The organism is Streptomyces sp. NPDC001902, from assembly GCF_042891295.1.
Classification (GTDB): domain Bacteria; phylum Actinomycetota; class Actinomycetes; order Streptomycetales; family Streptomycetaceae; genus Actinacidiphila.
Genome location: NZ_JBIATA010000041.1, coordinates 1 through 56220, shown reverse-complemented (window position 1 = coordinate 56220; position 56220 = coordinate 1). Strand labels below are relative to the sequence as shown.

The window sequence follows — 56220 nt, the reverse complement described above, 5'->3', positions numbered from 1 at the left end:
GCGGTGGGCGGTCGACTGGGCCTGCCGTACCACGAGATGGACGCGCTGTACTTCAACGGTCCCGACTGGGCGGTGAACGGCACGTTCACCGAGGACGTGGCGGGGTTCGCCGCCGGGCCCCGCTGGGTGGTCGACTCCCTCGGCTACCCGGACGTTCGTGACCTGCTCTGGGGGAGGGCCGACACCGTGGTGTGGCTGGACTACCCCAGGCGCGTCATCATGCCGCGCGTCCTGCGCCGGTCCGTGCGGCGCACCGTCACGCGCGAGGCGATCTTCGGGGGCAACAGGGAAACCCTGACCGGCTGGCTGAGCCGGGAGCATCCTGCCTGGTGGTCTTGGTCCCAGCACGCGGGCCGTCGCCTCGAGATCGAGCGCCGCGCCGGCGATCCCCGCTTCGCACCGCTGGACGTCCTCCGCTTCGGCCACCCCGACGAGACCGCGGCCTGGCTGGCATCCCTCTGAGCCCGGTGAGGACCGCGGCGGGCGCGGCCTCCCTCGGAACGCTTACTTTATTGAGCAATCCAGAATCATGCTAGGCTTCCCGGCATGGGACGGATCAGGGAGTTCGACGTCGACCAAGCGGTCGACCGGGCGATGGACCTGTTCTGGCGTCGCGGCTACGCCGAGACCTCCCTGCAGGACCTCCTCGACGAGCTGTCGATCGGAAGCGGCAGCTTCTACGCGGCTTTCGGCTCGAAGGAGCAGCTCTACCTCCGGGCCCTCGAGCGTTACTCCGCCCTCCAGGCGGACGACCTCGTGAAGATCCTCGAGCACGCGACCGAGATCCGGTCGGCGGTGCGGCAGGTCCTCGTCGCCATGATCGAGGCGGATCTGACCGATCCGTCGCGGGGGTGCCTCGTCGTCAACACCGCCACCGAGTGCGGCGGCCGGCCCCCGGCGGCCGAACGTGTCGTCGCGGCGATGCGGCAGGTCGAGTCGTCCCTGGCGGGAGCCCTGGAGCGGGCCAGGTCGCGGGGTGAGCTGGCGCCGGACAAGGACCCGGTCGAGCTGGCCCGCTTCCTGACCACCTTCGTCCAGGGCCTGCGGGTCGTCGGCCGGGCGCGTCTCGGGCGGTCCTTCGTCGAGGACGCCCTCGCGGTGGCGATGCGCGCCCTGGGCTGACCGCGGTCGGGCTCCGACGCACGCCGTGCGGGCCCGGCTTCCGCTTGCCATAATTCTGTATTGATCACTCCATAAAGGATTCCTCATGGAACTGCACCTCAAGAACAAGGTCGCCGTCGTCACCGGAGCCAGCAAGGGCATCGGCCTGGCCGTCGTCGAGGCGATGGCCCGCGAAGGCGTCCGCGTCGTCGCCGGCAGCCGCAACTCGACGCCCGAACTCGACGCGCTGGCGACCACCTACGACGTCACGATCGTGCCCGTCGACCTGGCGGCACCGGAGGGGGCGCAGACCCTGGTCCGCCGTGCGGTGGAGCGCCACCAGCGGATCGACATCCTGGTCAACAACGTCGGCGCCGCCGAACCGCGCAGTGGGTTCCTCGAGGTCACCGACGCCGAATGGCAGCGGATCTTCGACCTGACCTTCTTCAGCGCCGTCCGCGCCAGCCGCGCCGCGCTCCCGCACCTGGCCGAGGCCGACGGTGCGGCGATCGTCAACATCAGCTCCATCAACGCCCGCACGCCCTTCCCGATGGTCGTGGACTACTCGGCCGCCAAGGCCGCGCTGACCAACCTGAGCAAGTCGCTGTCCGAGGAGTTCGCGCCGAAGGGCGTCCGCGTCAACGCGATCTCGCCCGGCCCGGTGCGCACCCCGTTCTGGACGGCCCCGGGCGCTTTCGCCGACGCCACCGCCGCGGCCGCCGGCACCACGGCGCAGGAGGCCCTGGACGTCGTGGTGCCCCAGAGCATGGGCATCACCTCGGGCCGGATCACCGAGCCGCAGGAGGTCGCCGACCTCACCGTCTTCCTGGCCTCGCCGGTGGCGGGCAACATCAACGGGGCCGAGGTGCTCATCGACGGCGGCCAGATCAAGACGCTGTGAACGCGGGGCGCGGTTCGTCCCGCCCCGGGCGGCGGTGCGAGACCGCGACCAGCGACCAATCTGAGAATCCGTTGTCGAGTGAGTGGAGATACATGTGACCGTCGACGAATCGATCACCCCCGAGCCGATCCTGCAGCTGGGTCTGGGATTCATGGCCTCGAAGACACTGCTGAGCGCGGTGGAGCTGGAGATTTTCACCGTCCTGGCCCGGGGCGGTCGCGATCGCGCGTCCCTCGCGGCCGAAGTGGGCCTCCACCCCAGGTCCTCCGCGGACTTCCTCGACGCCCTCGTGTCGCTGGGCCTGCTGGACCGTGACGACGACGGCGTCTACCGCAACAGCCCCGCGTCCGAGGTCTTCCTGGACCAGGCCAAGCCCTCCTACATCGGCGGCATCCTGGAGATGGCGAACACCCGCCTCTTCGGCTTCTGGGACAACCTCACCGATGCCCTGCGAACCGGCACCCAGCAGAACGAAGTCACGCACACCGGAGCCCCCTTCTTCGCCACGCTGAGCCAGGACCCCGTCGCGTGGCGCAACTTCCTCAACGGCATGAACGGTGTCAGCACACCCCTCGCGGGGGCACTCGCCGCCGACTTCGACTGGACCGGCCGCCGGCACGTGGTCGACCTCGGCGGCGCTCTGGGGGCCGTACCCGCGGCAGTGCTGCGATCCCACCCCGAGATGACCGGAACGGTCTTCGAGCTTCCCCCGGTACGCCCGGTCTTCGACGAATTCGCCGCCGCGCACGGCCTGACCGACCGCCTGTCCTTCCACAGCGGCGACTTCTTCTCCGACCCCCTTCCCCCGGCCGACGTCTACGTCATGGGGCAGATCCTCCACGACTGGAATGCCGAGCAGCGGCAGTTCCTGCTCCGCAAGGCCCATGACGCCCTGCCCGTCGGCGGCACGCTCATCGTCTACGACGCCATGATCGACGACGACCGACGGCACAACACCTACGGCTTCATGGTGTCGCTGAACATGCTCATCGACACGGAAGGCGGCTCCGAGTACACCGTCGCCGACGCGACCCGCTGGCTGGCGGCGGCAGGCTTCTCCACGACGGAGGCCCGTCCTCTCATCGGCGGTTACACGGCCGTCTACGCCACCAAGTGGCCGGTCGGCGATCGTCAGCTCACCGGCGCACTCCAGCCGCCGCCGGTGGCGATGTGCAAGGCCCCCCGGTGCAGGTCGAGGTCGGCGGCGGCCCTCGGCACCTCGAGGACGCCGTCGGACCCTCGGCCGCCGTGGGGCGGCGCGGCCCGTGGGCGGCCATGAACCGCAGTGGGTGGCGGCGCAGATCAGGCCGTGAGAGCCCGGTACTCACTCCAGGCGGCCTCGCCGGCCGCCCGGTTGTCGTGCGGGCTGGGATCCCTCAGCTCTTCAGGGTCCTCCGCCACTCCACTTCCTCGACGGAGACCGGCGCCTGGATCTTGTACACGTCGCCGACCCGCAGATTGTCGGGCGTGCTGTACGTGCCGTAGGTCCCGATGACCGAGACGGCCACGTGGGAGCCGGGTTGCCAGAAAGTACGGAAGTACGGGGCGGTTGGGGGGATTTCGGGAATCTCCAGCAAGGGGACGCCACGCCGGTCCAGCAGGCGTCGGAGCTTGTCGAAGCGGAGCCTGGGAGTGAACCTTCCGTATCTGGCGCGCATTTCGGCGTTGACCAGCGTGCGATCGCGGAACGCCAGACGGTGCACCTGCAGGCTGAAGTGGTGCCCCGACCAGGGGTGGTCGGCCGCACCGCGGTTCCAGTAGAACTCGACGAGACCGTAGTCACGGCAGATGCTGAGGGAGCGGAAGGCGTTCTCGGCGAAGTCCGGGCCGAGGACCTCGGTCACGCGGTCGGGGGAATCCGTAGGGCCCACGCCGAGCACGGTGCCGGTGGTGATGACGTCCATGTAGAACGCCAGGGAGTACGGCGTCACAGGCTGATCCCCGATGTGGTGTGTCCGGCGGCGACGTGGGGAGACCCTACTCCACCACGGCCGCCCCACGACCGGGGACCGGAAGTGACGAACGGGTCCTCGCCGCGATGGAGCGGCGGGGACCCGCGGATGGCGATGAGACCTCGACAGGTCAGCGGGTGGCACCGCCGGCCTGGGGAAGACGCATTGCGCGTGGGGTGGCGTCCGCGCTGTCAGCTGCGGGAGCCACCGTCAGTCACCGTAGTCGCCGCCGTCGTCACCGTCGTCGCCCCCGCCGTCATCGCCGCCGCCGTCGTCGGCGACCACGGAGACCGTGCTCTGAGGGTGGTCGGCCGCGACGGCGGCCGACGTCGAGCCTGCCGCTCCGGCCAGTGCGGCGGCGGCAGCCACGGTGGCGATCAGTGTCTTGCGCCTCATGATGGCGTGTCCTTCCGTGCATGTCGGTAGGTGCCACGGACGCCCGGCGCGAGAGCAACGCTGAGGTACTGAAGAGACCATCAATACCGCCCGGAACGAGCCGGCACGCCGGCCCCCGGCCTATGAGGGCCTCCGAGCTCCCGTGGATGGATCGGCCACCGGCCCATCGCGGGCAGCGGCCTGCAGCCACAGCCCCGTCCCGAGGGCCCATTCGGCACGTGCGGAAACGGGGCCTACCTCCAGGGTGCGCCCATGTCGGCCGAGATTCATCCCGGCACCGGTCTCCGGGCCGGAGCACCGACTACTGCTTGCGCACACCGTCAGCCACTACGGCGGGAGTTGAGGCGGGCGGCCTGGCGCGTCAGATGGTCGCGCTCGGCGAGGTTGGGTGCCTTGCGGGCTGCCTCGGCGTACAGCCGTGCCGCCGTCGTCAGGTCGCCGTCGCGCTCGTGGAGGTAGGCCGCCACCGCGGTGTACCGGGGGAGTGAGTCGTCCAGCGCCGCGAGCGCCGCCAGCCCGGCGCGCGGTCCGTCGGCCTCGCCGACGGCGACCGCGCGGTTGAGCCGGACGACCGGGCTGTCGGTCAGGTGCGTCAGCTCGTCGTACCACTCGACGATCTGCACCCAGTCGGTCTCCTCGGCGGCGGGTGCGTCGGCGTGCAGTGCCGCGATGGCGGCCTGCGCCTGGAACTCGCCGAGCCGGTCGCGGGCGAGTGCCGCCTGCAGGATCCCGACGCCCTCGGCGATGGCCCCGGTGTCCCACCGGCCGCGGTCCTGTGCGGCGAGCGGGACCAGGCTGCCGTCGGGCGCGGTCCGGGCGGCCCGCCGGGCGTGGTGGAGCAGCATGAGCGCGAGCAGCCCCGCCACCTCGGGGTGGTCGATCACTGCCGCGAGCTGCCGGGTGAGGCGGATGGCCTCGGCGGCGAGGTCGACGTCGCCGGAGTAGCCCTCGTTGAAGACCAGGTACAGGACGCGCAGCACGGTGGCGACGTCGCCGGGCTGGTCGAACCGCACGCTGGCGACGGTGCGTTTGGCCCGGCTGATGCGCTGCGCCATGGTCGCCTCGGGCACCAGGTACGCCTGGGCGATCTGCCGGGTCGTCAGCCCGCCCACGGCGCGCAGCGTGAGCGCGACCGCGGACGAGGGCGTCAGTGACGGGTGGGCGCACAGGAAGTACAGCTGGAGCGTGTCGTCGGCCGCGGGCGTGGGCCCGGGGTCCGGTTCCCGGTCGACGAGGTCCTCACGGCGGCGGCGGGCGGTGTCCGCCCGCGTCGCGTCCAGGAACCGGCGCCAGGCCACGGTGACCAGCCAGCCCTTGGGGTCCCTGGGCGGGTCGGCCGGCCAGACGCGGACGGCCTCGACCAGCGCCTCCTGGACGGCGTCCTCGGCCGCCGCGAAGTCGGCTCCGCGGCGGACGAGGATGGCGAGGACGCCCGGCGTGAGGCTGCGGAGCCGGGCCTCGTCGATGGGGGTGGTCATTCGGTGATGGTGGGCGGGGCGGCGAGGAAGGGGCGGAGTTCGAGCCATTCGTGGATGGGCCTGCCGCCGGCGCCGGGTGCGGCGGAGAGTTCTCCGGCGAGTTCGACGGCGCGGTCGTAGGTGTCGACGTCGATGATCATCCAGCCGGCGATGAGGTCCTTGGTCTCGGCGAAGGGGCCGTCGGTGACGGGCGGGCGGCCTTCGCCGTCGTAGCGGACCCAGGTGCCTTCGGGGGCGAGGGCCTGGCCGTCGACGAACTCGCCGGTCTTCTCCAGGCGGGCGGCGAAGTCCTGCATGTACTGGACGTGGTCGGAGATCTCCTGGGGCGTCCACTGGTCCATGCACACGTCGTTCACCGCGGCCGGTGCGCCGCGGTAGTGCTTGAGGAGCAGGTACTTGGCCATCGTGGTTCTCCCTGGTGCCGGTGCGACCCATTGTGGCCGCCTTCACCCCGGGGACGGAGCCGGCCACCGGTTCTCGACATCACCGCCCGAGATTTCTCCGGGGCCCGTCGACAGGCCTCGATGTGCCCGGCCGACGACCGTGGCGTGTGCACAGGTCACAGGACGAAATGCCGGCGCAGCCGCTCGTGCGCGGCCCGCTCGGCGGCGGTGAACCTGGCACGTCCGGCCTCGGTCAGGGTCACTTCGATCGTTCTGCGATCTCTGGGGCCACGACTGCGTTCGACGAGCCCTTCCGCCTCCAGGCCCGTGAGGAGGGAGGCGATCCGGGTCCGCGTCTCGCGCAGGAGCGCCGTCAGCCGGGTCAGGGGTACGGGCCGGCCCTCGGCTTCCGCGAGGGCACCGAGGATGAGGTAGTCGTGGAGCGACAAGCCGTGCGTCGCCCGCAGTTCGCCGTGCAGGAGACCCAGGCTCCACAGGATGGGTGGAGGCTGCCGTGTGGCGGTGGCCGGATGGCGGTCGGTCATGCTTCATCCCCGGGGTGGGTTCACCGGCCGCGAGCTCGCGGCCCTACAGGCATAACCGGGCTTCCCCACGCAGCTGATGGCGGAACGGGGGACAAGAAGCCCTCGGATCAGGACACCGCGTCCTCCGTGCGCGCTCCGTGACGCGGCGACGGGCGGCCCGCGGGCGGCCGCCCGTCCGATGTCCTGATGTGAGGCCGCCGTGGCACGCGGGACCGTCCGTTCCCGTGCCCTCCCGGATCTAGCGTCGTCAAGGCGATGGGGCCGCACAGGTCGGTCCGAGCGGCGGGTGCGTCCGCCGACGGCACAGCGGCATCGATGAGGAGCAGCGGCATGAGCCTGCTGGCAGGGATCAACCGGCCCGCGGACCTGAGGGGCCTGAGCCATCCGGAACTGGTCGGGCTCGCCGGGGAGATCCGCGAGTTCCTGATCCGGCACGTCGCGGCCACGGGCGGCCATCTGGGGCCCAACCTCGGCGTGGTGGAGCTGACGCTGGCACTGCACCGGGTCTTCGACTCGCCGCATGACCGGCTGCTGTGGGACGTCGGGCACCAGGTGTACGTCCACAAGATCGTGACGGGACGGGCCGGTGAGTTCACCGGCCTGCGGCAGCGCGGCGGCCTGTCGGGGTACCCCAGCCGGGAGGAGTCCGCGCACGACCACATCGAGCACTCCCACGCTTCGGCGGCGCTGTCGTACGCCGACGGCATGGCCAAGGCCGGACAGCTCGCGGGGGAGGCGGACCGGCACATCGTCGCCGTCGTCGGCGACGGGGCGCTCACCGGCGGGCTGGCCTGGGAGGCCCTGAACAACATCGCGGAGGCTCCCGACCGGCCCGTGGTGATCGTCGTCAACGACAACGGCCGTTCGTACGCACCGACCGTGGGCGGACTCGCGCGGCACCTGACGGCCCTGCGCGCCCACGCCGGCTACGAGCGTCTGGCGGGCTGGGGCAAACAGGCCCTCGGCGGTGCCGGAACGCCGGGGCGGGCGCTGCACCGCACCTTGCATGCCGCCAAGGAGGGCATCAAGGAGGGGCTGAGGGCGGGCCTGGTGGAGGGCTCCGCCGACGCCGTGACGCCGCACTCGCTCTTCGGCGCGCTCGGTCTGCACTACCTCGGGCCGGTCGACGGCCACGACATCCCCGCCCTGGAAGCAGCCCTGGAGCGGGCCAAGGCCCATGGCGCGCCCGTCGTCGTCCACTGCATCACGCGCAAAGGGCTCGGATACGCGCCCGCCGAGGAGGACGAGGAGGACCATCTGCACGGCATCGGCGCCATCGACCCGCGGACGGGGCGTCCTCTGCGGCCCGCCGTTGCGACCTGGTCGGCGGTGTTCGGCCGGGAACTGGTGGAGCTGGCGGACGCGCACCCGGACGTCGTGGCGATCACCGCGGCCATGCCCGGCTCGGTCGGTCTGAACGACTTCGCCGCACGCCATCCGGCACGGTTCTTCGACGTCGGGATCGCCGAGCAGCACGCGGTCGCCTCGGCCGCCGGGATGGCCATGGCGGGACTGCACCCGGTGATCGCCCTGTACGGCACCTTCCTGAACCGCGCACTCGACCAGGTGCTGATGGACCTCGCGCTGCACCGTCTCGGTGCGACCCTCGTACTCGACCGGTCCGGGGTCACCGGGGACGACGGACCCAGCCACAACGGGCTGTGGGACCTGGCGATGCTCCAGGCCGTCCCCGGCCTGCGGATCGCGGCTCCCCGTGACGCGCACACGCTGCGGCAGCAGCTGCGGCAGGCCGTCGCGATCACCGACGCGCCGACGGTCCTGCGGTACCCGCGGGGCGCGGTCGGCCCGGCGATCCCGGCGGCCGGTCGCGCCGGTGCGGTCGACGTGCTGCGTGAGGGCCCCGGCACGGGCGGCGTCCTGCTGATCGCCGTCGGGACGATGGCCCCGGTCGCCCTCGAAGCGGCGGAGCTCTGCGCCGAGCACGGCGTCGAGGTCACCGTGGTGGACCCGCTGTGGGTCAAGCCGCTGCCCGGAGAACTGCCCGCCCTCGCCGCCGACCGCGCCCTGGTCGTCACGGTCGAGGACGGCCTGCGTACCGGGGGAGTGGGCACCGCGGTGGGCCAGGCGCTGCAGGAGGCCGGCATCCGCACGCCGGTGCGTGCCCTGGGCGTGGCCGACGGGTTTCCCCGGCAGGCCACCCGTGCCGAGATCCTCGCGGAAGCGGGCCTGACCGCGCAGGCCGTCGCGGACAGCGTCATGGAGGCCCTGGCGGGGGTCGTCGTCCCCGCGGCGCCCGGCGGCCCCCGGACCGCCTAGGTGCCCGAAAGACGATGAAATGCACATACCAGTAAAATGCTGCTACCGCGTCAGCGGTCGAAGGAAGCGTCATGGCCAAGATCAGCTGTCGCAGAACCGATGAGCAGGCGCCTTCCGGACGCCGCGCGGCCGTGTCCGCCGCGGTGGCCGACCTCAACGCGGGCGCGCTCGCGTTCGTCATGGGCACCGGCATCGTTTCCACGGCCCTGTACGTCAACGGCGCCGGCACCGCCTCCGCCGTACTGCTGTGGGTGGCACTGGCCGGGTTCGCGGTACTGCTGCCCGCCTACGGCTGGCGGCTGCTGCGGCAGCGCGAGCGGTTCGTCGCGGATTTCATGGGGCCGCGCGCCTTCGCGTTCCTCACCGTCGCCATCTCCGCCAACGTGCTGGCCGCACGCCTCGCGCCGGAAGGCCACACCGCGGTCGCAGGGGCGTTCCTGGCCTTCGGGGCACTGGGGTGGGTGGTGCTGGACTACGGCATCCCGCTCGCGCTCATCACCACCCTGAAACGGGGCCCCTCGTTCGACCAGGTGAACGGCACCTGGTTCCTGTGGGCGGTGGGATCGGAGTCGGTGGCGCTCGCGGCGGCCGCGCTGGCCCGGGTGACCCCGGGCAACGTCCTGCCGGTGCTGGCGGTGGTGTGCTGGGCCGTCGGCCTGGTGCAGTAGCTGCTGACCGCCGCCATCGTCCTGGCCCGACTGCTGGCCCGGCCGGTCCGGCCGGAAGGCCTCATGACGTCCGTCTGGATCTTCATGGGGGCGGCGGCGATCGCAGTCCTTGCCGCAGTGCGGCTGATGGCACTCCCCGCGGGCAGCACCATGCTGTCGCGTCCGCTCCTCGTCGGATCGTCCGTCGTCCTGTGGTCGTTCTCCAGCTGGCTCATCCCCCTTCTGCTCGCCCTGGGCGTGTGGCGGCACGCGCTGCGCCGCATTCCGCTGCACTACGACCTCGGCTGGTGGAACCTCGTCTTCCCGGTCGGCATGTACGCGGTCACCACGCACGAGCTGGGACGCGCGACCGGAACCTCGTGGATGGCGAGCATGGGCCGCTGGGAGGTCTGGATCGCCGCGGCGTTCTGGGCCGTGGTGTTCGCCGCCATGGTGGCCGCCAAGCTCCGGCCCCGCCGTAGGGCTCCCCGGCCGCTGTCGTAGGCGTGCAGCCGCCGACCGCACCCCGCCGGCCGAAGGCGCCCGCGGTCAGGCCCCGGGCCTGACCGCGGGCGCCTTCGGCCTTTCCGGTCCGGCTACCCGCCCCACACCCAGGTGACCCGCTCGTAGAGCAGCTCGAACCCGGCGCGCATCATGTTGTGCAGGGACGTGTTGTGGTCGCCGGGGCCTTCCGCCCCGGTCTCGGCGACGAGCCATCGGCAGCCTGCGTCGTGGGCCGCCCGGGCCCGGGCCGTGAGCAGCGCCGACTGGGCGCCGCGGCCGCGCCACTCCGGCAGGGTCGCCCCGCCGAACATGTCGGCACAGTCACCGTTCACGAAGATGCTGCCGACCGCGACGATCCGTTCGCCCTCCCAGACGGCGTACTGCCGCCAGTCCGGCCTGCCCACGCATGCCGCGGCCATGTCGATCATGGCCGGCGTGCTGAAGCCGAAGGTCGTCATCATCACGGTCGCCCACTCGCGTGCCTGGTCACGCTCGACGAGGCCGACCCGCAGGTCCGGGTCGAGCGCGGCGACCCCGTCGGCCCCCGCCAGTACGGTCGGGACGTCGCAGCCGAGCTTGGCGAAACGGGTGCCCTCGGTGAGGTTCCACTTCTGCGCGGTCGAGGCCCAGTCCGACGGCAGCAGGGACGGCGCGATCATGAACGAGCCCTGCGGCACGCCCTGAGCGCGGTAGAAGTCGCACACCTGCTCCACGACGTCCGCCGTGATCGGCCCGGCGGGCCCGAATCCCCCGGCCCGGTTGAAGAAGCGGCTCGGGTCCTCGCGAACGGCCAGCGCCCGCGCCGAGCCGAACTGCTGCGCGCCGACGCCCAGGGTGCTGAGCACCTCCGCCGGCGCGCCGGTCACGAAGTCGGTGTACGCCTTGATCTCGGTCTCTTCGGCCAGGCCGGTCGGCACGGTGGTGCTCACGCTTGGTTCCCCTTGTCGGTGGTGGTGACGAAGTCGAGCACGGCGGCGACGAACCTCCCGGTCTCCTCGATGTGCCCGAAGTGGCCGCTCCCGGTCAGCTCGCACAGCCGTGCGTCCGGCATGCCGGCGTGGATCTCGTAGGCGAAGCGGGGAGGGCAGATGAAGTCGTAGGTGCCGACGATCACCAGCGCCGGCGCCGCGATCGTGCCGAGCCGGTCCCGTACGTCCCAGTCGGCCGGGAGCCGATTCGGGTCATGGGTGGCCCGCAGGGTGGGCGTGCCGAACTGCGCGACCGTTGCGCGGTAGTCGGCGAAGTAGGCGGGCAGGAGGGCGCCGAGGTAGCGCTCCTTCGACGCGTCGTCGACGACCTCCAGCGCCCCCGACATCCGGGCCTCCCACACCCGCCCCGCCTCGGTCGCCTCGGGCCGGCCAGGCCAGCGCTGGACGAACACGGCCATCTCCTTGGAGGCCGCCTCCATCAGTTCCGGCCCGTACACGGGCGCGGTGTCGTAGAGGATCAGCCCGTCGAGGCGGTCAGGGTGGTCGAGGCCGAACTGCAGCGCGACGAAACCGCCGTGCGAGTGGCCGAGGACGTAGGCGGACTGCGCCCCGAGGTCATCGAGCACGGCTGCGGCGAAGCGCGCGTAGCGGGAGGTGGAGTAGTCCCCGTCCGGCAGCAGGCCACTGTCGCCCGACCCGACGGGGTCGAGGTGGACCATGGTCAGATGCGGCTCCAGTGCGGGTACGCGCAGGTAGTCAGGGTGCACACCGGGGCCTCCGGAGTGCACGAGGCACACCGGCCCGTCCCCCGCGACCCGGTAGACCTGGCGCACGCCGTCGACCATGACGGTGCGCACCTCGGCAGCACGCTCGCCGTGCTCCGCCTCGTGATGGATAGCTTTCATACCCACACGATGCGGTGGGCCCCGGAAAGGTTCGATCAGCCTTCAAGATTGTTTGCGAGGCCGGCCCGGCGGCGGCGCGGGTGGTACAGGCGCAGCCTGTCCTCACGGTTCCGGTCCAGGTGATGCACCCAGACCACGCTGGGCGGGCAGTGGAACGGATCCTCCGGCGGGCTGATGATGGCCGCCTCCCAGATGACCACCTCGCGACTGGCCACCACGTTCGTCAGCTTCTGGCGGACGCCGTCGGAGACGTCACGGCGGAAGGAGAACTCCAGGTAGTCGAGGTCCGAGCGCTTGCCGGTCGGCCAGGTCACCTCCAGCCGAGGCGACCGCCACTCCGCCCACGCCGAGGCGAGCTCGCCGCGATGGCCCGCCAGCATGGTCTCCTCGGCCAGGCGGCGGTGGCGCGCGGTGCGGGAGACGGCGTCGTCGTGGACCTGGTCGCCCATGCTCACCAGTGCACCGGCCAGCTTCGTACGCGCCTGGCTGAGCCTGCTGCGCACGGTGCCGACGGGGGTGCCGCACAGCAGCGCGATCTCCTCGTAGGAGGTGACGTCGGTGAAGTAGCGCAGCATGGTCACCAACCGCAGCGCCGGTGACAACGTCTCCAGCGCACTCCAGATCCAGTCCTGCAGCACGTGCTCGTCCAGCACGTCTGCCGGGTCGGGCGGGCCGCCCGTGCGGTCCATGGCGACGACCCCCTCGAGCTCGGCCACGGGCACCGCCGACTTCTTGCGCAGCTGGGCACGGCAGACGTTGCGGACCACCATGCGCAGCCACGGTCCGACGGCGTCCGGATCCCGCAGATCACCGATGCGCCGCAACGCGATGAGCGCCGCCTCCTGCACGGCGTCCTCTACGTCCGGGCTGTGGCCCAGCATGGCGAGGGCGACTCCGTGCATGGTCGCCCGATGCCTGGCGAGCAGCAGCCCCAGGGACCCCGCATCGCCCGATTGAGCGGCCCGCACCAGCTCGAAGTCCAGCGGCGCCCCACTCAAGATCAGATCAGTCATATCGTCACCATTGAACCAGAACGCCCTCACGCCCCGGCTCAGCCGCCCGCGCCTCACAGCCTTCCGATCCCCTGCGGATGTCCCGCCCGACCGCGGCGGGAGCCACCCGCGTTCGGACCACCGAATGGAGGACCTCCGAGTCGCCGCATCGGCACCGGGGGCGGGCCATAGCCCCGTCCGCGTCGACACCGCCCCGATGGCCATTGTCACCGGCCCGCCCCATGGATCCACGGAGCAGCCGTGACCGGGTCCGCGCTGGGGAGGCGCCCTGGCCATGGCTATTGATCCGCACGAGGTTTCTGACCTGCTCCGGAAGTGGCTGCGCTGATCCCGCCGAGACCCACTTCGGCACGCATTCGACAGAGCCGTGATCGCGCGCTGCGCGAGACGTCTTGCCCTCAACGGGCGGCCGTACGGCTCACAGGTCGATGCGCTCCATCGCTACGTCGTCGGCAGGCTCTCCGTAGCGCAGCACGACGTGTGCTGGCCGATACGGGAGCGCGCGCAAGCCGGGCTCCATCACCTGGTACAGAGCCTCTGCATCGGGGCCGCAGGCGAAGATCACGACCTCGCCGCCGCCGAACTCGTTGCCGTCGACTTCTCCGACACCTGCGGCCTCGACCGCGGCCCCCATGGACCGCTCGGCTGCAAAGATCAGCGACCGTTGGCCAGGCTCGCCGAAGTCTTCGCCGCCCAACTGGAAGCGGGCAATCACGGCGTGCTCCGGAGGTGTCTCCGGCAAGTCGAAGAGTCCGTCCTGCATGACGGCACACTCCCATCCAACTCTGACAGTCGGCCTCTGGCCCGGGCATCCGGGCATGCGCACCTTGGTGCCCCCTGCCGTGCAAGCCTGGTGGTCGGGGACATCGAGGGTGCGCAGGGCAGAGCGGCTTTGGGGACTCCCCAGCCCAGCGCGGTATCTCGACTGCGGCGAGCAGTCGTTGACCGTGGCTGACCGCCTAATGTGGCACGGCTGTGGTACGCGTCGGCATGCGTGGCGTGCCCCTCAGTTCGTTGTGAGGATCAGCTTGCTGCCCGGCAACTCGGGTCTCCTCGGGAGTGACAGACGTCGGATATAGAGTCCCCTTCCGGCGCGGTCGAGCAGCGGAGGGGCCATGCGACGGCAATCGATCCCGGGTGACCCTCTGGTGTGCCTCACGTCCCTGGTGGTGCCTCCAGCCCGGGGTGGCAACACGGTGGACTGGGAGGGGCTGTCCGCCCGCTATCCGAGGGGATTCCCCGACGACTACATGCAGTTCATGCGAGTGTACGGGCAAGGAATCTTCGACGACTTCCTCAACGTCGTTCCGCCTGTCCAGGAGGTGTATCTCAATGACCCCGGCTCCACGGTGGAAGGACTGTCAGCGGACGCCGAGTACACGGCCGAAGAGGAGGAATACGACGCGCCCGAACTCCTCGTCGGCTGGGGGCTGACTACGGAGGCCGACCTGCTGTGCTGGCGTGCGGACACACCGGACCCCAACGAGTGGACCACGGTGATCTGGCGCCGGCAGTGGGCAGCCCCCGGGTGCTGGGCCGCCTTCGACTTCGGGATGGTCGAATTTCTCTGCCGCTACGCAGCCCGCGACCTGCCCGAGCACTGGACCTTCGAACTCCCCTATACAGGGACACGATTTCTCCACAGTCGCGACGCCAGCCGGTTCATGGACCTGGGCATCGATCCCTGGGATGCCGAAGCCCCAGCGGAGCTATAGCGGGACCGTGCATCGACTGAAGCGCTGAACGTCGTCGCCGACACCTGCCTTGTAAGTTCGGGCCAGACTCGAGTCGGCCTGCCGGGAGACACCGCGACAGGCAGCCCCCGCCCTGCCTTCGGTTGCCACGTTCCGTCGCTGTCCCCCGGCGTTGATGTCATCCTCGACCGAGCTGGCGCTCAGAAGAGACTCGGGCGCTGCGGCGTTCCAGGGCCTCTGACCATGAAGCACGCGGGCGGCGGTGTGGACGGCGCAAGCGTCGAATCGCCTTCGGCAGGGATCGAAGTAGGAGCCTCGGGGCGCTCGGGGCCACCTTGCACGGCCTACGACCGGGGCGACATCACATTGTCGACTCCAGAATGCGGTCGAGTGTCCGGCGCCCCATTCTGCTCATCGTCGGATTGGTCTCGACGTAGTACCAGACAAGCCCCATCGCCTGTTCGAAGGCCCAGGCCTTGCCGCGCTCCCACTCCAGATCGTCGCAGGCCAGTGTCCGCCGGAGCACTTCCCGTGGGCCCGGTTGCAACAGGTGCCAGGCGCTGACCAGATCCAGCGCCGGGTCGGCCGGGCCGAAGCCCCCGGTGTCGAGTACGCCGCTGAGCCGGTCTCCCGCGACCAGTACGTTGCCGGGAATCAGGTCACCATGGCTCATCACATCGGCAGCCGTGCGTGGCAACTCCCGCAAGTGGCTCCACACTTGGCGCAGCCGGGGCACGTCGAGGAGCCCCTCGCTCTCCTCGAAGCACTTCGCCATCCAGTCGTCGTGGTGAGCGAGAACGCCGCCACGGTTCTCGCCGCTGAAACGCCGCCCCTGCGTCTCGGCGTCCCGCAGGGCTGCGATGAAGGCCGCGAGGTCCTCGGCGAAAGCGTCCGACGCACTCGGGTCGGCATCGAAGGCGACTGTTCCCGGCAGCCATGTCTGGACCGACCACGGCATGGGGCAACCCGCTCCAGGCTTTCCCAGGGCGACGGGTTCCGGAACGGGGAACCGGGACACCTGTGCCAGCTCCGCGCTCGCCTGGGCTTCCCGTTCCAGAACCGCCAGTGCCTCAGCAGCGTCGGTCAGACGCAGCGGGAAACGCGCGGAGAGGTCGTCCCCGATGCGGAAGATGGCGTTGACCGTCCCGGTCGACGGCTGGAGTCGGATCGCCTTGCCGCTCCACTGAGGGAACTGCTCCTGGATCAGGGCCGCAACGATGTCGGTGGTCACGTCCACTTGGTCATCGTGCATGGTCATTCTCGCAAGCCCTTTCCCCAGTCCAATGCGAAGCGCCACCGGCAGGCCAGATCAACGGAGACGACAGCCAGTATTCATGCGCCAGGGTCCTGATCAACTGAAATTTTCGGGTACCCAGGCGGCTCACCCGTTCTGGTCGCCTCAGGCCACAGCCGCGGCTTCGGAGCGGATCGCCTGAAACGGGACAAGAGGGGCACCCACCGAGAGCGATCGTTTGCCATCGAGCCTGGTCGATCAAGGGCAGGGCATCGCAAGCGACTGGTGGTTTCGCCGTCGACGGACTGCGCCCTCCCGCGGCCCAGAGCCGGCCCAGCGACGCTGCCCATCTTGCCGGGCGACACCCGCTTCAGGTGTTCGTTCATAGCTACACGCGGGCCGCCGCGTTGCCATTACGAAATGGCTTGGGCAGGTTTCCTGTTACCGCCAGAGTCCCCGTACGTGTACGTACGGCTCTGTTGCCGTCACCTTCTGCCGTCAGGATTGGCAAAGTGCTGTACAGCAACGAAGTACAGCAGCCTCTGCGCCCATACCCGACCGCCACCCCTCCCGGACGGCCGGCTGGCGTGCCCAGCAGACCTCAACGACCGTCGTGCCCATAGCTCGCATTGAGGGGATCGGGCGTACCACAGCCGTGCCACGTGAGGCGGTGCCGAGGGCAGGCATGGCCACAGGGAGACGAGGCATTTTCGGCACTTCGGCAAGGTCGTCAGCCGCGTGTAAGTCGACTGGAGACCGAACACTTCGCGAAGCTGGCGCTGGAGCGGATGCTCGCCCTGCCGTAGGGGCAGGATGGGCGCATGATCCTTCGCCCCCTGCGCGACATCGACGATGACGCCGACGCGATAGCGGTCGTGGCCGCCGCCGCGTTCGGCGCCTCCGATGCCCTGCCCGGTGGCGGCCCGCCCGAGGAGATGCCTCCCGAGCTGGCCGCTCTGCTGCGGCGGCGCAACCGGTATGTCGCGCGTACAGACCCCGGTGGTTGCTGGCTGGCCGTGGACGAGACCTCCGGCATGCCGCTCGGGGTCGCCCTGTCGACGCGCCGCGAGGGGACGTGGGGGCTGTCGCTTTTCGCCGTGCTGCCCTCCGCGCAGCGGCAGGGGGTCGGGCGCGAACTGCTGGCCGCCGCCCTTGCCTACGGGCGTGGCTGCCTGCGCGGCATCATCTGCAGTTCCCCCGACCCGCGGGCGGCGGCGACCTACCGCCGGGCGGGCTTCGCGCTGCACCCGGCGATGCGCCTGGAAGGCGCCGTCCGCAAGGGCGACCTGCCCGCGCCGGACGGGGCGGTGCACGAGGGCTCGGCCAAGCACCGCGACCTGATGGACTCCGTCGACCGGCGCACCCGGGGCGGCGCCCACGGCCCTGACCACGACCAACTGCTCACCGAGAGCGACCTGCTGATCGTCGACGACCTGGCCGGCAGCGGCTACTGCTACATCGACCAATACGGGAACGTCCGGCTGCTCGCCGCCACCTCCCGTCGCCTGGCGACCCGGCTGCTCACCGCCGCACTACTGAGCCTGCCCGAGGGCACCCCGGCACAGGTCACCAATGTGACGGCCGAACAGCAGTGGGCCGTGGATGTGGGGCTGACCGCCGGACTGGAACTCAGCACGTCCGGCTGGGTCTGCCTGCGCGGAATGCGGCCACAGGAGCCGTACATCCCCTCGGGATTCTTCGGGTGACGTTGGAAGCCCTTGGGGCGCCTGTTTGGAGGGATCCCAGCTCAGCGGGTCATCAAGACTGCGGCGTACCGTCATTGACCGTTGCTGACCGTCCGATGTGGCACGGTTGTGGTACACGCTGGTACCCAAGGTGCACCGTCGCCTGACTCACCAGTCACGCCACCGTTCGGTCAACTCCTCCATGTCCTGGCGGGCCAGGAGCGCCGAGACGTCGACGCCTTGCTCGACGAGGACGTCATCGATGTACTCGCAGAGGTCCTCTCGCTCTATGGTGCAGTACGCCCCGTACTTCTCATCGATGACGTTCAGTTGCTGCACGACGCGCTCGACGGCGGCAAGCACGGGCTCGTCGGATGCGCTGCGGAAAGCACGCGCCTCTTCCTCAAACGAGGCCAGCGCGGCATCGGTGGCCTGCAGCATGCCGGGGGAGTAGAGCTCCGCGGAGTCGCTCCGCGCGACCTCGTCACGCCATGTCGTGGACGGTCTGGTTGCCATGCCCGGAGACTACTGCCGGCATCCGACACCGTAGCGTCGGCCTTCCTGGGCTGGTGGGGCAGGTGTTGAGAGGGGGCTCTGGGGCCGCGTCCCGTTCTCCTCTTGACCTGTGGCTCTTCCTCAGCTGCGCCGCTTGCCGGTAGAACTTCGACACGGATTCGACACGCAGTGTCCTGACGGATCTGTACGGTGCGAACGACACACGTTAGGGGCGAACTGTTGGGGGCGGGCATGACGGCGTATCTGAGGCACGGATGGCCAGGTCAGGGTGGTGGCCTGCCAGATCGGGGTGTTCGGCGAGGAAGATGGCTGCGATGAGGGCCGCGTGGCGGACGGCGGGCTTGGTGTCGTTCAGAAAGGGGGTGACTGCCTGGAAGAACAGGGGCCGCAAGGCCCGTACCTCCTCGATCTCCGGTGAGACCTCGCCCCGCCGCAGTAGTTCGGCGTGCAACTCGTCGTCGGTGTCGTGGGCCAGCGACGCCAGCCATTCGAGCAGTTCCACTCGGAGCAGGCTGCGCCGTTCCTCTCCGACGGGGTCGTCCCAGGAGCAGTAGGTCCCTTCGACCTCGGTGCACGGATCCGGAAGGATCGCGGCGATGAACAACGCTGCCGGCACCGTGGCCGGGGAGACGCCGTTTGAGTGGCGCAGGCAATCAAGGTCCTGGTCTACGACGCGCGCGTGGACAATGGGATCCGTGCCGCGGAGGGCCGCCAGCGAATTGGGTACGTCGCCTGCGGGACCCCACAGATGCTCCAGAGCGGCCCAGTCGGTGTCGCGGAGGATCGTGTCCGCCGCGGGCAGAGACCGCATCATCGCAGTCGTGGTGTGCTCTGGTTCGCTCGTCACCGGGACATGCTACGGAGCCCCTGCGAAAGGCCAGTGGGGCGTCGCGCCCGCGTGGTGATGGAGATCCTCGGGCACTCCGGGATTGCCGTCACCATGAACGTTCCACACGCACGTCGTGCAGGACACCCAGCGCGGGGCCGTGAGCCGTACGGACCGGCTGCTCCTGAGGCGTCCCGGCCGCGAGTGAACGTGGGCGTCGATGTCAGCGTTGGATGTCAGAAGCGGTTATGCCGGGTCATCGTTCTGGGATGCCCGTTCGTGCAGTCTCAGTCTGGCGCGACCTCGACGCGGAGCGGTGCCGCACCCGGGGTCGGGGTCGCGGGTGCGGCACCGCTTCCGTGCGTGCCCTGAGTCAGCGGACCCGGATGAAGACCACGTCGTACCCCAGGTTCGTGCCGCGGTTCTTGACGTAGACGCCGTCCTTGCCGCCGTTGGGGTTGCCGGTGTTGCCCTCGACGGTGGTGAAGGAGGAACCGCCGCTCACCGTCCGCACGATGCCGATGTGCTCCTGGCCGTCGTTGAAGTTGCTCCCGCCGTTCCAGTCGAAGGCCACGATGTCGCCGGGCTGGGGGTTGGTCGTCACCGACAGGTGGTAGTTGCCGGCCCGGGCCTGCTTCACCCAGCCGGAGACGTAGCTGTTGCGGTAGGAGGTGGCGCCCGTCTGCTTGGCCACCCAGCTGACGAACGTCGCGCACCAGGCGTAGTTGTTGGTGGACAGGGAGAGCCCCACGGCCACGCCGTAGCTGTTCGCGCGGGCGCTGCCCTCGACCGTGCCGACCTCGGCGGCGGCGACGTCGAGGAGTTTGGCGTAGCCGCCGCCGGGCGGCGGCGACGTGGGCGGGGTGACCGCGCCGTACAGGGCGGCCTTGGTGTTCGGGCCCACCCTACCGTCGACCGCGAGCCCCTTCTCGGTTTGGAAGTCCCGCACCGCGCTGTCGGTCATCGGCCCGAAGTCGCCGTCGACGGCGAGATCGGCGCCGTGGTGGTTGAGGAGGCTCTGCAGCTCGGTGACGCAGCCGCTGCGCTGGCCCTTGACGATGTCGGTCGGGCACGCGGCGGAGTTCAGGTTGATCGGCGCGGGGGCACCGCTGCCGCCGCCACCGCCGATGTTGGAGTACAGGGCGTTCTTGGTGTTCGGGCCGACCTCGCCGTCGACCGACAGGCCGTGCGAGGACTGGAAGGACCGCACGGCCGTCAGGGTCAGCGGACCGAACTCACCGTCGACGTCGAGGTGCTGGCCCTTGCCGTTGAGCAGCGCCTGCAGGGTCGCGACGCAGCCGCCGGTCTGGCCCTCCACGATGTTCGCCGGGCACGAGGAGGACCGCAGGTCCAGGCCGGTCGAGGGCGCCTCGTCGGTGTCGTACAGTTCCCGCTTGGTGTTCGGGCCGACCTCGCCGTCGACCGACAGGCCGTGCGAGGACTGGAAGCTGCGGACCGCGCTGTACGTCTCCGGCCCGAAGTCGCCGTCCACGCTCACCGCGTAGCCGAAGTGGCGGAGCAGGCGCTGGAGTTCGGTGACGCAGCCGCTCTCGCTGCCCTGCACGATGTTCGCCGGGCACGAGGAGGACGTGAGGTTGACCGGTGCGGGCGCCGCGCCCCCGGTGGCGTACAGCTTGCTCTTGGTCTGGGGGCCCACCCGGCCGTCCACGGCGATGGCGGTGGCGGCCTGGAACTCACGCACCGCGTAGAGCGTGTTCGGCCCGAAGTCGCCGTCCACCGTGAGGCCCGCTCCGTGGGCGTTGAGCAGGTTCTGCAGTTCGGTGACGCAGCCGCTCACCTGGCCCTGGACGATATCGGTCGGGCAGGAGGCCGAGGTGAGCTTGATGGGCGCCGGCGCGGCCATCGCCGGGCCGGCGCCCATCAAGGTGGCCGCCACGAGGATCGCTGCGGTGGCCGCGAGGCTCACGATCCGGGCGCGCCAGCCGGGTCTGGCGCCCGGGGCAGGGAGGGGTAAGACGCTTCTCATGACGGCGGAGGACTCCTTCGACGGATCATCTGACGAGGGACCGGGTCGAGTGGCCGCCGGGCGGCCGCGCACGACGGTGACAGCTGGGGCCCGTGCGGGCAATCCGTTTCGAACATCTGGCCGGATTCCGCCGCTGTGCCCGGGAGGGAGGCACCGCCTCCTGGCGTCGAAGGGGCCGGCCGCGGTCCGCCACGCCCTCGCCTACGAGCCCGGGCTGATCATGCCTCGGTGTTCCCCGACGTGTCCGACGTGTCCGACGTGTCCGACGCCTCCGACGTGGCGAGGCCGAGTGCCTTGCGCGCCTTGACCGCCTCGTCGTAGCCCGCGAACGGCCGTGCGAACATATCCGGCACCTGGAACCCGACGCGGCCCTGCCCCCACCGGTGCCCGTTGTGCATCGCCGGGCATGCCGACTCACTGTCTGTCGCCGCGACGGGCCGCATGTCGCCGTACCGGTTTCACTGCCGTCCGCACCCCTGAAAACGCCGTGAAACGGCGCTGAACGGCGGGTCGGTCACGCTCTGCGGCATGACGACGACGGCCCCGCGAGGGGTAGCTACCGGGGAGGGGACCACCATGAACGGCCTGCGAGTGATCCGCCGTCACGCGGCGGCGTTCGTGCGCTTCGCAGGGCTGGGCTGCGGGGTCACCCTGGCGGCCTCGGCGGCCTTGGTCCTGCTCTCGCAGTGGATCCCGTGGATGGCGGCGAACGTACTGACCACCGTCGCCTCGACCGTGGTCGCCACCGAACTGCACGCCCGGGTCTCGTTCGGCCACGGACGGCCCGGCCTGGCAGGCCACGTGAAGAGCGCGGCCACCGTCGCCGTCGGCTGGCTGGTCACGTCGGCCGCAGTCGGCGCACTGACCGCGCTCCGCCCCGGCGCCGGGCTCGTCCTGCAGCAGGCGGTGTACCTGTCGGCCACCGCGCTCGTCGGGATCGGCCGCTATCGCGTGCTGCGCCTGTCCGTGTTCGCGGAGCGCGTCCCGCGGTCGCGAACCGCCGGCGGCGGCGGGATGCGGGCCGTGTTCGACGCGGGAGCGTGACCCGGCTGGACGAGTTCACCGGAACTCCTGACGTGCACCGGTCGCGTACGGGCCCCCATCGATGCTGACGGGGGCCCGTACGCCGTTCTACGAGGCGTTCCCGCCCCGCTCTTGCGCCGGTGCGCTGTCCCGAGCCGGCGGGGGCTCCCCGGCGGGGCTCGCACCTGACGCAGTCGCTGCGCCGACCAGCGCATTTCACCGCGTTGCCGGTCGCAGGGGGCTGGTGAAACCGAGCTGAAAGGTCGTTGAACGCGGCGCCCCGCAGACTCCGTCGCATGATGACAACGACCGACGCATCCGCCATCGCAGCCACGGGGCTGCGGAAGTCCTTCGGGGACAAGCTGGTCCTCGACGGCATCGATCTGCACGTGCCCGCGGGCACGGTCTTCGCCCTCCTGGGCCCGAACGGCGCCGGCAAGACCACCGTCGTCAAGATCCTCTCCACCCTCATCACCGCCGACGCCGGTGAGGTCCGTGTCGGTGGGCACGACATCGCCGCCGACCCGCAGGCGGTACGTGCCGGGATCGGCGTCACGGGGCAGTTCTCCGCCGTCGACGGTCTGATCACCGGCGAGGAGAACATGCTCCTGATGGCGGACCTGCACCACCTGTCCAAGCGTGAAGGGCGGCGGGTCGCAGCCGAGTTGCTGGAGAGGTTCGACCTGGTCGAGGCCGCGAAGAAGCCCGCCTCCACCTACTCCGGTGGCATGAAGCGGCGCCTGGACATCGCCATGACCCTGGTCGGGAACCCGCGGATCATCTTCCTCGACGAGCCGACGACCGGCCTCGACCCACGCAGCCGCCACACCATGTGGCAGATCATCCGCGAACTGGTCTCCAGCGGCGTCACCGTCCTCCTCACCACGCAGTACCTGGAGGAGGCCGACGAGCTCGCCGACCGGATCGCGGTGCTGAACGACGGGAAGATCGCCGCCGAGGGCACCGCGGAGGAGCTGAAGCGGCTCATCCCGGGCGGGCACGTGCGGCTCCGCTTCACCGACCCGGACGCGTACCGGTCCGCCGCCGGCCAGCTGCGCGAGGTCACCCGGGACGACGAGGCGCTGACCCTGCAGATCGCCAGCGGCGGCAGCCAGCGCGAGCTGCGCTCCATCCTCGACTGGCTGGACACGGCCGGCGTCGAGGCGGACGAGCTGACCGTGCACACCCCGGACCTCGACGACGTGTTCTTCGCCCTCACCGCCCCGGCCACCGTCCCCAACCAGTCCAAGGAGAACGTCCGATGAGCGCCTTTTCCCTCGCGGTCCGCGACTCGAACACGATGCTGCGCCGCAATCTGCTGCACGCGCGGCGCTACCCGTCCGCCACCCTGAACCTGCTGCTCGCGCCGATCATGCTGCTGCTGTTGTTCGTGTACATCTTCGGCGACGTGATGAGCGCGGGCATCGGTGGCGGCGGCGCCGATCGCTCCGAGTACATCGCCTACATCGTGCCGGGCATCGTGATGATGACGATCGGCAGCACCGTCATCGGGGCGGCGGTGTACATCTCCATGGACATGAGCGAGGGCCTCATCGCCCGCTTCCGTACGATGGCGATCCACCGCGGCTCCGTGATCATCGGGCACGTGGTGGGCAGCGTGCTGCAGTGCATCGCCAGCGTGGTCCTGGTCGGCGTCATCGCCGTGGCCATCGGCTTCCGGTCCACGGACGCCTCGGCCTTGGAATGGCTGGCGGCGTTCGGGCTGCTGGTGATGTTCTCGCTGGCGTTCACGTGGATCGCGGTCGGTATCGGCATGGCGAGCCCGAACGCCGAGGCGGCCGCCAACAGTGCGCAGCCGTTGATCCTCCTCCCGCTCATCTCGAGCGCGTTCATCCCGGCGGACACGATGCCGGGCTGGTTCCAGCCGATCGCCGAGTACCAGCCGTTCACCCCGGCGATCGAGACCCTGCGCGGCCTGCTGCTCGGCACGGAGATCGGCGGCAACGGATGGATCGCGGTCGCGTGGTGCGTCGGTCTGACGGTGCTGGGCTACCGCTGGTCGATGGCGCAGTTCAACCGCGATCCGAAATGAGTGTGCGGGCCGCCTCCCGCAGCCCGTCCCGCTTGAGGGCGGCGTACTCCGACACCGCGTCGGCGTACGCCGCCCCGTCGGCGTCTTCGGCGGCCTGCCGGGCGCGGTCGAGGGACATCGTGGGCTGGAAGACCTGTGAGACGTGCAGTCGTTCCGCCAGGGCCAGCAGGCCTACCGCGGACCGGTCGCCCTTGGCGAGCCGGGCCAGGCCGAGGGCCAGGACGCGGGTGCCGTAGGTCAGCACCTCCCCGGGCGGGCGGGAGCCGTCGGCGAGCAGCGTGAGCAGCCGGTTCTCCAGTTCGGCCACGAGGCCGGCGACTGGTTCCAGCCGTCCGGCGTACGCGTGGGCGGCCACCGCGTGGGCTTCGATCGCCTGTGCCCAGGCGTCCACGGAGGGGTCGGCGGGCGGTGAATCGCTTGCGCGCATCCGCTCGACGGCTGTCCGCCATTGCTTGAGGCCGAGTTCGGTGAGGCCGCGGGCGAGCGCGATCTCGGCCCAGGCGGCCTGGTCGGTGGTGAAGTCCGAGGTGTGCTCGTCCGGCTGGCTCTGCTCGACGCGCCGTAGCCACTGCTCGGCTTCGTCCGGCTTGCCGCGTTGCAGACAGGCGAGGACGAGACCGCGGCGCAGGCCCGTGGTGGGGGATTGGTCGCTGAGGTGGGTCAGGGTGTCCAGCGCGGCGAGGAGGTGCCCGTAGGCCTCGTCGCCGAGGCCGGCGTCGGCGCACAGTTCGCTGCTGCGGGAGTGGCCGAGCAGTTTGAGGGTCGGATTGGGTACGGCGTCGACCATGGCGAGCATGCGGCGGGCCGAGGACAGCGCGCGTTCCGGCTCGTGTTCGTGCTCCCAGAGGTAGCTGGCCACGCATTCGGCGATGCCCGCGAGCAGGGGTGCGTCGCTCGCGCACAGTTCCTGCAGGGCCTCGTAGCCGGGCGGCCTCATGTCCGGGACGGCGCTCAGCACGACGGCGAGTGCGCGCAGCAGGGTGTTGGGCTTCGCGGGCGGCAGTCGGCGCAGGGTGACGAGGTGGCGTGTCCTGGGCCGGCCGTATCCGATGAAGGGGGCGGCGGTGCAGATGGCGCAGAGGGTGCGGGTGACGTCGGTGTGCCGGGCGTCGGGGCGGTAGTGCGACAGGGGCGCCGCGGTGTCGGTGGCCAGGGTGAGGACCCGGTGGAAGCTCGCGGAGTCGGTGAGCCAGACGCCGGCCAGTACGGCGCCGGCCGCCGCGGTGGTGGCGTGGTCCTCGCGGGCGAGGGCGAGGCGCAGGGCGAGCACGAGGTTGTCCTGTTCGGTGCGCAGCCGCGCCCAGTGCCGTAGCGGCTCGAGGCTGAACAAGGCCTCGTGGTTGGTGAGTCCGAAGTTCCGTGCCCAGTCCAGGAACCGGCCGGTGACCGCCTGTTCCTCCCCGGCCGTCGCGCGTCGGGCGGCGCTGAACTCCCGCACCGTCTCCAGCATGTGGAAGCGGATTCCGGCCGCGGTGTCAGCGGCTTTCAGCAGCGACTGGTCGACCAGTTGCTCCAGCAGGTACGGCGCGTCGCCGTCGTCACCGAGAAGGTGTTCCGCCGCTTCTTCGGTGAAGCCGCCGGGGAAGACGGACAGTGCCCGCAGTGCCGCCCGGGCGTCTTCCTCCAGGAGGTTCCAGCTCCACTCGACGACGGCGTGCAGGGTGCGGTGCCGTTCGGGTGCGTCACGGCTCCCGCCGCGCAGCAGCGCGAACCGGTCGCCGAGGCGGCGGGCTATTTCGGGGACGGTCAGTACCCGCACCCGTGCCGCGGCCAGCTCCACGGCGAGCGGCAGCCCGTCCAGGTGGCGGCACAGTTCCGCCACGGCGGTGGGCGGGAGTTCGACGTGGTGGCGTGCGGCCCGGGCCCGCTGTTCGAAGAGCTCGATGGAGGTTGCCAGGCTCAGTTGCGGCAGCTGGTACACCGCTTCGGAGCTCAGCCCGAGCGGTGCCCTGCTGGTGACCAGCACCCGCAGGTCCTTGGACAAGGCCACCAGCTCGCGCACCAGGTCGGCGGTGCCCTGGACGACCTGCTCGCAGTTGTCCAGCACGAGCAGCGTGGGGTCGGTGCCGAGTGCGCCGACGATTTTGGCGGGCGCGTCCGACCCGCCACCGAGCGCCGACGCCACCTCGCCGGCCACGTCGTGGTCCGTGCTGACTCCGGCGAGCGAGATGAAGTGCACCGTCCGCTGTTCCGCCTGGCGGCTGACGGCGTGCGCGAGGCGTGTCTTGCCCAGCCCGCCGGGGCCGACGATCGAGGCCAGCCGCGAGGAGTGCAGCAGCCCGGCCACGGCGGCGAGATCCTCGTCCCGACCCAGGAGCGGATTCGGATCGTGCGGCACCCCGTACCGGACCGTGGGTGCCTTCACCTGCAGCAGCTGCTGGTGCACGGCCTTGAGGCCGGGGCCCGGGTCGCTGCCGAGGCCGTCGCGGAGTTCGCGCCGGTACGTGTCGTAGCGGGTGAGCGCCGCCGACGGCCCGGCCGTGTCCGCCTCGGCGCGCAGCAGTTCGGCCAGTACCTCCTCGTCGCGCGGGGTCCGGGCGAAGACCTCGGTGAGAGGCGCCACGGCCTCGGCCCGTCGTCCCAGCCGGGCGAGGGCGAGCGCGCGGGAGCGTACGAGGGAGTCGTGGAGCGGCGCCCGCTCGGCGCGCAGCTCCTCGACGGGGTCAACGGGCGCGGCGTCGGTGTCCGGGGCGGAGTCCCAGAAGGCGAGGCCCTCCTCGGCACTGGCCAGGGCGGCGGCGTGATCCCCGGCCCGGGTGTGGCGGGCGCTCGCCTCTGCACACAGGACCGCCGCCGAAGCGTCGACCTGCTCCTCGGTCAGCGCGAGCCGGTAGCCGGTGGGGGTGCTGACGACGACGTCGGCGCCGAGCTGGGAGCGGGCCCGGGAGACCAGGATCCGCAGCGCGTTGGCGGGGTTGGCCGGCAGCTCGTCCTGCCACAGCCCGTCCACCAGCCGGCTGGTGCTGCAACCGGAGCGCAGCTCGCTTGCGAGCAGCGCGAGCAGCCCGCGCAGCCGGGGCGCGGTGATCTCCCGGCCACGGTAGGCCACGCGCGACAGGAGAGTCAGGTCGGTCGTCACCCGGTCAGGTTATCGACAGCGGTTGCCCGGGCGGCTGTTCAGGGCCGGGGGAGCGCTGTGTGCGGGTCGGAGCGGTCCCGGCGGCCGCAGCGGGGCTCCCATGCCATGGGTGAAGGTGGGGAACGATGCTCCTGTGCATGCTGATGATCAGGTCGCCGCGGGTGTCTCCGCGGACCTCGCGGTGCTTGTCCGGAACGCTGCCGACGACCGTCCGGTGAAGATCGCTTCTTCCGTCTGCGGTGGGTGCGGCGGGCGCGCGTTCGTCGCGGACAGCGAGGAGTTCGAGACGGCAGTCGCGTTCTCGCTCGCCGACGACGGGTCCGTCCGCCGGGTGACGGTTGGGCTGCGGTGCCAGAAGGACGGCGCCGTGGGGGTCCATGCCGACCGGAAGATCGACTACGGCCCCGCGGATCACCTCCTGAGCACGGTCTAGGTCTGCGGAGCGACCGCCCGGACAGGCCGCGGTTCGTGGAAGGCGCCATCCCGGAGCATCGCGAACGCAGCGCGTGTTTCCGATCCCGGGGCCCTCTGCCTGCCCGGTCGCGCGGCGGCGCCGTCAGTGGCCGGGCCTACAGTCGAGGCATGGAACTTTCCCGCGAGGAACGTGAGAGCTTTCTGGCTGAGTCGCGTGTAGCCGCGCTGGGCGTCGCCGCCGGCGACGACCGCGGACCGTTGATGGTTCCGATTTGGTACGCCTACGAGCCCGGCGGCCTGCCCTGGATCCTCACCGGCGCGGGCTCTCGGAAGATGACGCTGATCAGGGCGGCGGGCCGCTTCAGCCTGCTGGTCCAGCGCACGGAGCCGACGCCCCGGTACGTTTCGGTCGAGGGGCCGGTTGCCGAAGTGACCGAGGGGACGAGCGCGCTCCATCGCGAGATGGCCGGCCGTTATCTCTCGGGTGAGGCACTCGACAGATTCGTGGCCATGGCGGAGGTGGAACTCGCCGATCACGTCGTGGTCCGTATGCGGCCGGAGCGCTGGCTCACCGCCGATCTCGGCACGGTCGCATAGCCGTCCGGTTCCGACGTGTGCGCGAGCGCCCTTCCTCAGGTCGTGCGGCCGCCGGCGGCGCGTCAGTCCATGGACAGCCCGCCGTTGACCGCGGCGGTGGTGCCGGTCATGAAGGCGTTGTCCTCGGCGGCGTAGAAGGCGACCGCCCGGGCGACGTCGGCCGGGCGTGCGAGGCGGCCGAGAGGGGTGGCGGCCACCTGCCGTTCCTTGACCGCGTCGTCGAGTACGTCCGCCGACACGCGGGTGTCCTCCACGGGGCCGGGCGCGACGACGTTGACCGTGATGCCCTGCGGTCCGAGTTCCTGGGCGAGGTAGCGGGCGAACTGTTCCAGCGCGGCCTTGGCCGTGCCGAGCGCGATCATGCCCGCCCGGGGCCGGCGGCTGAGGCCGGTGCCGAGGTAGACGATGCGTCCCCAGCCCTGCTCGGTCATGCTGGGCAGGACCGCCTTCGTGACCGTGAAGGCAGCGTGCATCTCGGCGTCGAGCTTGCCGCCCAGCTCCTCCCACGTCATCTCCTGGAACGACGTGACCACGTACGGGATGAGCGCGTTGTGCACGAGCACGTCGATGCCGCCCCATGCCGTCCTGACCTGCTCCACCATGCCCTCGACGGCCGCGACCTCGCGCACGTCCGCCTGCACGGCCATGGCCTGGCCGCCCGCGGCGGCGATGTCCGCCACGACCTCCTCAGCCGCGTTGCCGCTGCGGAGGTAGTTGACCACCACGCGCATCCCGCGTGTGCCGAGGAGGCGCGCGGTGGCCGCCCCGATCCCGCTGCTGGCGCCCGTCACCAACACCACCCTGCCGGTTGCTCCAGTCATGGGGCCGGTTCCTCCTCGTCGTCGCGGGTCGTCGAGATGACCGCCCCGGGTTGTCCGCCGCCGGTGCCGTGGCGGCTACGGGGCAGCCCGGCAGCTGCGAGGTGAGCAGCCGCCCCAACCGCCCCGCGTGTGTCCGTACCGGAACGGCTTGTCGGGCCGCCGGTAGACGGCCTGCGTCCACCGGCTCCACGCACTGACGTAGCATCACATCGTTGTGACCCGCAGTTGGCTGAGCCGCGCCGAGCCGCCCGCGCGCGGTGCCGCGCGCCGTGGCCGGACCCGCGTCGTGCCCCGCGGCAATCACCACAGGGTCCGGACAGCGCTGTGCCCGCTCACCGCCGCACAAGACCGGCGGGCCGCCCGGGAGCCGACGCCGACGCTGCGACCAGCTCACGCGATGAGCAGGCGGAGGCCGAGATCTGCCGCGTCGAGGCCGGCGAGGTCGCCGTTGCGCTCAGCCCACCGGCCGGAGCCCAGGTCGTCGCTGAGGCTTCGCACCGCCCGCTGCTCGGCCTCCGGTCCGACCCTCGTCCACACCGACATCGCACGGCGCACGCGGTCCTCCAGATACGCCTCCGGCCGGCGCCAGTACGCCTCGAACAGGCCGTCAGCGCAGTCCCACGGGATGGGCACCGGCTCGGCGCGGGCGCCGATCGCGTCGGCCATTGCGGCCAGCGAGGGAAAATCCGCGAGGACGGCGGCGAACTCGGGCAGGTAGTCGCGGGTGAGCCAGAACCGGTCCTGCCACCCGGGCTCGTCGGTGTCGAACGTGAGCACCACCACGCGGCGCGCCACGCGCCGCATCTCGCGCAGCCCCGCTATCGGATCCCCCCAGTGGTGAACGGTGGAGACGGCCATCGCGGCGTCGAAGGACCGGTCCCCGAACGGCAGGCTCTCCGCGGCAGCGGCCACGCAAGGCGCCGCGCCGGCAGGCCGCTGCCCCCGCATCACCGCCGACGGCTCCACCGCGGTCACGTCGCGATCAGCAGGCTCGTAGGAGCCGGTGCCGGCCCCGACGTTCAGCACCGTCTGCGCGTCCCCGAGTGCGTCCCGGATCTGAGCGGCGATCCGCGGCTCGGTACGCCGTGTCGCGGTGTAGGCGCCACCGATCGCGTCGTACAGCCGTGCGCCGAGCATCTCGAGTTGCTCCTCCGGCGTCACCTTCAGGCCCCTCGCCCGTGCCTCGAGTTCCCTGTCGATGGCCGTCACCATGGCGGCAGCGCGATCACGCCGCTCCAGCAGCAGGCCGCGCAGTCGGCGCAGGTGCGCGACCGCTTCGGTGGACGGGTCGCCGACGAGTTCCGCGACCTCCCGCAGCCCGAAGCCCAACCGCCGGTAGGCCAGCACTTCCCGCAGCCGCTCCACGTCGCCCGCCGAATAGGCCCGGTATCCGGCTGCGGTCCGCCCCGACGGCTGGACGAGGCCGATCTCGTCATAGTGATGCAGCGTGCGGACGCTCACGCCGGCCAGATCGGCCACGCGTCCCACGGTCCAGTGGTCCTCCACGGCACCCGACTATGCAGCCTGACGCCACGTGAGGGTCAAGGGCCCGGCACGGCCGCGGTGCGAGTATCCCGGCACGGATCCAGGAGACGGCTGAGCCCACCTCGCAAAGGCGGCCGCGGCGCCGAGAACACGCCCCGTGCGGACGGCAATCCGACGGATCGCCGTCCGCGCACGGCTCAGGCGTTGGGATCGAAGGGGATGCCGGAGGGCTTGGAGTTGGCGAGGGTGGAGTTGAAGCGGGCGTCGTTGATCTTGATGGTGGCCGAGCCGAAGTCCGCGTTCATGAGCTTGTCCCGGTAGCCCGCGGGGTAGCCCTCCCAGCCGACGAGGCGGGGGTAGAACCAGCCTCCGGTGGCGTTCTCCGGCGGCTCGTCGTTGGTGTTGGCGAAGCGGAAGCAGTGTGTCGAGGCACCGTCCTTGTGGTACACGATCTTGGGGTGGGTGCCGTCGAAACGGATCGCGGAGCGGGCGGCGATCTGGTAGCCGGAGTGCTGGGACGCCGAGACGTACTCGACCTGGTTGTTGTGGATCCAGACCACGACGTGCTCCCAGTCGTGGGTGTGGCCGATGGCCGCGGGGCCGAGCGTGGCCTGGTCCTTTTCGAAGTAGCTGGCGTAGACGACGGCGCACCAGTCGTTGTTGCACTTCTCGCGCGAGTACGTGTTGGCGTTGGCCAGCTGGGCGTAGTCGTGGCAGTGCCCGTTGACGTCCCCACCCAGCTTCAAGCCGGGATTGAGCGTGCCGTCGGCGCCGATGGCGGCCGTGGTGTAGCAGCCGTCCTTGTCGTAGTCGTAAGCCGGGGAGAAGGACTGCTCCAGGCCATCGGCGTTCTGGGGCAGCAGCTGCAGGACCGAGGCGTTCGCCTCAGCAGGGAAGGCAAAGACCAGCGTCGCGCCGAGCGCGGTCGCGACGGCGCCGAGACGGAGACGGTTGGGAAGCCGAGTACTGGCGGACGTTCCAGCGGGATTCTTTCTCGCCGACCTAATGCTGCGCACGAGAACTCCTCGACATGAAAGGGGGCAAGGGTTCTGTTTGAGAATCCCCTGCCCGACGGCTGACGCTCTGCGCGACGAAGTTCCCGGCGTTCCGGAAGGCCGGAGGGTCATCTCCGGCTGTACCTCCGCCTGTTGACGCGTCGACAAGTTATCCGAGGCTGATCCGGTGGCGCAAGAACACATTTCTGGATCGGCATTCCCGACATGTCCCGGCTTCCGGTAAGGAGAGGATGCCGGGAAATTAAATATCGCTGTGTTTTGACCGACCAACCGGGGGTGCCACGAGTGCGCCGCCGGAAAAGTCCGGCCGGCGGCCGTGGCCGTCATGCCGTCGCCGAACGCCCGGCGGATGAACTTCCGTTCCGTGGCAGAGCGGTCACCGACGCCGTCGCGGGCGTGGCCCGCGCCTACGGCACCGCTGAGCACCGCACCCGCTGGCAGCAACTGCGCCGTCAGCGGGGCGTAAAGAACGCGTAAAGATTGCCGGGATCCGGCAATGTCACGGCGCTGTGCTTCATGACACCATCGCGATGCCTTCGGGCGATCGGCGTGCTGGGGGGTGGGGGCAGGATGGGGTGGTTTCTCGGTCTCGGCATCGCCGGTCTGGTGGTGCTGGCGCTGGCGCTCGTCTTCGACGGCGTGCTGGATGGGCTCTTTGGCGGGCTCGGCGGCCTGGACGGCTTGCTGTCCCTGCCCGTGATCGCGGGATTCGTGTCGATGCTCGGCTTCACCGGCGCGATCGTCCTGGGCACCACCGGGCTCGGCACGTTGATCGCCGCCGGGGCGGGGGCGGCCGCCGGCGGCGTGGCGGGATGGCTGACGTGGAGGTTCAGCCAGGCCTTGATGCGCGGGGGGACTTCGTCGGCGCCGCGTGGCGACGACCTCATCGGCGGTTCGGGCACGGTGGTCACCGCGATTCCGGCGGACGGCTACGGCGAGGTGCTGACGTACCTGGCCGGCCAGCCGGTGAAGCTCGCCGCCAGGAGCACGGTCGCGCTGCCGCGGGGCACCAGGGTGTGGGTCGAGGAGGCCCTGTCCACCACGTCGGTCGCGGTGCGTCCCGTCGATCACTGAACGCCCGAGGCGTCCGGCACCTCGTCTTTGTCATTGCTGTTCTGATCAAGGGATTCCGGCATGAGCCCTGTACTCACCGCTGTGGTGGGCATCGTCGTACTCGTCGTACTGCTCGCCCTCGTCGTCATCACCCGCTACAAGGTCGCGGGTCCCAGCGAGGCGTTCATCGTCACCGGCCGGCGGGGCAAGAAGTCCACCGACCCGGAGACCGGCCGGATCTTCACCGACAACAGCGGTCAGAAGGTCGTGGTCGGCGGTGGCGTGTTCGTCGTGCCCTTCGTCCAGCAGAAGTTCACCCTGGACCTGTCCAGCCGGCACATCCCCGTCGCCGTGCGCGGCGCGGTCACGCTGCGAGGGGTGAAGGCCCACCTGGAGGGTGTCGCGATCGTCAAGGTCGGCGGCACCGAGGACTCCATCCGGGCGGCGGCCCAGCGCTTCTTGATGCAGCAGGACGGCATCGTGGGCTTCACCCAGGAAGTCCTGTCCGGCGCTCTTCGCTCGATCGTCGGGCGGATGTCCGTGGAGGACATCATCCGCGACCGTGCGGCGTTCGCCGGTCAGGTGGCGGAGGAGGCGGAGGCCAGTCTGTCCGGGCAGGGCCTGGTGCTGGACGCCTTCCAGATCCAGGACATCACCACCGAGGGCTCCTACCTGGAGGACCTGGGTCGCCCGGAGGCCGCCCGCGCCAAGCAGGAGGCGGACATCGCCGAGGCGGTGGCGCGGCAGGCGTCGGAGCAGGCCCGGCTCAAGGCCGAGGAGGAGATCGCCATCGCGCAGCGGACGTTCGCGCTCAAGCAGGCCGAGATCAAGGCCGAGACGGACGAGGCCGCTGCCCGCGCCGCTGCCGCGGGCCCGCTCGCCGAGGCCGCCCGCAGTCAGGAAGTCCTCGCCGAGCAGGAGAAGGTCGCCGCCCGGCAGGCCGCACTGACCGACCGTGAACTGGACACCAAGGTCCGCAAGCCCGCCGATGCCGCGCGGTACCAGGCCGAGCAGGAGGCCGAGGCCCGCCGCATCGCCCTGGTCAAGGAGGCAGAGGCGGACGCCCAGCGTTCCCGGCTGACCGGTGAGGGCGAGAAGGCACACCGCGCCGCACTCGCCGATGCCGTACGGATCGAGGGCGAGGCGCAGGCCGCGGCCATCGCGGCGAAGGGGTCGGCCGAGGCCGAGGCCATGCGGAAGAAGGCCGACGCGTTCGCCCAGTACGGCGACGCGGCGGTGCTGCAGATGCTGGTCGAGGTGCTGCCTCAGGTCGTCGCGAAGGCGTCCGAGCCGCTGTCTGCGGTGGACAAGATGACCGTGATCTCGACCGACGGCGCCAGCCAGCTGTCCCGTACGGTCGCGGACAACGTGGCGCAGGGCATGGAACTGCTCAGCTCCACCACGGGAGTCGACCTCGCCGAACTGCTCAAGGGCATCACCAAGCGCGGATCCGCGGAGCCTGTACACCCTGAGGCGTCCAATGGTCGGGTGGAGATCACCGGCTGACGTAGGACGCCGGGAGGCCGCCTGCCTTCCGGACAACCTTCCGCGCGATGCCAGGTCCCCGACGACGTTCACGGGGGACCTGGCCGTGTGCAGGCGTCTCGGACGCCTTCCCTTCGGCAGGTCTCGACATGCTGGAAGGGCCAAGTGAGGGCAACACGTGCAGGGATCCGTGCCTTGTTGGGCGCACCGGCGTCGGCGCCCCGAAGGCCGTTTGGCCGGCCGTCGCTTCGCGCAAAGCGCCCGCCTCCACCGCTGGGACGGGCGCTTCGGGTGCGCCGGGCCCGTTTCACGCCGGGCCGATGGCCACCGCACAGCACGTTGATCAACCCGTGCCGGCGCAGGCTGCCCTGTCATGCGGCCTGCGCCTACTGAGACCGGACAGCCCGCCGATGTGTGACAACAAGGCGCGCCGGTAGGGGATCTGACGCAACTCAGGCGGCCAAAGAAGTTGGGCAGCGTGCGCCCTTGTCCCGCGTCACCCCTGCCAGACGTCCGCCACCGAAGGGGCCAGGGCGCTGGCCTGGGCGTGGCCCGCGCGGGCGGCAGCCGGCCGACGCGTGTCGTCCGTCATGTTGCGGCCCATCACGCGGCGCGCAACGCGGCCCGGGGACAGCAGGATGACGCGTGTGCCGTCGGCGGACAGTTCCGCGGCCTGCTGCGAGGCGCTCGGATGCGGACCAACCGCCCGAGGGACCGGTACGACCGCCAGCACCCGGCGGTATCCGCGTGCGAGCTGGAGGTTCGCGGTCGAACGACTTCCGCCGTCTACCCAGCGTCGGCCCGCCACGGTGACGGGTGGCCATACGACGGGCACGGCGCAGCTCGCCGCGACCGCTTCGAGGAGCGTCACTCCGGAATGTGAGTCGAACACCTCAAGTCGTCCGGTCTCCGCGTCGACCGCGGTGATCCGCAGTTCTCGTTGGGGCCAGTTGCGGACGTCGCCCAGAAGCGCGCCGACCGTATCGAAGACCTCCGCCTCCGGGCCGGTCCGGGCGCGCAGCGCTGCCCGGGCAAGGCGTTCGATGGACTGCTGGGGTCCTCGGGAGCCGAGCACCGCCCAGAGGAAGAGCGCCATCTGGCGCGCCGTCACCGGCAGACGGACCGCGTCCGCTCCTGACAGTTGGCGCTCGTACAGATCTGCGGCCGGGACGCCGCCCAGGAGCCGGGATCCGAAGACGGCGCCGGCGGAGGTTCCGATCACGACGTCAGCACGGTGGAGATCGATCCCGGCCTCGGTGAGCCCGGCGAGTACTCCGGTCAACCAGGCCCCGCCCACCGGTCCACCGCCACCGAGCACGAGTGCGGTGCCGGACACGTTTCCCCCTTCCCCGCGAACGGCATTCCCGTGAACGTTCCGCCCGCGCAAGCTGAAACGGGGAATGGTCCCCGGTTACTTCGTTGACGATAGCATCCGTACTGGGGATCACTCCCCGGTACGAGGAGGAAGGTGAGGGGAGACATGACGGGTGACCGTCCACCGAGAGCACGCCGCGATGCGCTGCGCAACCGGAAGTTGCTGACGGACAAGGCCCGCGAGGTCTTCGCCGAACAGGGCCTGGATGCCCCGCTCGATGAGATCGCCCGGCGGGCGGGCGTGGGCAACGCCACCCTCTATCGCCACTTTCCGACGCGTGCCGCGCTCGTCGACGAGGTCTTCCGGAATGCGCTCACCGAGACCACAGCGGCGGGCGATCGGGCACGAGCCGCCGAAGACGCATGGGCGGGACTGACGGATTACCTACGCACAGTGTTCGCGGGCCTGGCGGCGGACCGCGGTACCAACGACCTCATGACCACGAACCTGGAAGGCGTCAGCTCCCTGGAGGCGATCCACGCCCACAACCGCACGACCATCGACGGGCTGCTCCGGCGCGGTCAGGAGCAGGGCACCGTCCGCCCGGACCTCACCACCGAGGACCTGCTCTTCGCGCTGGCAGCACTGGGCCGGGCCGTTCCCGCGCTCGTCACCGTCGCCCCGGATGCCTGGCTCCGCCCGCTCACCGTGCTCCTCGACGGCCTGCGCGCCCGCCCGGCCACGCCTCCACTGCCGACGCCTTCCCTCACTGCCGCCCATCTCGGCACGGTGCTGCTCAATCTGGGCCCGCACAGGCGACGGTGAGAGGTGTGACCCCGCCGACCCCGTGCCGGTCTGCGGTGGCGCCCTGCTGCTGACCGACGCTTATCCCGCAGGCCCGTTCGACCAGCGCGCCATCGAGGCCCGGCCTGACGTGCTGACCGCCCCCCTGGAGGTCGCCGGCCGGATGACCGTGGTCCTCACCACCACGAGCGACGGCCCGGCAACCTGGGTGGCCCGGCTGTGCGACGTCCACGCGGACGGTACGTCGATCAATCTCGCTGACGGCGTCGCGCGGGCCGAAGGCCCGGCCGAGACGAACCCCCAGGAGTCCGCGTCGACCTGTGGTCCGCGGCGCACGTGTTCCGCCCGGGCCACCGGCTCCGCCTCCAGGTGACCGCCTCCGCCCATCCCCGCTGGGCGGCCCCCGACACCCTGGGCACGCGGCGTATCCACCACGCCGCAGCCCGCCCCTCACGGCTGGTGCTGCCGGTGGCGGAGTGAGGCCTCACCGATACCGTTGGCCGGGCGCATCAACGCACAGCATGGCCGGCCATGACGAGACGAGCCTGACCGCGACCGGCCCGCCAGGAACGGTCGCGGTCAGGCCTTCGCCCGTCGCCCCCTTCGAATGTGACCGGGCCCTGACATGGCAGGTTTGTCCAGGGCGACGGTCGGCTTCGGGCGCTACTGACGGATGTTGATGGCCTGGACCGCCTCGGACTGCGCGACTGCCGCCGGGGAGGCGACGTTGGCCGACAGCGATTCGTTATGGGCCTTCACGTGGGCCGAGTTGAGGGACTTGTTGGTGAACCTGAAGGAGCCGAAGTCCTCGCCCCAACCGCCGTACCCTCCACGGCCATAGCCTCCGTGGCCGTACCCTCCGCGGTCGTAGCCTCCACGGCCGTACCCCCCGCGGCCGTAGTTCCCGCGGTCGTACCCTCCGTGGCCGTAGCCTCCACGGCCGTAGCCTCCACGGCCGTGGTCTCCGCGGTCGTGGCCCCGGCCACCGTAGCCGTTGTCCCAGCCATCCCCCGAACAGGTCGCGGAAGTGGCCAGCGCCGTACCGGCCAGGGGAACCCCCATGGCCGATACCGCCAATGCCACCGTAGCCGCGGCTCGAGCAAGACCTTTCACTGCATTCCTCCCTTGGAGATAGGAATTTTCCGATGCGAAACCGAAGCTAGCCGATGCCCACCCGGAAGTCATTCACGCTTCGCGGTGAAGGTCGGCCAAACAGGGCATCGCCGAGAAATGGGCGACGGCGCTCGGGAGGCCGCAACCTTGGCGTTTCCCGAGCTCAGGCCCCATGTCGTCCCGCTGTGCGCGATTTCCCGGACTCCATGTTGATACACCTTGGAGTGAATCCGGAACGAGCTCTCAACGCCGAGAAAGCGTTGCGGGGCGGGATAAAATTAATTCATTCAATCGAGCCGAATTTGGCAAGGATGCCCCGCTTTGGATTCCCTCGACGGGGCATCCCGATGCAACAATTACGGTCCGAGCAGCGAGGATCAAAGAATTGGACAACTTGAAATCTGGGGCAGTGTCGAATCCGAATTTCCCGGTGATCGCCGGCAGGCGCAGCGTCGAACCGGAACCACTGAACGGCCCCGTCCGCGCGGTCAGGCTCGAGCAGTCGCGTTGTCGCGCGACAGCGGTGCCATGAGTGCGGATGCGCGCCTCATGGGCGCAAGCACGAGTGGCGGGCGTCACGGCGCCTCGGCTTGACGTTCACACTAATGTCAACCTTTAGCTTCGGTTCAGTAGCTGAAAGCCAACTGAACGGCGCAAGGAGACATCGCCATGCCCAAGGCTCTGACAGGACGGACTGCGCTCGTGACCGGAGGGTCGCGAGGAATCGGTGCGGGGATCGCTCGTGAACTGGCGCGCGAGGGTGCGAACGTCGTCATCACCTACCGGAAGTCGCGCGAGCAGGCGGAAGAGGTCGTCGCCGAGCTGGCCGCTCTTGGGGCGAAGGCGCTTGCCGTGCAGGCGGACCAGTCCGTTCCCCACGAGGCGTCGACCGCTGTCGAACAGGCTGCGGAGTTCCTGGGCGGCCAGATCGACGTGCTGGTGAACTCTGCCGGAGTAGCCGTCATGGGCACCGTCGACCAGTTGGACCTGGACCTCCTCGAAGGGGTCCAGCAGATGATGGCCACCAATGTGATGGGCACCGTCGTCACCACGCATTCCGCATCGCGCTACCTGCCCGACGGCGGGCGCGTCATCCTGGTGGGAAGCATCGTCGCCCACCGCGTTCCTGTCCCCGGCGTCGCCGAATACGCGGCAAGCAAGGCGGCGATCGACCAGCTCGGCCGCGGGTGGGCGCGCGACTTCGGCCCGCGCGGCATCACCGTCAACGTCATACAGCCCGGAGCGACCGACACGGACATGAACCCCGCGGACGGGCCGAACGCCGCCCCGCAGGTGGCCATGACACCCCTGGGGCGCATGGGCACCACCGAGGACATCGCCAAGGCGGCCGTCTTCCTCGCCAGTGAGAACGCCGCCTACATCACGGGCGCACGGTTGACCGTCGACGGCGGGTACAGCATCTGATTCGGGAGCAGTACCCATGACGCGAGGGGCTCCGATGCCAGGACCACGGTCGACGGGACCGGAGCCCCGCCACTGGCGAATCCGTCCGTCGCGGTGTCCTCCAGCCCGCCTCCGCCTCGCCGGCAGCGTCAGCCTCGCGCCGCACCGATAGCGCCTGCCGGCAGGTGAGCGCTCGGCCGCGTGAGTGCCGCCGCTGTCACTCCGCGACCAAGCTGGTGAGTTGACGTCGCAGACCGTCCAGGTCCTTTGCGTCCGGGCACTCCCGGGCGTGCGCATCGCCTTCGGCGGACTCGAAACGGGGCAGGACCTCGCGGATCACGTCCGTCGTCAAACCGACTTCGAGGAGTTCGCGGATCTGCAGTACGCGGTCGATGGCCGGTTCGCCGTACGTGCGGGATCCGTTGGGGCTCCGGAACGGGATGCGGCGCTTGCAACGGTCGGTGGCCGGCTCCTGGGTGGCCTTGGCCGGCTTCGGCCTTCTGACCGGAGTCCTTTGGGCGATCTGAGGTTTGGTGTAATGCCAGGGTGATGCCGGACGCCTGAGGTCGGGGCGGTCGGTGTGCGGGCGGGGACGTTTGGAGCGATGGTGGCAGCGGAGCTTCGGAGCGCCGCGAAGGGGCCGGCGCGGTTGGACTGGGAGCTGATGCCTCTGGAGGGCGTCGGGCCGCTGTGTTTCGGCATGCCTGTGGCGGAGGTCGCCGCGGTGCTGCCGGGCATGGCCGAGCTGCGTCGGTTCCAGGCTGCCCCCTCGTTTCCGGGAACGCTTGGCGTGGAGTTCGGCAACGCGTGTGCCGAACCCGCCGTGTACGCCTACTTCATCGACGGCCGGTTGTTCTGCGTCGCGGTCGACGCGGTCCGCGGGCCCCAGGTGACGCTCTGGGGCCGGGAGTTGACCGCTTGCGCCCCCGCCGATGTGGAACGGTTCCCCCTGCACGCCGACCGGTGCGGGGTCCTGGATCTGTCCTACGGTCCGCGGGGGAACACGGGAGTCAACGGGCTCGGTCTGGTGGTGCGGGTACAGGACGTCGCCCGGGGCACGGTGACCCGGCCGGTCATGGTGGGCCGGACCTGGGCCGAGCGGTGCACCGACGACTGGGAAGGTGCGATCCCGGAGTGTGAATGGGTGGGCCGCCAATGGCCTTATCCAGGGCAAGCGGAATGTTGGCCCCCGCCCGGCTACAAGGCGCATCGGAGTGACTGGCAACCTCCCTTCTGACCGGCGATCCGCGGCACTCATCGCTGGGGCCCATCCGGTCCTCCCTGTCCGCAGGCATACAGCAAGGCCACGCGAATTCAAGCGTGCACGATATGACGCACATCGCGGCGTAGGCCACTGGCCGCTGTACCGTGGGAGACCTACCTGGCAACGCCTGTCCGCGGTCGGTTTGGGAGAGAGCTCGCATGGCAATCCGGTTTGACGTGAATTCGCTGGCTCCCGGTGATCGCGTGGATGCCATCCGTGAACTCTCGCGGTCGGTGAACGGCAGAATAGAGGTGGACCTTCCTTCGGACCCGATGCGCCTGAGGGCAGTTGCGAACATCAACACGGTCGGTGCGGTGGAAGTCTCGGGAATCGACTGGAACGTGGCCGGCCTCCGGCGGGCAACCGTTTCTGTGAAAGAGGACATGGTGCCGCATGTCTTCGTCGTTCTACAGCAAACGGGGGTCACCCGGTTGGGGCAGGGAGGCAAGCAGGGAGTGATCCGGGCGGGCGAGCTCACGGTGATCGAGAATGCGAAGCCCTATGAGATATTCTTCGGCGGCACCGTGCGTGCGGTCGTCGTTCGCGTTCCCACGCACATCCTGGGGCTCCGATCGTCCCTGCTCGGTCAGGTCGCAGGTGCGCGAATCGGCTCGGAGCGCCCGCTCGTAGGTGCCGCAGCAGCGTTCTTCGCTCGGTTGGCCCGTGACCAGGTCGCTGTCGGCGAGGCTGAGGCCGCCTTGCTCGCGCAGCCCTGCGTCGACCTGATCAGGGCGGTGGCCACTACGAGCCTCGACCGTGACGACCTGGCCAGAGGGCCCCTGCACAGCACACTTCTTCAGCGCGTCAAGGAATACGTCCGTCTCCATCTGGCGGAATCCGACCTGACTGCCGCACGTATCGCCGCCGAGCATCACGTTTCCGTACGTCAGCTCTACCTGACCCTGTCCCGGGCGGGAATCGCACTGGGGGACTGGATAAGGACTCAGCGCCTCGAAGAGTGCAAGAGGGAACTGGCATCGCCCGTGCATCGATTCATGACGATCGAGGCGATCGCGCACCGGTGGGGGTTCGCCAGCGCACCCCATTTCAGTCGTGTGTTCAAAGCGGCGTACGGCATGAGCCCCCGCGAGTGGCGATCGGGACAAGCGGCAGACTGAACGGACTTCCCCCGGCAACAGCACGGCCCCGCTTGAAGCCCGGATCGCCCTGACCGTCGCCGGGGCCCACGGCCTACATCGGGGTGTGCGAGGCACCAACTACGCTCACACCGGCCGCATGACCCGTGTCCAGGATTCGGGGTCAAGGCGCGTCTAGACTTCCGAGACCGACTGACGGAAGGCTGGCGCCATGCGGAGACTGCTCTACGGCATGAACCTGTCCCTGGACGGCTATGTCGCCGCGCCCGGCGACGACCTCAGTTGGAGCGCGCCGAGCGACGAGCTGTTCCAGTGGTGGCTCGACCAGGAGCGGGCGGTCAGCCTGTTGCTGTACGGGCGGAGGCTGTGGGAGACCATGAGCGGCTACTGGCCGACCGGCGACCAGCAGCCGGGCGCAACCCCAGCGCAGATCGAGTTCGCGCGGAACTGGCGGGACACGCCGAAGGTGGTGTTCTCCTCGACGGTCGACAAGGTCGACTGGAACACTCGCCTGGTCACCGGCGACGCGGTCGCGGAGATCACTCGGCTCAAGACCGAGGACGGTGGGCCGATGAGGGTCGGTGGCGCAGCGCTCGCCGGGGCGGCGATGCGGGCCGGGCTGATCGACGAGTACGCGATCGTCACCCATCCGGTCCTGGTGGGCAGCGGCACACCGTTCTTCACCGCGCTGGACAGCTGGGCGAACCTGAACCTGTTGGAGACACGGACGTTTCCCGGCGGCGTGGTCCTGACCAGGTACGAGACGAGGCGCTGAACACGCCGGTCGAGCGGTGGGGCGTCGATGACGACCCAGCGCGACCCGGCCACCCGCCTGCCATCTCGTGCGCGAACACAACGCGTTTCGGAATTGTCGTCGGGTGACCAGAGCGCACGATCTTCGGTGTTGCCAAGGTAAGCGGCACGCTGGTCATCGTCTTGCCTTGGTGTGCACGGATCCGTCTGCCGGCTTGCCTTGCCCTGCAAGGATCCGGGTGGGGCCTGGCCTCGAGGAGTCGGCCGCCTGAGTGCCGGCGCCCCAGCCGTATGACGTGCTGCTGACACCACGCACCCCCGGCGGAGGGCGAATACGGCGGATGAAGGCGACCGACGGGCGGCTCACCGGCGCCTGACTTTCGCAGTGCGCCGGCCCGCAACTTGCGCCCATCGCTGGATACATCGGGCATTTCACCCCGGTTGCCCTTCTCGATTGCTTCGCCCTACTGTCCCCGCCGACGACGTCGTTGGCGCCGAGCCTGCGAGCTACGCGACGAGGGGGATGCCCCGTGAGGTGCGCTCCCCTCGGTGGGGAGCAGGTTCACCCGGCTCCCGGTAACCCTCTCGGTGGACTCCACACCGGAACCGCCGGGGCTTGCGACGCGCGTCACATCCCGGTGCCGGGCACAACTTCCGTGCCTGACGTGCGCCGTACCGACGAAAGGCACGACATGACCAAGATCGCGATCATCCTCGGAAGTACCCGCCCAGGGCGCAACGGAGCCGCCGTGGCGGACTGGGTTCTCGGTATCGCCAAGCAGCGTTCCGATGCGGAGTTCGAGCTCGTGGACCTGGCGGACCATCCGCTGCCGCTCCTCGACGAGGCGCTGCCCCCGTCGTTCGGGCAGTACCAGAACGACCACACCAGGGCGTGGGCGTCGAGGATCGCCGAGTTCGACGGCTTCGTGTTCATCACCCCCGAGTACAACCACTCCACCACGGGCGCCCTGAAGAACGCGCTCGACTACCTGTACGCGGAGTGGAACAACAAGGCCGCGGGCTTTGTGGGCTACGGCTCCGGCGGTGGCACCCGCGCGGTGGAGCACCTCCGCCTCATCGCGAGCGAGCTGCAGATCGCCACGGTGCGTGCGCAGGTCGCGCTGTCCCTCCTGGCCGACTTCGAGAACTACAGCGTCTTCAAGCCGGGCCCGCACCACCAGCCGACCGTGGAGGCCATGCTCGACCAGGTCGTCAGCTGGTCGAAGGCCCTGCAGCCGCTGCGCGCCGACGCCTGATCAGCCGCTGTCCGAGTGCCCCGTCTCCGGTCCGCCCTGCTGAAGTGGTGGACGGGCGTCGCACGCACACCCGGCGAGGCGGGGCCCGGCCGACGGGCCGGTCGGGCCAGGTGCGGAGGGCCGGGTCCTCGGTGCCTGCATCAAGGCAACTTAGATGCTATATATAATGTAAAAGTGTTGTCCGCCGCCAGGAACCTGGTCCCCTCCTCGCCCCCGTGCAGCTCCGGTCCGCACGCGCGGGATGACCCCGCGGGCAGTTGCCCGCTCACCTTGCGGCACCATTTCACAAGGGATCCCATGACTTTTGACGCTCCGTTCGCGCGGGTCTCGTCGGCGGAGGCGGCCGAACTCGCATCGCTGGTGAGCGGTCCGGTTCTGCTGCCCGGCGACGAGGGTTACGACGCCGAGTGCCAGATCTACAACCTGAACGTCCCCCTGGAGCCCGCGCTCGTGGTCGGTGCCGCCAACGCGGCCGACGTACAGGCGGCGATCCGCTTCGCGGCCCGCCAGGGCCGGTCTGTGACGGTGAAGACCACGGGGCACCAACAGGTCCACCCTGCCCGGGGCGGGGTTCTGATCAATACCCGGCGCATGAAGGGCATCGCTGTCGACGCCGGCCGGCGAAGCGCACGGGTCGAGGCCGGAGTGATCTGGCAGGAGGTGATCGACCGGGCCGCCGACCTCGGCCTGGCCCCGATGAGCGGCTCGGCTCCGCTGGTGGGCGTGGCCGGCTACACCCTCGGGGGTGGACTCAGTCCGGTCTTCGGCCGGAGCCGGGGATACGCGGCGGACCACGTCCACTCGCTGGAGGTGGTGACCGCCGACGGCCAGTTGCGACATGTCACGGCGCACAGTGATCCCGAACTCTTCTGGTCCCTGCTCGGAGGCAAGGGCAACTTCGGCGTCGTCACCGCCTTGGAGTTCGACCTGTTCCCGCTGACCCGTTTCTACGGCGGCGGCATCTACTTCCCCGGCGAACGACTCGCCGATGTGCTGCACACCTGGCGCACCTGGCAGTCGGACGTGCCGGAGGAGATGTCCTCCTCGGTGGCCGTGCAACGGCTCCCTCCGCTGCCGGAGTTGCCGGAGCCGCTGAGGGGGGCGTTCGTGGTGCACGTGCGGTTCGCCTTCCTCGGTCCGGTGGCCGAGGGCGAGCGGTTGGTCGCACCCCTGCGCGCGGCCGCCCCGGCGCTCATCGACACGGTGGGTGAGATGCCCTACACCGCCATGGGCGCCATCCACATGGACCCGCCGGGGCCGATGCCGTACTACGACCGCACGACGATGTTGCGCGCGTTCCCCGCCGAGGCGGCCGACAAGCTGGTCGAACTGCTCGGCCCCGGGTCGGACTCCCCGCTGGTGAGCGTCGAGATCCGCATGCTCGGCGGTGCGCTCGACCGTGAGCCCGCGGTACCCAACGCCGTCTCCAGCCGAGGGCTTCCCTTCGTCCTCTTCGGATTCGGCGTGGGCGCCCCGGACCGGGCCGAGTTCCTGAGCGGCAAACTCGAAGAGGTGATGAACGCGATGGAGCCCTGGGCGGACAGGCGCAGGATGGTCAACTTCCTCTCCGTCGAAGAGGCCACCGACCCCGAGCGGTTGAGCGAGGTCTACGGCGCGGAGCGCTACCGGCGTCTGACGGCTGCGAAGAAGGCGTACGACCCGACCAACATGTTCCGGGTCAACCACAACATCCTGCCCGGCTGACGAGGTTCGCCCCTCAGGACCGGAACGGTGTCGGGGCCAGGGGGCCGGACCCGTCTGTCCGGTCCCCGGGGTCCCGGCGGGCCCGTCTGAGGGTGTTGCGTGGGTGGGGGTCATTACGCGAGCTCGGCCTGCAGGGCCTGCTCTTCCTCCCCTACGGGTTCGTCAGCCTGGTAGGAATGCTCGGCCCAGATGGTCTTGCCTTGCGGGTGATGGCGGGTTCCCCAGCGCTGGGTGAGCTGGGCAACGATGAACAGTCCCCGGCCGCTTTCGTCGAAGGTGCGGGCGCGTCGAAGGTGCGGGGATGTGGTGCTGCCGTCGGTGACCTCGCAGGTCAGGCCTGTGGCGCAGCGGATCAGGCGGAGACGTACCGGTGGCTGGGCATGGCGGATGGCGTTGGTGACCAGCTCGCTGGCGATGAGGACAGTGGTGGGGGTGGCCCCGTCCAATCCCCATGTCCTCATTTTGGCCGTGACATGTTTTCGTGCGGCGGAGACGGCCGCCGGGTCGGCCGGGAGGTTCCAGGTTGCCACGGTGGTGCCGTCGAGCGTGCGGGTACGGGCGGCGAGCACGCGCAACTGGCGTGGCGCTCCCGCTGCCACAAGGGCCTCCAAAGCAGTACGACAGGTGTCTGTGAGCGAGGACTCCGGCTCGACGATGCGTTCGGGCACCTTGAGCCCATCGGTCTTCGTCTCGGAGTCGGGTGGCTCGACGGAGTGCGTGTGCAGCAGGAGCACGCTGCCTTTCCGGAGCCGGATTTCGGCGGTCCCGACCTTCGCTCGGGTGCGACCGAGCGGTACTCCAGCAGGAAGGTCGACGGCAGTGATCACACCATCGGGGACGATGACGGAGGGCGCAGGATGCCCGGCGCAAGCGAGGGTGCACTCTGCGGTGACGGGGTCGTAGACGGCGTACAGGCAGCTCGCCGTCACGTCACGGGCACTCTCGTCCGGCCGCAACCGACGTATGACGTCGTGGAGATGGGTGAGCACCTCGTCCGGTTGCACGTCGATGTCCGCCAGCGTCCGTACCGCGGCGCGAAGTTCGGGGACCAGGGTGGGGGCTGGGTCTCCGTCCTCGGCCACGCTGCCGGCGACCAGAGCCACCCGGGCTCCGGACAGTGGGATCGCGTCCAGCCAATGACCCTGCGGTGGCCTTCTGTCATCAGCCCGACAGTATGCGAGCTCCACGGCGGCGGGTTGCGGCAAGCGCCCGGGCGGCAGTCCACCCGCCGGCAGGGAGGCGCATGGATCGCCGGCGGCCTGACGTGGTGCGGAGACGACGCGGCCCGTCTCCACACCGCCTCCGGGGCGTACAGCGAAGACGCACCCGGCTTTCTCGCGGAGCCGGACTCGGCAGATGACCAGACTCATGCCCAGGGACAGGAGGGCTGCGGAGATGACAACCGTCCGGCCTCCCTCCGACACGCCTGGAATCGCGAAACCGTAGATGGCCACACTGGCTGCCAGCGTGGAAGCTCCGACGATCAAGGTGTGCCTGAGGGGTAGCAGGGCTGCCGCCATCAGCGGTGCCAGGACCGAGTAGTCCGACCAGCGGACCAAGCCCACTGCAGAGGAATCCAGTTGCAGTGCGCAGGTCGCGGCGAGATAGACGGCGAGCAGTGCGCTCGGGTGCCGGAGCAGGAGGAGTCTGGGTGCGGCCATCCTCGTCACCGTCCCTTCTGATGTGGTGCGCAGTGCCTGCGAGACGGTGCGCATGCTTGTGGCGCAAGGGTCGGGGTCTTTGCGCGGCGTACGGGTCTTCGGGCTGTGGACGTTCACGGTGGCGCCTGTCCGGCGTGGACGGGATGCGTTGGATGATGGACAGCGACAAGGGCCAGGTCGTCCTGGAGGTTCCTGCCCGCGTGTCGGTCCACATCGAGGCTGACGTGCTGTACGAGGCGGCTGGGGCAGTCCCACGTCCAGGTATCGGCACGGTCGAGGACGGGGAAGAACTCGCCGCCGGAGTCGCGGGCCTCGGCCAGGCCGTCGGTGTAGAGAAGCAGGGTGTCTCCGGGACCGAAGGCGACAGTGTCGAGGCAGAAGGCGTTGGGCGTGTCTGCTGCAAGCCCCAGCGGCGGGGCGGGCCGGGTCACGGGCAGCAAGGTGACCTGGTCGCCCTGGCGCAGCAGAGGCGGCGGGTGCCCGCAGCTGACCACTCTGGCAACGTCTTCGTCGTCGGGGAGTTCGATCAGCAGCGCGGTGATGAACCGCTCGCTGCTGTCGGGGGCGATACGGGTCAGCTCGCCCAGGTGCCTGCGGACGCTGCGTTCCAAGGAGGCCGCAAGTTCCGGGAGTGTGCGGTGCTGCTGGGCTGCCTCACGGAATGCGCCCAGGACGGCGGAGGCGTCGTCGATGGCCGGAAGGCCTTTTCCGCGGACGTCTCCGATGAGGACGCGTGTGGCGTGGCCGGTGCGGGCGGCGGCGTACAGATCACCGCCCACCAGCGCGTGTGCCGTTGCGGCGCGGTACATCGAGGCGACGTGGAAGGGGCCCAGCTCCGGGGGGATCGGCCGTAGCAGCACTCGTTGCGCTGCTTCGGACACGGCACGTACCTGGGCCAGTTCCCGCAAGTCGCGGTCATGCAGGGCCCGGGAGGCGATGACGAACGCGGAGACCATGAGCACCGCCCCGATGTGAATGGGCAGCAGTGGTGAGTGGAGCAGGCCGTCGTGGCGGTCCACGAGGAGCACTGCCGCGGCCGCCATGAGCGCGACGACGGCCGTGAAGCGTGTTCGTGCGAACGTTCCCGTGCACGTGGGGGCCGCCACGAGCAGTGGGGACAGGTGAACCGCAAGGGGGGCGAACGACGCACCCGAGGTGATGGCCGCGATCAGCAGGAGCGGAGGCACTGCGTGGCCGCGCATGCCCAAGGGCCCGGTGCCGCGGCCATGGGCTTTCGGCCGCTGGGGGACTTCGGGGCCGGATGCCGGGAGCGAACGGGTCCCGTCGTCGGCCGCGCGCTTGGTGACGGGAACGCGCGGGGAGATGTGCATCACGAGTCGGGGGAGTGACCTGATCTTCCAGGAAGGGCTGCGTCGTATCAACATGGCGCGGCTTTCGTGCCATCGCGGCGTGGAGGGGGTGAGTTGTGGCCCAATGAGTGGGCCGGCGGTGCGCCCCGGCGCACGGTCCTTTTGGCGGGGCGGCGGTTAAACCGGTGATCGTCCGGCCACGCCGGTGCTGTGACGCCTTCGGTACACGTGCGGCTCTGGCTGGATCACAGTTCCGCCGTCCTTTGCTTTTCCGTATGATGGAAGTGGTTTACCGATATGCGATTCAACTGTGCGACGTGCGGTTCGGCGCGTCAAGCGAGCCGGTTCTCTCTCGTCCGGCCCGGCGCAGCAGGTGCGACGTGGCACCCATTCACGCTGCAGTACCGGGAGTTTGAAGCGCAATTGGATGACGCCAGGGTCTGCTGAGGTTTGGGTGACGGGTTGGGTCGCGCGGCCTTGAGGGCCGATGTGGCCATGGCGGTTCCGCATGCGACTCGGGTCGGCCGTCCGCTGACGGCGACGGGAAGGACCCTCGACGGCCCCTGCGGGCCACAGCCTCCGGTGTCGTGCGGGCCGGAACGCATGGCGCGGCAGACCGTCCCCGGCGGCTACGGTGAGAACGTCGCTTCGCCCGTGCCTCCGGTGACGAAGTCCCCTTCGTGTGGGCACGATGGCGGAGCGACCCGCGGGTGAGGGCTGTTCGCCGTAGTGGCCGCGGGATGCCTCCAGGGCTCCGCGTTTGTCGCCGTCTTCCTCGCCTTCCGGTTGCCGTGACGCAAGGGTGCTTGAGCGGGTGGGTGCCCACCTCGGTCGCCCAGGGTGGCAACGCGGATGTTGGATTGTAGTCACCATCTTACATGCATGCCGCCGTCCGGCGGGATTGTGGCCGACGGGCGACTGTGGCAGGCGATAGACAGCAGGCATAATCTTAGGGTCGGGGTGTCAGCCCGCTGGTCGTCGTCACAGCCTGCGGCGGGGCAGATGACCAGTCGGTATTACGGAGGGTGGTACATGAGTCGCGTATCGCAAGCGGAAGCGAAGGCCAACCGGGAACGAACGGTGGCCGCGGCTTCTCGGCTGTTCCGTGAGGACGGTGTCGCCAAGGTCGGCATCGCGGATGTGATGAAGACGATCGGGCTCACTCAAGGCGGCTTCTACAAGCAGTTTGCCTCCAAAGCCGCGCTGGTCGACGAGGCGACCGCCAAGGCGTTCGCCGACAACCTGCAAGACCTGGTGACCCTGGACCACGAGGCTGGGGGGCATCAGGCGGCGTGGCAGTCGCTGCTCGAGTCCTACTTCTCTGTCGAGCATCGCGACAACGCTGGCACCGGTTGTCCCGCAGCCGGTTTCGCGGGCGACATCGCGCGTGAGCCCGAGCACAGGGACACCTACGCCAGGGGCGTCCAGGAACTCGCGGGGTGGATCGCGCCTGGTGACGCCGGCCTGGCCGCCTATGCCACGCTCGTCGGCGGCATACTTCTTGCCCGTGCCACCGCAGGCACGCCCTTGTCGGAGCAGATCCTGCAGGCGGCACATGCAGCGGTGGCGAGGGCCGCCGACAGTGGCGAGCCGGCAACCGGCTGACGTGCACGCCACCCCAGTGTCCTGAACCGCTTGACGCCCCGCGGCACGGCGTCCTGAGCGCGTGGTCTGTCCCGCCGCGCCTGACCCGGCGGGCCCGCGCTTGGCCGTCATCGCCACTGGTGGCGAGTGGATGACCCCCTCCCCGGCTGTTCCCGGCCGTGACGTGGTTCCGTCGCCGCCCGCCTGGCCGCCCCGCGGCCGGCAGTGCGTGCAGCCCAGTGGACGGCTGACGTGGTGACACCTGAACGTGCACAAGGACGCCTGGATGCGCGCCTTCATCAACAGCCAGGACTGGCTCACCGCCCACTACCTGCCGCCCTGCGCACCCGACCTGAACCCGGCCGGGGGCATCTGGTCAGTGCCGCGACGCAGCTGCCAGGCCAACACCGCTTCCACCGACCCCGACCACCTCATCCGCGCACTCCGCCGAGGCCTCCGAAAGATCCAGTACCGCAGCGACCTCATCGACGGCGGCCTCACCGAAACCGGCCTCACCCCAACGACTCCACTCCTACGACCTCAGTGACACGGCGAGTCGCGTCGAGCAGGTTCAGCAGGGCGGTTCCTGCGTGGGCTTCGACCGGGCGGGGCGGGGTGCTTGTCGGTCGGTCAGTGCGTCGAGCGTGGCTCGGGCCGCGGCGCGCACCGCGTCGTCAGGGGCGTTGGTCAAGGGGCGGACGATGGTGTGGGCGGGTTGCGCGTCGCGTCCGAAGGTGGCGAGGGCGTCGAGGGCGCTGGTCACCACGGCCCAGCTTTGGTGCTGGACGGCCCACTTGAGCGTGTCCGTGATCACGGGTATGGCGATGGGGTCCTTCAACTCGGCCAGGCACGACAGGTACAGGCCGGCGGGGATGGGCGCGTGCGGGTGGTCGGGATCGATGAGTCGCAGGCCGTTGGCGAGGAGGGGGACGAGCCGGTCCGCGGCCTGTGGGTAGCCGCCGACGCCGTAGAGGACCCGCCAGTCGTCGACACGGGTTTCGAGGGAGCGGATCAGATCGGGGATGGCACGGGGGTCGCGATGGTCGGCCAGGGTCATGACCGCCTCTTGGTAGGCCTTGCGGATGAGGGCGTTGTCGGTTGCCCAGACGTCCGGACCGTAGGCGGTGCTCAGGTTGGCCATGTGGTCGTAGAGGGTGTCGAGGAGGAGTTCGGTGTCCTCGGGTGCGACCCTGAGGCGGCCGCCCCACCTCTTGCTGAATCCGCCTTGGATGATGCGGGCCGCGGCCCAGTCGTCCGGGAGCAGGTCGAGCAGAGACGTCAGCACCAGACGGGGCAGGGGGCCTGGGAGGTCCTTCGCCATGTCGATGGCGTCGTATCGGGTGGCGGCGTCGGGACTGGTCAACTGCGCGACGAGGAGGGCCGTACGATCCGCGATCCGGTCGCCCAAGGTGGTGTGCAGGGTGCGCAGGACGCTGCTGACCGGGGAGTGTTCCTCCCAGAGGTGGTCGGGGTCGAACCAGTCGACGGCCAGATGAGCGGGGCGCATCGTGGGGGCGACATCGCGGCCGCGGACGTGCGAGGACGCTTGGCAGTCCCGGCATCCGTCGCACAGCTTCACGGCGGTCGGGGCCACCGTGCTTTCCCGCAGAAGGGTGATCGCGCGAGGGGCGAGGTCGGCGGTGTCCCGGTCCGAGTCGATCAGGGCCCGGTGGGTGAGGGCTGAGAGCCGGACAGGGGCGTCGGTGTGGGACCGTTCGGGGCCGTCGATCAGCTCGTCCAGCCAGCTTGCCACGGTCGTCCTCGTCTCCGGCAGCCGGACGGCCAGACGCGCGAGCGTGCGGACGACCAGCAACCGCTCCACGATCCCGTCCTCGGCCGGCAGGCGCTCGACCAGGATGCGGGCGGCACGCCCGCCGTCGGCGAGGAAGAGGCCGACGGCTTCTATCGCCGGGCGGCGCACCAACGGATCCGGGTCCGCCGCGTAACGGACGAAGGCATCCGCCCGCTCGGTCATCTCGGCAGTGATGTCGACGTGAGCAGTCGACTCGACTCCGTTCACCGTGAAGTAGCTGCCCTCAGCGTCACGGCCCTGAGCTTCGTGCCCAATGCTGAGGAGCAGCCCGATGATCCTTGCCCGCTCGGGGGTGGCCGGGTCATCGACCATGTCGAACAGGAACGGCAAGCTCGCTGCGGTGCACGGGTCGACGGCTCCTTGGTCGTGGGCCTCCGCACAGAACTCCTCAAACGCCTTGGTCCGTACCGCGGGCTCCGGTGAGAGCATGTTCCCGAGATGGCCCGGGACCCCACATACCTGACCGGGCAGGTGGCCGGTCGTCCAATCGACATCATCTGGGTGGATCACGGACGACAGTCTCCAAGGGACCACTGACATCCACGGCGCCGGCTCCGCCACCGGACCCCACGGACCTCCGCACGACGCTGCCCGCTCGGAGGGGCGAGACCGGGCCCCATGGGGCGTGGTGGCAGTTCGTTGACCGGGTCCCACCGCGCCGGGTCGGGAAGCGGAAGGACTCTTCGCCGAGGTGCTGTACGGCGAACAGCCGGCCGTCATGTCGGCTCCCACCCCAAGGCGCAGGGGGCGAAGGGGCAGCGCCGGGGGCGGTTGGCCCCCGGCCCTGGCGAAGAGCGTGCTTGCCCCGGATGTCAGCCGGCGTAGCGTCCGGCGGGGCGCGTGAGGGACAGGCCCGGGACGAGTTCCCGGCGGGCGTTCTCGTACTCCTCCCACCTGGCGTACTCCGGCAGCGAGGGGATCGTGACCAGCTCGCCGGCGTCGAGACCGGCGAGCGCGGCCCGCGCGGCGTCGCGGGGTGCCATGACGGCCTCCTTGGGCAACTGGTCCAGTTCGATGCCCGAGCCGTCCCAGATCGCCGTCTCCAGTGCTCCCGGCACCACCACCTGCACCCGGACACCGGAACCGGCGAACTCCTGCGCCAGGGCCTGGCTGAACGCGATCACATATGCCTTGGTCCCGCTGTACGCCGCACCCACCGGCAGGATGTTGAGGGCGAGGGCGGACGACACATTGACGATCGTGCCCGAGTCCCGGCTGGAGAACGCCCGTGCGGCGGCAGCCGCAAGCCTGGTGGCGGAGGTCAGGTTGAGCGTGATCAGCCACTCCAGCCGGTCCGGGTCCGCCGCAGACAGGGGGCCGAACAGGGCGCTGCCGGCGTTGTTCACCAGCATGTCGATCGAGAGGTCGGCCGCCAGGCGCTCCTCCACGCTGCGCATGCCCTTCGGTGTGGCCAGGTCGGCGCTCAGCACCGAAACCCCGATGCCGAAACGCTCCGCAAGGTTCGCCGCGGAAGACTCCAACCGCGCCTGGTCTCGAGCGACGAGGAGCAGGTCGTGCCCCCGCGCCGCCAGCTCCTCGGCGTAGGCGGCACCCAGACCTGCGGTCGCGCCGGTAACGAGCGCTGTCCCGGGCTTCTGTGTGGACATGGTCGTCCTCCTTCTTCAGTAGATGTGACGTGTTAGATGGTGAGCTTAATCTAAAGTGCCCGTGCGTGGGTGCCCAGAATCCGGCCGTCCGCAGCTGCCGGTTGGTGAGAGCCTCCGCGTTGCCGACGCCGCCGAGCGGAAGGGCTCCGGACGCTGGACCGTGCAGTGCGCCCCCCAAGCCCGGCCCGGGCGGGCCCTGCCTGAAGCCCAACAGCCTCGCCGCGGGCTTTTGTGACGGGCCGCCGGTTCTTCCGGTGGGTCGGTCCTGGCCTCGTGTGCGGGTGGTGGACAGGCGCCGGACCTGGATCCAGACTTATAGATCATTAGTGACATCTATCACGTGGACGCTGCGCAGTGAGGGCCTACATGATGGGCCCGCACATCATGCCCAACGCATCACCTGCCCTATGAGGTTCGAATGACCCTGCCGTCGCTGTTGCTGGTGCCCGGAGCGTGGCACAAGCCCGAGCATCTGCAATTCCTCGTCGATGCCCTGCCCGGCATCGACGTCCGCACCGTGGCCCTCACCTCGTGTGGCGACGATCCCAGGGCACTGGGCGACATGTACTCCGACGCGGCAGCCATCAGGGCCGCGGTCGAGGCGATCGGCGGGCCCGTGGTCGTCGTCGCGCACTCCTACGGTGGCGTCCCCACCACCCAGGCGCTCGCCGATGCGCCCAACGTCAAGAGCATCGTCTACCTCGCCGCGTTCCAGCTCGACGCCGGGGACTCCCTGCTGTCGAGCGCGGGCGGCGACCCGGCACTCTGGTGGGAGTTCCACCGGCAGGAGGGCGTCGGCGACTTCCTGACCGTCGCGAACCCGGTCGACGTGTTCTACGGCGACGTGGACAGGAGCGTTGCCGAGAAGGCGGCGGCAGCCCTGGGTTACCAGTCCTACGCCGCCACCACCCAGAAGCTGACCGCGGTCGCCTGGCGGACGATTCCGAGCACCTACATCATCTGCGAAGCAGACGGCGCCATCCCGCCCTTCGTCCAGGAACTCTTCGCGAAGCGCGCCGACAGGACTCTGCGGCTGAACAGTTCGCACTCGCCCTTCCTGTCGCAGCCCTCCGCGCTCGCCGAGCTCATCAGGCACGAACTCAGCCTGCCCTGAGCCGGCCGCCCTTACCGCCCGCCAGTCGCGTCTGCTGCGGCCGGCGGGCCCCAACCGTTTCCCCGCGGCTCCGCGCATTGCCGCAGGCCAGGCAAGCAGGAGGTGCGATCTCGTGACCTGGTTCATCACGGACAAGCCCGAAGTGTTTCGTTCCGAGGCGGGGGCATTCCTCGCCGCACGTCCCGACCTGCACACCATGCTGCTGTCCGGACTCGACACGATCGAGCAGCTGCGGTCCGGGGGCAAACAGCCGCCCACGGTGCTGGGCTGGTGGCGGGAAGCGGATGAAACAGCGACGACGGCCGCGTTCGTGTGGATGCCACCGCACATGCTGACCGCGAGCCGTCTCTCCCAGGCCGCGGCAACGCACCTGGCCGGACTCCTGGCCACCCAAGCCCAGCCGTTTGCACAGCTCCTGGCCGACGACTCATCGGTCCGTGCCTTCTCCGAAGCGTGGCGGACGACCACCGGCTCCGCACCGAAGAGCGGACCGCATCTCCGCCTCTATCGTCTTGGCCGGCTTGTGCGCCCTGGCGTCGCACCGCCGGGGGCACCGCGGACGGCGACGGGCGGTGACCTGGCTCTTCTCCGCGAGTGGTGCACCCGTTTCGTCACGGAAGCCGGCTCGCTCGGAGCGGATCTCGACGCATTCATCGACGAGCGGATGAGCCGGGGCGGCTGGCGGTTGTGGACGGTCGGGGACGAACCAGTGGCCATGGCCGCCATGACGTCGGTAGTGGCCGGCACGGCTCGCCTCACCCCCGTCTACACCCCGCCCGAACAGCGCGGCCGGGGCTACGCCTCCGCCGTCACCGCAGCCGTTTCCCAAGCAGCACGCGACGCCGGTGCGGAACACGTACTTCTCTTCACCGACCTCGCCAACCCGACGAGCAACAGCGTCTACCAGCGCATCGGATACCGGCCCGTCTCGGACTACCGAATCGTGGTGCCCTGACATGCAAGATCGATGAATGGCTGTGCCGGACAGGTTGCGCACCGCACTGCCGGAGCCTGAGCGGCGTTGGCGGTCACGAATCACTCGGCGCAGCCGCCGGCACCGTCGGTGGCTACCGGCAACGCCGGGCGCGGAGACAACGACCCCACGGCTGGATCACGCGGTCGGCAAGGCATTGATGTGAAGCCGGCCGGACAAGCCACGAGATACCCTCGGGCCGTTCAGGTCCGAGGCTTTCGGACAGAGGTAACACCCATGACGGACGTATCAAGCAGAGCTGACGAACCGCTCGCGGCGGGCACATCTCCGGGCAGGGTCCCGCAAGACCTGTGGCACCCCGGGAGCATGGCCTGCGTGACCGCCAACTTCCGGCAATACCTGACCGGATGGGGCATGGCGGACCGCACTGACGGCGATCTCGAGTACTTCCGCAGCGGGCTGGCTCAGCCACAGTTCAACGGAGTGGTCCGTGTCCGCTCCCTGGATGCGGTGGAGCAGTCCACCGCCATCGCGCGGGACCGGCTCGCGGGAGTGCCCTGGTGGTGGTGGGTCGGCCCGGACAGCCCCGCAGGCACGTCGTCCGCCCTCGCCGAGCGTGGGGCGAGGGAGTTCACAACGATCCCCGTGATGGTCAGACCGCTCGACCAGTCGGTCGATCCGATGGAGCCACCGGCAGGCCTGCGGATCGAAGAGGCGACCGATCACGGTCAGCTGGCAGAGCTGGTACGCACTTACAGCGCTTCCATGGGCGTCGCACCGAGCCTCGAACCCGACATCGTGCGGATCGAGTCGCAGCGTCGGGACGACGCGGACATCGTCCGCCTGGCGGCGGTTCTCCATGACCGTGTCGTCGGGACGACCGTGGTGATCGCAGCCCACGACGTGGCCGGGATCTTCCTCGTCCATGTCGCGGACACGCACCGACGACACGGCATCGGCACAGCCTTGACGGCGGCGGCGCTCCGTGTGGGCCGAGATCGCGGTATGGGGCTGGCCGCACTCGCCGCGAGCCCGGCCGGCGAGCCGCTGTACCGGCGATTCGGTTTCGTCGAGGTATCGCAGTACCGCCTCTTCACCTTCCCCGCCTAGCGTGATCTGCCACCTGTACGGAGTGAGGACCCGGAGCGTGTCCCCGAGGCCGGGACGCTCGAGCAGGGCATCGACTGAAGCCGGGCGGGGCGGTGAAAGAGGCGGCCGTGCACGGACCGTTCTTCGGTGAACGCACCGAGATGGCGGCCCGGTTCGTTGGGGGAGTGTCCGCGGCTGACCAACCGTGAACCCGAGTTGGATGGCGGCGCCGCGTCCAACGGCTCACGGTGATCCTGTGCCTGAACGCTGCGATGTACCAGGCCGGTTCGCCGCGATGGGCGGCGGCGCTGCACCGCGCCGGCCGGCGGCGGACGCGCGGCGGCCCCGGGACGTGGGTCAGTCGGTGGGGGTGATGTGGCCGTCGCGGAGTTCCAGGAC

At 70.0% G+C, this 56220-nt stretch carries 50 protein-coding genes and 3 pseudogenes (1 of these 53 only partly in view); 30 read left to right on the top strand and 23 right to left on the bottom strand.

Annotated elements, in window-relative coordinates; all coding sequences use genetic code 11:
* The 4 genes from ACFYYN_RS40400 to ACFYYN_RS40385 form a co-directional block, all read left to right on the top strand.
* Window positions 1-462 carry the 3' portion of a P-loop NTPase family protein gene (locus tag ACFYYN_RS40400; protein WP_500549779.1) on the top strand. It extends 57 nt beyond the left edge of the window, so the window shows 462 of its 519 coding nt (coding positions 58-519); its start codon lies beyond the left edge, outside the window; the stop codon is at window positions 460-462.
* Between the two features lie 84 nt (window positions 463-546).
* Window positions 547-1122, top strand: a complete 576-nt coding sequence (locus tag ACFYYN_RS40395) for a TetR/AcrR family transcriptional regulator (RefSeq protein WP_500549778.1) — start codon at window positions 547-549, stop codon at window positions 1120-1122.
* An 85-nt stretch (window positions 1123-1207) separates the two neighbouring features.
* A complete protein-coding gene (locus ACFYYN_RS40390; RefSeq protein WP_500327158.1) occupies window positions 1208-2002 on the top strand; it encodes an SDR family NAD(P)-dependent oxidoreductase in 795 nt (264 codons plus the stop codon).
* Window positions 2003-2096: 94 nt separating this feature from the next.
* Window positions 2097-3281, top strand: coding sequence for a methyltransferase (locus ACFYYN_RS40385; RefSeq protein ID WP_500549777.1), 1185 nt, complete (start codon window positions 2097-2099; stop codon window positions 3279-3281).
* A 97-nt stretch (window positions 3282-3378) separates the two neighbouring features.
* Here ACFYYN_RS40385 and ACFYYN_RS40380 read toward each other — a convergent pair whose 3' ends face one another.
* The 5 genes from ACFYYN_RS40380 to ACFYYN_RS40360 form a co-directional block, all read right to left on the bottom strand.
* The gene (locus ACFYYN_RS40380; RefSeq protein WP_500549776.1) at window positions 3379-3933 is read right to left on the bottom strand and encodes a hypothetical protein; all 555 of its coding nucleotides are present in this window, start codon (window positions 3931-3933) and stop codon (window positions 3379-3381) included.
* 231 nt (window positions 3934-4164) lie between these two features.
* Entirely contained in the window at window positions 4165-4350 is a 186-nt protein-coding gene (locus tag ACFYYN_RS40375; RefSeq protein ID WP_500549775.1) for a hypothetical protein, read from the bottom strand.
* Between the two features lie 320 nt (window positions 4351-4670).
* The gene (locus ACFYYN_RS40370) at window positions 4671-5816 is read right to left on the bottom strand and encodes an RNA polymerase sigma factor (RefSeq protein WP_500549793.1); all 1146 of its coding nucleotides are present in this window, start codon (window positions 5814-5816) and stop codon (window positions 4671-4673) included.
* Window positions 5817-5824: 8 nt separating this feature from the next.
* Window positions 5825-6232: a YciI family protein gene (locus ACFYYN_RS40365; RefSeq protein WP_500549774.1), complete on the bottom strand. Its 408-nt coding sequence runs from the start codon at window positions 6230-6232 to the stop codon at window positions 5825-5827.
* A 155-nt stretch (window positions 6233-6387) separates the two neighbouring features.
* Window positions 6388-6756, bottom strand: a complete 369-nt coding sequence (locus ACFYYN_RS40360; protein ID WP_500549773.1) for a MarR family winged helix-turn-helix transcriptional regulator — start codon at window positions 6754-6756, stop codon at window positions 6388-6390.
* Window positions 6757-7086: 330 nt separating this feature from the next.
* Between ACFYYN_RS40360 and dxs the strand changes: the two genes are divergently transcribed.
* Window positions 7087-9033: a 1-deoxy-D-xylulose-5-phosphate synthase gene (gene dxs, locus ACFYYN_RS40355; RefSeq protein WP_500549772.1), complete on the top strand. Its 1947-nt coding sequence runs from the start codon at window positions 7087-7089 to the stop codon at window positions 9031-9033.
* Window positions 9034-9104: 71 nt separating this feature from the next.
* Window positions 9105-10184 (top strand): annotated as a pseudogene (locus ACFYYN_RS40350) (tellurite resistance/C4-dicarboxylate transporter family protein).
* Between the two features lie 92 nt (window positions 10185-10276).
* Here the strand turns inward: ACFYYN_RS40350 and ACFYYN_RS40345 are convergent.
* The 4 genes from ACFYYN_RS40345 to ACFYYN_RS40330 form a co-directional block, all read right to left on the bottom strand.
* Complete coding sequence (locus ACFYYN_RS40345) at window positions 10277-11113, bottom strand: GNAT family N-acetyltransferase (protein ID WP_500549771.1); 837 nt, start codon at window positions 11111-11113, stop codon at window positions 10277-10279.
* On the bottom strand, window positions 11110-12018 hold the full coding sequence (locus tag ACFYYN_RS40340) for an alpha/beta fold hydrolase (protein WP_500549770.1): 909 nt from the start codon (window positions 12016-12018) through the stop codon (window positions 11110-11112). Before ACFYYN_RS40340 ends, ACFYYN_RS40345 begins: the two co-directional genes overlap by 4 nt.
* Before the next feature lie 35 nt (window positions 12019-12053).
* A complete protein-coding gene (locus ACFYYN_RS40335) occupies window positions 12054-13031 on the bottom strand; it encodes an RNA polymerase sigma factor (RefSeq protein ID WP_500549769.1) in 978 nt (325 codons plus the stop codon).
* A 418-nt stretch (window positions 13032-13449) separates the two neighbouring features.
* Window positions 13450-13794, bottom strand: a complete 345-nt coding sequence (locus tag ACFYYN_RS40330) for a hypothetical protein (RefSeq protein ID WP_500549768.1) — start codon at window positions 13792-13794, stop codon at window positions 13450-13452.
* A gap of 433 nt (window positions 13795-14227) precedes the next feature.
* Here ACFYYN_RS40330 and ACFYYN_RS40325 point away from each other — a divergent pair, with 433 nt between their 5' ends.
* Window positions 14228-14746 (top strand): hypothetical protein, encoded by a 519-nt coding sequence (locus tag ACFYYN_RS40325; RefSeq protein ID WP_500549767.1) that lies wholly within the window; start codon window positions 14228-14230, stop codon window positions 14744-14746.
* Window positions 14747-15086: 340 nt separating this feature from the next.
* Here the strand turns inward: ACFYYN_RS40325 and ACFYYN_RS40320 are convergent, their stop codons facing one another.
* Window positions 15087-15983 carry an aminoglycoside phosphotransferase family protein gene (locus tag ACFYYN_RS40320; protein ID WP_500549766.1) on the bottom strand — a complete coding sequence of 299 codons (897 nt, stop codon included), beginning with the start codon at window positions 15981-15983 and terminating at the stop codon, window positions 15087-15089.
* A gap of 797 nt (window positions 15984-16780) precedes the next feature.
* Here ACFYYN_RS40320 and ACFYYN_RS40315 point away from each other — a divergent pair.
* A complete protein-coding gene (locus ACFYYN_RS40315) occupies window positions 16781-17665 on the top strand; it encodes a GNAT family N-acetyltransferase (protein ID WP_500549765.1) in 885 nt (294 codons plus the stop codon).
* 147 nt (window positions 17666-17812) lie between these two features.
* On the opposite strand, the gene ACFYYN_RS40310 is transcribed toward ACFYYN_RS40315, so the two are convergent.
* Both ACFYYN_RS40310 and ACFYYN_RS40305 read right to left on the bottom strand, forming a co-directional pair.
* Window positions 17813-18160 carry a hypothetical protein gene (locus tag ACFYYN_RS40310; protein ID WP_500549764.1) on the bottom strand — a complete coding sequence of 116 codons (348 nt, stop codon included), beginning with the start codon at window positions 18158-18160 and terminating at the stop codon, window positions 17813-17815.
* A gap of 205 nt (window positions 18161-18365) precedes the next feature.
* Window positions 18366-19007: a hypothetical protein gene (locus ACFYYN_RS40305; protein ID WP_500549763.1), complete on the bottom strand. Its 642-nt coding sequence runs from the start codon at window positions 19005-19007 to the stop codon at window positions 18366-18368.
* Between the two features lie 36 nt (window positions 19008-19043).
* On the opposite strand from ACFYYN_RS40305, the pseudogene ACFYYN_RS40300 reads away from it, so the two are divergent.
* Window positions 19044-19194: pseudogene (locus tag ACFYYN_RS40300) on the top strand (site-specific integrase); the annotation flags it as partial.
* 165 nt (window positions 19195-19359) lie between these two features.
* Here the strand turns inward: ACFYYN_RS40300 and ACFYYN_RS40295 are convergent.
* Window positions 19360-20973, bottom strand: a complete 1614-nt coding sequence (locus ACFYYN_RS40295; protein WP_500549762.1) for a peptidoglycan-binding protein — start codon at window positions 20971-20973, stop codon at window positions 19360-19362.
* Between the two features lie 218 nt (window positions 20974-21191).
* Complete coding sequence (locus tag ACFYYN_RS40290; RefSeq protein ID WP_500549761.1) at window positions 21192-21317, bottom strand: hypothetical protein; 126 nt, start codon at window positions 21315-21317, stop codon at window positions 21192-21194.
* Window positions 21318-21549: 232 nt separating this feature from the next.
* Here ACFYYN_RS40290 and ACFYYN_RS40285 point away from each other — a divergent pair, with 232 nt between their 5' ends.
* The 3 genes from ACFYYN_RS40285 to ACFYYN_RS40275 all read left to right on the top strand — a co-directional run bounded on the left by ACFYYN_RS40285 (window position 21550) and on the right by ACFYYN_RS40275 (window position 24049).
* Window positions 21550-22017: a hypothetical protein gene (locus ACFYYN_RS40285; RefSeq protein WP_500549760.1), complete on the top strand. Its 468-nt coding sequence runs from the start codon at window positions 21550-21552 to the stop codon at window positions 22015-22017.
* A gap of 275 nt (window positions 22018-22292) precedes the next feature.
* The gene (locus tag ACFYYN_RS40280; RefSeq protein WP_500549759.1) at window positions 22293-23261 is read left to right on the top strand and encodes an ATP-binding cassette domain-containing protein; all 969 of its coding nucleotides are present in this window, start codon (window positions 22293-22295) and stop codon (window positions 23259-23261) included.
* Window positions 23258-24049, top strand: coding sequence for an ABC transporter permease (locus ACFYYN_RS40275; protein ID WP_500549758.1), 792 nt, complete (start codon window positions 23258-23260; stop codon window positions 24047-24049). The genes ACFYYN_RS40280 and ACFYYN_RS40275 overlap by 4 nt, the downstream gene beginning before the upstream one ends.
* On the opposite strand, the gene ACFYYN_RS40270 is transcribed toward ACFYYN_RS40275, so the two are convergent.
* Window positions 24030-27128: an ATP-binding protein gene (locus tag ACFYYN_RS40270; RefSeq protein ID WP_500549757.1), complete on the bottom strand. Its 3099-nt coding sequence runs from the start codon at window positions 27126-27128 to the stop codon at window positions 24030-24032. The two genes, ACFYYN_RS40275 and ACFYYN_RS40270, sit on opposite strands and share 20 nt — an antisense overlap.
* Window positions 27129-27237: 109 nt before the next feature.
* On the opposite strand from ACFYYN_RS40270, the gene ACFYYN_RS40265 reads away from it, so the two are divergent.
* Both ACFYYN_RS40265 and ACFYYN_RS40260 read left to right on the top strand, forming a co-directional pair.
* Window positions 27238-27561 (top strand): hypothetical protein, encoded by a 324-nt coding sequence (locus ACFYYN_RS40265; protein WP_500549756.1) that lies wholly within the window; start codon window positions 27238-27240, stop codon window positions 27559-27561.
* Between the two features lie 149 nt (window positions 27562-27710).
* The gene (locus ACFYYN_RS40260) at window positions 27711-28139 is read left to right on the top strand and encodes a pyridoxamine 5'-phosphate oxidase family protein (RefSeq protein ID WP_500549755.1); all 429 of its coding nucleotides are present in this window, start codon (window positions 27711-27713) and stop codon (window positions 28137-28139) included.
* 62 nt (window positions 28140-28201) lie between these two features.
* Here ACFYYN_RS40260 and ACFYYN_RS40255 read toward each other — a convergent pair whose 3' ends face one another.
* From ACFYYN_RS40255 to ACFYYN_RS40245, 3 genes are all read right to left on the bottom strand, one after another.
* Window positions 28202-28960: an SDR family NAD(P)-dependent oxidoreductase gene (locus tag ACFYYN_RS40255; RefSeq protein ID WP_500549754.1), complete on the bottom strand. Its 759-nt coding sequence runs from the start codon at window positions 28958-28960 to the stop codon at window positions 28202-28204.
* 390 nt (window positions 28961-29350) lie between these two features.
* Window positions 29351-30448, bottom strand: a complete 1098-nt coding sequence (locus tag ACFYYN_RS40250) for a MerR family transcriptional regulator (protein WP_500549792.1) — start codon at window positions 30446-30448, stop codon at window positions 29351-29353.
* Window positions 30449-30642: 194 nt separating this feature from the next.
* Window positions 30643-31461: an NPP1 family protein gene (locus ACFYYN_RS40245; protein WP_500549753.1), complete on the bottom strand. Its 819-nt coding sequence runs from the start codon at window positions 31459-31461 to the stop codon at window positions 30643-30645.
* A 570-nt stretch (window positions 31462-32031) separates the two neighbouring features.
* Between ACFYYN_RS40245 and ACFYYN_RS40240 the strand changes: the two genes are divergently transcribed.
* Both ACFYYN_RS40240 and ACFYYN_RS40235 read left to right on the top strand, forming a co-directional pair.
* Complete coding sequence (locus tag ACFYYN_RS40240; RefSeq protein ID WP_500549752.1) at window positions 32032-32535, top strand: NfeD C-terminal domain-containing protein; 504 nt, start codon at window positions 32032-32034, stop codon at window positions 32533-32535.
* Between the two features lie 60 nt (window positions 32536-32595).
* Window positions 32596-34020, top strand: a complete 1425-nt coding sequence (locus ACFYYN_RS40235; RefSeq protein ID WP_500549751.1) for a flotillin family protein — start codon at window positions 32596-32598, stop codon at window positions 34018-34020.
* Window positions 34021-34495: 475 nt separating this feature from the next.
* Here the strand turns inward: ACFYYN_RS40235 and ACFYYN_RS40230 are convergent, their stop codons facing one another.
* Window positions 34496-35335 carry a patatin-like phospholipase family protein gene (locus ACFYYN_RS40230; protein WP_500549750.1) on the bottom strand — a complete coding sequence of 280 codons (840 nt, stop codon included), beginning with the start codon at window positions 35333-35335 and terminating at the stop codon, window positions 34496-34498.
* 144 nt (window positions 35336-35479) lie between these two features.
* On the opposite strand from ACFYYN_RS40230, the gene ACFYYN_RS40225 reads away from it, so the two are divergent.
* The 9 genes from ACFYYN_RS40225 to ACFYYN_RS40185 all read left to right on the top strand — a co-directional run bounded on the left by ACFYYN_RS40225 (window position 35480) and on the right by ACFYYN_RS40185 (window position 44709).
* Window positions 35480-36139 carry a TetR/AcrR family transcriptional regulator gene (locus tag ACFYYN_RS40225; protein WP_500549749.1) on the top strand — a complete coding sequence of 220 codons (660 nt, stop codon included), beginning with the start codon at window positions 35480-35482 and terminating at the stop codon, window positions 36137-36139.
* A gap of 22 nt (window positions 36140-36161) precedes the next feature.
* On the top strand, window positions 36162-36491 hold the full coding sequence (locus tag ACFYYN_RS40220; protein ID WP_500549747.1) for a CocE/NonD family hydrolase C-terminal non-catalytic domain-containing protein: 330 nt from the start codon (window positions 36162-36164) through the stop codon (window positions 36489-36491).
* Window positions 36455-36598 carry a hypothetical protein gene (locus tag ACFYYN_RS40215; protein WP_500549746.1) on the top strand — a complete coding sequence of 48 codons (144 nt, stop codon included), beginning with the start codon at window positions 36455-36457 and terminating at the stop codon, window positions 36596-36598. The genes ACFYYN_RS40220 and ACFYYN_RS40215 overlap by 37 nt, the downstream gene beginning before the upstream one ends.
* Before the next feature lie 1302 nt (window positions 36599-37900).
* Entirely contained in the window at window positions 37901-38656 is a 756-nt protein-coding gene (locus ACFYYN_RS40210; RefSeq protein ID WP_500331735.1) for an SDR family NAD(P)-dependent oxidoreductase, read from the top strand.
* Between the two features lie 628 nt (window positions 38657-39284).
* Complete coding sequence (locus ACFYYN_RS40205; RefSeq protein WP_500549745.1) at window positions 39285-39872, top strand: hypothetical protein; 588 nt, start codon at window positions 39285-39287, stop codon at window positions 39870-39872.
* Window positions 39873-40057: 185 nt separating this feature from the next.
* Window positions 40058-41017: a helix-turn-helix domain-containing protein gene (locus ACFYYN_RS40200; protein ID WP_500549744.1), complete on the top strand. Its 960-nt coding sequence runs from the start codon at window positions 40058-40060 to the stop codon at window positions 41015-41017.
* A gap of 190 nt (window positions 41018-41207) precedes the next feature.
* Window positions 41208-41771, top strand: a complete 564-nt coding sequence (locus ACFYYN_RS40195; RefSeq protein ID WP_500549743.1) for a dihydrofolate reductase family protein — start codon at window positions 41208-41210, stop codon at window positions 41769-41771.
* Between the two features lie 670 nt (window positions 41772-42441).
* Complete coding sequence (locus ACFYYN_RS40190; protein ID WP_500549791.1) at window positions 42442-43005, top strand: NADPH-dependent FMN reductase; 564 nt, start codon at window positions 42442-42444, stop codon at window positions 43003-43005.
* 297 nt (window positions 43006-43302) lie between these two features.
* Complete coding sequence (locus ACFYYN_RS40185) at window positions 43303-44709, top strand: FAD-binding oxidoreductase (protein WP_500549742.1); 1407 nt, start codon at window positions 43303-43305, stop codon at window positions 44707-44709.
* Window positions 44710-44822: 113 nt separating this feature from the next.
* On the opposite strand, the gene ACFYYN_RS40180 is transcribed toward ACFYYN_RS40185, so the two are convergent.
* Both ACFYYN_RS40180 and ACFYYN_RS40175 read right to left on the bottom strand, forming a co-directional pair.
* Window positions 44823-46370, bottom strand: a complete 1548-nt coding sequence (locus tag ACFYYN_RS40180; protein ID WP_500549741.1) for a SpoIIE family protein phosphatase — start codon at window positions 46368-46370, stop codon at window positions 44823-44825.
* 113 nt (window positions 46371-46483) lie between these two features.
* Window positions 46484-47413, bottom strand: coding sequence for a PP2C family protein-serine/threonine phosphatase (locus ACFYYN_RS40175; protein WP_500549740.1), 930 nt, complete (start codon window positions 47411-47413; stop codon window positions 46484-46486).
* A 1299-nt stretch (window positions 47414-48712) separates the two neighbouring features.
* Here ACFYYN_RS40175 and ACFYYN_RS40170 point away from each other — a divergent pair.
* Both ACFYYN_RS40170 and ACFYYN_RS40165 read left to right on the top strand, forming a co-directional pair.
* Window positions 48713-49285, top strand: coding sequence for a TetR/AcrR family transcriptional regulator (locus tag ACFYYN_RS40170; protein ID WP_500549739.1), 573 nt, complete (start codon window positions 48713-48715; stop codon window positions 49283-49285).
* A 238-nt stretch (window positions 49286-49523) separates the two neighbouring features.
* A pseudogene (locus ACFYYN_RS40165) lies at window positions 49524-49811 on the top strand (transposase); the annotation flags it as partial.
* 24 nt (window positions 49812-49835) lie between these two features.
* Here ACFYYN_RS40165 and ACFYYN_RS40160 read toward each other — a convergent pair.
* Window positions 49836-51506: a HEAT repeat domain-containing protein gene (locus ACFYYN_RS40160; protein WP_500549738.1), complete on the bottom strand. Its 1671-nt coding sequence runs from the start codon at window positions 51504-51506 to the stop codon at window positions 49836-49838.
* 383 nt (window positions 51507-51889) lie between these two features.
* Window positions 51890-52684, bottom strand: a complete 795-nt coding sequence (locus tag ACFYYN_RS40155; RefSeq protein ID WP_500549737.1) for an SDR family NAD(P)-dependent oxidoreductase — start codon at window positions 52682-52684, stop codon at window positions 51890-51892.
* A 418-nt stretch (window positions 52685-53102) separates the two neighbouring features.
* On the opposite strand from ACFYYN_RS40155, the gene ACFYYN_RS40150 reads away from it, so the two are divergent.
* The 3 genes from ACFYYN_RS40150 (at window position 53103) to ACFYYN_RS40140 (ending at window position 55842) form a co-directional block, all read left to right on the top strand.
* Window positions 53103-53798 (top strand): alpha/beta hydrolase, encoded by a 696-nt coding sequence (locus ACFYYN_RS40150; RefSeq protein WP_500549736.1) that lies wholly within the window; start codon window positions 53103-53105, stop codon window positions 53796-53798.
* Window positions 53799-53910: 112 nt separating this feature from the next.
* Window positions 53911-54753, top strand: a complete 843-nt coding sequence (locus ACFYYN_RS40145) for a GNAT family N-acetyltransferase (protein ID WP_500549735.1) — start codon at window positions 53911-53913, stop codon at window positions 54751-54753.
* Between the two features lie 345 nt (window positions 54754-55098).
* On the top strand, window positions 55099-55842 hold the full coding sequence (locus ACFYYN_RS40140) for a GNAT family N-acetyltransferase (protein WP_500549734.1): 744 nt from the start codon (window positions 55099-55101) through the stop codon (window positions 55840-55842).
* The last annotated feature ends 378 nt before the right edge of the window (window positions 55843-56220 follow it).

Excerpts from the sequence above, each read along its gene's own strand:
- ACFYYN_RS40395 (WP_500549778.1), top strand. The coding sequence starts at position 547 with ATGGGACGGATCAGGGAGTTCGACGTCGACCAAGCGGTCGACCGGGCG.
- ACFYYN_RS40390 (WP_500327158.1), top strand. The coding sequence starts at position 1,208 with ATGGAACTGCACCTCAAGAACAAGGTCGCCGTCGTCACCGGAGCCAGC.
- ACFYYN_RS40375 (WP_500549775.1), bottom strand. The coding sequence starts at position 4,350 with ATGAGGCGCAAGACACTGATCGCCACCGTGGCTGCCGCCGCCGCACTG.
- ACFYYN_RS40365 (WP_500549774.1), bottom strand. The coding sequence starts at position 6,232 with ATGGCCAAGTACCTGCTCCTCAAGCACTACCGCGGCGCACCGGCCGCG.
- ACFYYN_RS40360 (WP_500549773.1), bottom strand. The coding sequence starts at position 6,756 with ATGACCGACCGCCATCCGGCCACCGCCACACGGCAGCCTCCACCCATC.
- dxs (WP_500549772.1), top strand. The coding sequence starts at position 7,087 with ATGAGCCTGCTGGCAGGGATCAACCGGCCCGCGGACCTGAGGGGCCTG.
- ACFYYN_RS40340 (WP_500549770.1), bottom strand. The coding sequence starts at position 12,018 with ATGAAAGCTATCCATCACGAGGCGGAGCACGGCGAGCGTGCTGCCGAG.
- ACFYYN_RS40335 (WP_500549769.1), bottom strand. The coding sequence starts at position 13,031 with ATGACTGATCTGATCTTGAGTGGGGCGCCGCTGGACTTCGAGCTGGTG.
- ACFYYN_RS40330 (WP_500549768.1), bottom strand. The coding sequence starts at position 13,794 with ATGCAGGACGGACTCTTCGACTTGCCGGAGACACCTCCGGAGCACGCC.
- ACFYYN_RS40320 (WP_500549766.1), bottom strand. The coding sequence starts at position 15,983 with ATGACCATGCACGATGACCAAGTGGACGTGACCACCGACATCGTTGCG.
- ACFYYN_RS40315 (WP_500549765.1), top strand. The coding sequence starts at position 16,781 with ATGATCCTTCGCCCCCTGCGCGACATCGACGATGACGCCGACGCGATA.
- ACFYYN_RS40310 (WP_500549764.1), bottom strand. The coding sequence starts at position 18,160 with ATGGCAACCAGACCGTCCACGACATGGCGTGACGAGGTCGCGCGGAGC.
- ACFYYN_RS40295 (WP_500549762.1), bottom strand. The coding sequence starts at position 20,973 with ATGAGAAGCGTCTTACCCCTCCCTGCCCCGGGCGCCAGACCCGGCTGG.
- ACFYYN_RS40290 (WP_500549761.1), bottom strand. The coding sequence starts at position 21,317 with ATGTTCGCACGGCCGTTCGCGGGCTACGACGAGGCGGTCAAGGCGCGC.
- ACFYYN_RS40285 (WP_500549760.1), top strand. The coding sequence starts at position 21,550 with ATGAACGGCCTGCGAGTGATCCGCCGTCACGCGGCGGCGTTCGTGCGC.
- ACFYYN_RS40280 (WP_500549759.1), top strand. The coding sequence starts at position 22,293 with ATGATGACAACGACCGACGCATCCGCCATCGCAGCCACGGGGCTGCGG.
- ACFYYN_RS40275 (WP_500549758.1), top strand. The coding sequence starts at position 23,258 with ATGAGCGCCTTTTCCCTCGCGGTCCGCGACTCGAACACGATGCTGCGC.
- ACFYYN_RS40260 (WP_500549755.1), top strand. The coding sequence starts at position 27,711 with ATGGAACTTTCCCGCGAGGAACGTGAGAGCTTTCTGGCTGAGTCGCGT.
- ACFYYN_RS40255 (WP_500549754.1), bottom strand. The coding sequence starts at position 28,960 with ATGACTGGAGCAACCGGCAGGGTGGTGTTGGTGACGGGCGCCAGCAGC.
- ACFYYN_RS40240 (WP_500549752.1), top strand. The coding sequence starts at position 32,032 with ATGGGGTGGTTTCTCGGTCTCGGCATCGCCGGTCTGGTGGTGCTGGCG.
- ACFYYN_RS40235 (WP_500549751.1), top strand. The coding sequence starts at position 32,596 with ATGAGCCCTGTACTCACCGCTGTGGTGGGCATCGTCGTACTCGTCGTA.
- ACFYYN_RS40225 (WP_500549749.1), top strand. The coding sequence starts at position 35,480 with ATGACGGGTGACCGTCCACCGAGAGCACGCCGCGATGCGCTGCGCAAC.
- ACFYYN_RS40210 (WP_500331735.1), top strand. The coding sequence starts at position 37,901 with ATGCCCAAGGCTCTGACAGGACGGACTGCGCTCGTGACCGGAGGGTCG.
- ACFYYN_RS40200 (WP_500549744.1), top strand. The coding sequence starts at position 40,058 with ATGGCAATCCGGTTTGACGTGAATTCGCTGGCTCCCGGTGATCGCGTG.
- ACFYYN_RS40195 (WP_500549743.1), top strand. The coding sequence starts at position 41,208 with ATGCGGAGACTGCTCTACGGCATGAACCTGTCCCTGGACGGCTATGTC.
- ACFYYN_RS40190 (WP_500549791.1), top strand. The coding sequence starts at position 42,442 with ATGACCAAGATCGCGATCATCCTCGGAAGTACCCGCCCAGGGCGCAAC.
- ACFYYN_RS40185 (WP_500549742.1), top strand. The coding sequence starts at position 43,303 with ATGACTTTTGACGCTCCGTTCGCGCGGGTCTCGTCGGCGGAGGCGGCC.
- ACFYYN_RS40180 (WP_500549741.1), bottom strand. The coding sequence starts at position 46,370 with ATGGCCGCACCCAGACTCCTCCTGCTCCGGCACCCGAGCGCACTGCTC.
- ACFYYN_RS40175 (WP_500549740.1), bottom strand. The coding sequence starts at position 47,413 with ATGGCGGCCGCGGCAGTGCTCCTCGTGGACCGCCACGACGGCCTGCTC.
- ACFYYN_RS40170 (WP_500549739.1), top strand. The coding sequence starts at position 48,713 with ATGAGTCGCGTATCGCAAGCGGAAGCGAAGGCCAACCGGGAACGAACG.
- ACFYYN_RS40160 (WP_500549738.1), bottom strand. The coding sequence starts at position 51,506 with ATGCTCTCACCGGAGCCCGCGGTACGGACCAAGGCGTTTGAGGAGTTC.
- ACFYYN_RS40155 (WP_500549737.1), bottom strand. The coding sequence starts at position 52,684 with ATGTCCACACAGAAGCCCGGGACAGCGCTCGTTACCGGCGCGACCGCA.
- ACFYYN_RS40150 (WP_500549736.1), top strand. The coding sequence starts at position 53,103 with ATGACCCTGCCGTCGCTGTTGCTGGTGCCCGGAGCGTGGCACAAGCCC.
- ACFYYN_RS40140 (WP_500549734.1), top strand. The coding sequence starts at position 55,099 with ATGGCCTGCGTGACCGCCAACTTCCGGCAATACCTGACCGGATGGGGC.